Annotated in this window: 33 protein-coding genes, 2 rRNA genes and 1 pseudogene (2 of these 36 only partly in view); 9 read left to right on the plus strand and 27 right to left on the minus strand. The window is 74.4% G+C overall.

Annotated elements, in window-relative coordinates:
- Window positions 1–710, minus strand: the 5' portion of a protein-coding gene (locus ACF9IK_RS09585; RefSeq protein WP_395293814.1) for a transglycosylase family protein. It extends 79 nt beyond the left edge of the window; 710 of the gene's 789 nt are visible here — the first part of the coding sequence; its start codon is at window positions 708–710; the stop codon falls past the left edge of the window.
- A gap of 740 nt (window positions 711–1,450) precedes the next feature.
- Between ACF9IK_RS09585 and ACF9IK_RS09590 the strand changes: the two genes are divergently transcribed.
- Both ACF9IK_RS09590 and ACF9IK_RS09595 read left to right on the plus strand, forming a co-directional pair.
- Window positions 1,451–2,317 (plus strand): hypothetical protein, encoded by an 867-nt coding sequence (locus ACF9IK_RS09590; protein ID WP_395293815.1) that lies wholly within the window; start codon window positions 1,451–1,453, stop codon window positions 2,315–2,317.
- A gap of 418 nt (window positions 2,318–2,735) precedes the next feature.
- Window positions 2,736–3,554, plus strand: coding sequence for a hypothetical protein (locus tag ACF9IK_RS09595; RefSeq protein ID WP_395293816.1), 819 nt, complete (start codon window positions 2,736–2,738; stop codon window positions 3,552–3,554).
- A 176-nt stretch (window positions 3,555–3,730) separates the two neighbouring features.
- Here ACF9IK_RS09595 and der read toward each other — a convergent pair whose 3' ends face one another.
- From der to ACF9IK_RS09610, 3 genes are all read right to left on the minus strand, one after another.
- Window positions 3,731–5,185 carry a ribosome biogenesis GTPase Der gene (der, locus tag ACF9IK_RS09600; protein WP_395293817.1) on the minus strand — a complete coding sequence of 485 codons (1,455 nt, stop codon included), beginning with the start codon at window positions 5,183–5,185 and terminating at the stop codon, window positions 3,731–3,733.
- A gap of 234 nt (window positions 5,186–5,419) precedes the next feature.
- On the minus strand, window positions 5,420–6,133 hold the full coding sequence (gene cmk / locus ACF9IK_RS09605) for a (d)CMP kinase (protein ID WP_395293818.1): 714 nt from the start codon (window positions 6,131–6,133) through the stop codon (window positions 5,420–5,422).
- Window positions 6,134–6,309: 176 nt separating this feature from the next.
- On the minus strand, window positions 6,310–7,395 hold the full coding sequence (locus ACF9IK_RS09610) for a prephenate dehydrogenase (protein WP_395293819.1): 1,086 nt from the start codon (window positions 7,393–7,395) through the stop codon (window positions 6,310–6,312).
- Between the two features lie 412 nt (window positions 7,396–7,807).
- Here ACF9IK_RS09610 and ACF9IK_RS09615 point away from each other — a divergent pair, with 412 nt between their 5' ends.
- The 3 genes from ACF9IK_RS09615 to ACF9IK_RS09625 all read left to right on the plus strand — a co-directional run bounded on the left by ACF9IK_RS09615 (window position 7,808) and on the right by ACF9IK_RS09625 (window position 12,166).
- Window positions 7,808–10,132, plus strand: coding sequence for a DUF4139 domain-containing protein (locus ACF9IK_RS09615; RefSeq protein ID WP_395293820.1), 2,325 nt, complete (start codon window positions 7,808–7,810; stop codon window positions 10,130–10,132).
- Window positions 10,133–10,135: 3 nt separating this feature from the next.
- Window positions 10,136–11,683, plus strand: a complete 1,548-nt coding sequence (locus ACF9IK_RS09620) for a mucoidy inhibitor MuiA family protein (protein ID WP_395293821.1) — start codon at window positions 10,136–10,138, stop codon at window positions 11,681–11,683.
- Window positions 11,684–11,803: 120 nt separating this feature from the next.
- Complete coding sequence (locus ACF9IK_RS09625; RefSeq protein WP_395293822.1) at window positions 11,804–12,166, plus strand: DUF952 domain-containing protein; 363 nt, start codon at window positions 11,804–11,806, stop codon at window positions 12,164–12,166.
- A gap of 119 nt (window positions 12,167–12,285) precedes the next feature.
- Here the strand turns inward: ACF9IK_RS09625 and ACF9IK_RS09630 are convergent, their stop codons facing one another.
- From ACF9IK_RS09630 to ACF9IK_RS09675, 10 genes are all read right to left on the minus strand, one after another.
- Window positions 12,286–13,269 (minus strand): helix-turn-helix domain-containing protein, encoded by a 984-nt coding sequence (locus ACF9IK_RS09630; RefSeq protein WP_395293823.1) that lies wholly within the window; start codon window positions 13,267–13,269, stop codon window positions 12,286–12,288.
- Between the two features lie 268 nt (window positions 13,270–13,537).
- Window positions 13,538–14,800, minus strand: coding sequence for a pseudouridine synthase (locus ACF9IK_RS09635; protein WP_395293824.1), 1,263 nt, complete (start codon window positions 14,798–14,800; stop codon window positions 13,538–13,540).
- A 64-nt stretch (window positions 14,801–14,864) separates the two neighbouring features.
- Window positions 14,865–15,458, minus strand: coding sequence for an SMC-Scp complex subunit ScpB (scpB, locus tag ACF9IK_RS09640; protein ID WP_395298525.1), 594 nt, complete (start codon window positions 15,456–15,458; stop codon window positions 14,865–14,867).
- 449 nt (window positions 15,459–15,907) lie between these two features.
- Complete coding sequence (locus tag ACF9IK_RS09645) at window positions 15,908–16,843, minus strand: segregation and condensation protein A (RefSeq protein WP_395293825.1); 936 nt, start codon at window positions 16,841–16,843, stop codon at window positions 15,908–15,910.
- Window positions 16,844–17,037: 194 nt separating this feature from the next.
- On the minus strand, window positions 17,038–17,769 hold the full coding sequence (locus ACF9IK_RS09650) for a hypothetical protein (RefSeq protein WP_395293826.1): 732 nt from the start codon (window positions 17,767–17,769) through the stop codon (window positions 17,038–17,040).
- Window positions 17,766–18,833 (minus strand): ParA family protein, encoded by a 1,068-nt coding sequence (locus ACF9IK_RS09655; RefSeq protein WP_374209186.1) that lies wholly within the window; start codon window positions 18,831–18,833, stop codon window positions 17,766–17,768. The genes ACF9IK_RS09650 and ACF9IK_RS09655 overlap by 4 nt, the downstream gene beginning before the upstream one ends.
- Window positions 18,834–19,348: 515 nt before the next feature.
- A complete protein-coding gene (gene ald, locus ACF9IK_RS09660) occupies window positions 19,349–20,464 on the minus strand; it encodes an alanine dehydrogenase (protein ID WP_395293827.1) in 1,116 nt (371 codons plus the stop codon).
- Between the two features lie 261 nt (window positions 20,465–20,725).
- The gene (locus ACF9IK_RS09665; RefSeq protein WP_395293828.1) at window positions 20,726–22,984 is read right to left on the minus strand and encodes a tetratricopeptide repeat protein; all 2,259 of its coding nucleotides are present in this window, start codon (window positions 22,982–22,984) and stop codon (window positions 20,726–20,728) included.
- A 296-nt stretch (window positions 22,985–23,280) separates the two neighbouring features.
- Entirely contained in the window at window positions 23,281–23,916 is a 636-nt protein-coding gene (locus ACF9IK_RS09670) for an NUDIX domain-containing protein (RefSeq protein WP_395293829.1), read from the minus strand.
- A 92-nt stretch (window positions 23,917–24,008) separates the two neighbouring features.
- Entirely contained in the window at window positions 24,009–25,694 is a 1,686-nt protein-coding gene (locus ACF9IK_RS09675) for a CTP synthase (RefSeq protein ID WP_395293830.1), read from the minus strand.
- 725 nt (window positions 25,695–26,419) lie between these two features.
- On the opposite strand from ACF9IK_RS09675, the gene ACF9IK_RS09680 reads away from it, so the two are divergent.
- Window positions 26,420–28,417, plus strand: a complete 1,998-nt coding sequence (locus ACF9IK_RS09680) for a glycoside hydrolase family 15 protein (RefSeq protein WP_395293831.1) — start codon at window positions 26,420–26,422, stop codon at window positions 28,415–28,417.
- A 47-nt stretch (window positions 28,418–28,464) separates the two neighbouring features.
- Here ACF9IK_RS09680 and ACF9IK_RS09685 read toward each other — a convergent pair whose 3' ends face one another.
- The 3 genes from ACF9IK_RS09685 to ACF9IK_RS09695 all read right to left on the minus strand — a co-directional run bounded on the left by ACF9IK_RS09685 (window position 28,465) and on the right by ACF9IK_RS09695 (window position 32,443).
- Window positions 28,465–29,649, minus strand: a complete 1,185-nt coding sequence (locus ACF9IK_RS09685; protein WP_395293832.1) for a glycosyltransferase family 4 protein — start codon at window positions 29,647–29,649, stop codon at window positions 28,465–28,467.
- Window positions 29,650–29,898: 249 nt separating this feature from the next.
- Window positions 29,899–31,632, minus strand: coding sequence for a DNA repair protein RecN (recN, locus tag ACF9IK_RS09690; protein ID WP_395298526.1), 1,734 nt, complete (start codon window positions 31,630–31,632; stop codon window positions 29,899–29,901).
- A gap of 88 nt (window positions 31,633–31,720) precedes the next feature.
- Window positions 31,721–32,443: a YczE/YyaS/YitT family protein gene (locus tag ACF9IK_RS09695; RefSeq protein WP_395293833.1), complete on the minus strand. Its 723-nt coding sequence runs from the start codon at window positions 32,441–32,443 to the stop codon at window positions 31,721–31,723.
- 137 nt (window positions 32,444–32,580) lie between these two features.
- Here ACF9IK_RS09695 and ACF9IK_RS09700 point away from each other — a divergent pair, with 137 nt between their 5' ends.
- The gene (locus ACF9IK_RS09700) at window positions 32,581–34,092 is read left to right on the plus strand and encodes a PLP-dependent aminotransferase family protein (RefSeq protein ID WP_395293834.1); all 1,512 of its coding nucleotides are present in this window, start codon (window positions 32,581–32,583) and stop codon (window positions 34,090–34,092) included.
- A 101-nt stretch (window positions 34,093–34,193) separates the two neighbouring features.
- Here the strand turns inward: ACF9IK_RS09700 and ACF9IK_RS09705 are convergent, their stop codons facing one another.
- The 4 genes from ACF9IK_RS09705 to ACF9IK_RS09720 all read right to left on the minus strand — a co-directional run bounded on the left by ACF9IK_RS09705 (window position 34,194) and on the right by ACF9IK_RS09720 (window position 37,385).
- Window positions 34,194–35,096 (minus strand): NAD kinase, encoded by a 903-nt coding sequence (locus ACF9IK_RS09705; RefSeq protein WP_238863250.1) that lies wholly within the window; start codon window positions 35,094–35,096, stop codon window positions 34,194–34,196.
- Between the two features lie 277 nt (window positions 35,097–35,373).
- Window positions 35,374–36,180 (minus strand): TlyA family RNA methyltransferase, encoded by an 807-nt coding sequence (locus tag ACF9IK_RS09710; protein WP_395298527.1) that lies wholly within the window; start codon window positions 36,178–36,180, stop codon window positions 35,374–35,376.
- A 40-nt stretch (window positions 36,181–36,220) separates the two neighbouring features.
- Complete coding sequence (locus ACF9IK_RS09715; protein ID WP_395293835.1) at window positions 36,221–36,499, minus strand: hypothetical protein; 279 nt, start codon at window positions 36,497–36,499, stop codon at window positions 36,221–36,223.
- Window positions 36,492–37,385, minus strand: coding sequence for a histone H1-like repetitive region-containing protein (locus ACF9IK_RS09720; RefSeq protein WP_395293836.1), 894 nt, complete (start codon window positions 37,383–37,385; stop codon window positions 36,492–36,494). The genes ACF9IK_RS09715 and ACF9IK_RS09720 overlap by 8 nt, the downstream gene beginning before the upstream one ends.
- Window positions 37,386–37,540: 155 nt before the next feature.
- Here ACF9IK_RS09720 and ACF9IK_RS09725 point away from each other — a divergent pair, with 155 nt between their 5' ends.
- Window positions 37,541–37,888 (plus strand): SCP2 sterol-binding domain-containing protein, encoded by a 348-nt coding sequence (locus tag ACF9IK_RS09725; protein WP_395293837.1) that lies wholly within the window; start codon window positions 37,541–37,543, stop codon window positions 37,886–37,888.
- 47 nt (window positions 37,889–37,935) lie between these two features.
- On the opposite strand, the gene ACF9IK_RS09730 is transcribed toward ACF9IK_RS09725, so the two are convergent.
- Window positions 37,936–38,979 (minus strand): HAD-IIA family hydrolase, encoded by a 1,044-nt coding sequence (locus ACF9IK_RS09730; RefSeq protein ID WP_395293838.1) that lies wholly within the window; start codon window positions 38,977–38,979, stop codon window positions 37,936–37,938.
- Between the two features lie 28 nt (window positions 38,980–39,007).
- Complete coding sequence (locus ACF9IK_RS09735) at window positions 39,008–39,697, minus strand: tetratricopeptide repeat protein (RefSeq protein WP_395293839.1); 690 nt, start codon at window positions 39,695–39,697, stop codon at window positions 39,008–39,010.
- A gap of 93 nt (window positions 39,698–39,790) precedes the next feature.
- Between ACF9IK_RS09735 and ACF9IK_RS09740 the strand changes: the two genes are divergently transcribed.
- On the plus strand, window positions 39,791–41,161 hold the full coding sequence (locus tag ACF9IK_RS09740) for a DUF1015 family protein (RefSeq protein ID WP_395293840.1): 1,371 nt from the start codon (window positions 39,791–39,793) through the stop codon (window positions 41,159–41,161).
- Between the two features lie 177 nt (window positions 41,162–41,338).
- Here the strand turns inward: ACF9IK_RS09740 and ACF9IK_RS09745 are convergent, their stop codons facing one another.
- The 4 genes and pseudogenes from ACF9IK_RS09745 to ACF9IK_RS09760 form a co-directional block, all read right to left on the minus strand.
- Window positions 41,339–42,163: a tetratricopeptide repeat protein gene (locus ACF9IK_RS09745; protein WP_395298528.1), complete on the minus strand. Its 825-nt coding sequence runs from the start codon at window positions 42,161–42,163 to the stop codon at window positions 41,339–41,341.
- A gap of 135 nt (window positions 42,164–42,298) precedes the next feature.
- Window positions 42,299–43,183: pseudogene (locus ACF9IK_RS09750) on the minus strand (hypothetical protein); the annotation flags it as partial.
- Between the two features lie 579 nt (window positions 43,184–43,762).
- Window positions 43,763–43,879, minus strand: a 5S ribosomal RNA gene (gene rrf, locus ACF9IK_RS09755).
- A 108-nt stretch (window positions 43,880–43,987) separates the two neighbouring features.
- Window positions 43,988–44,920: ribosomal RNA gene (locus ACF9IK_RS09760) — 23S ribosomal RNA — on the minus strand; it runs 2,187 nt beyond the window's last position.

Raw genomic sequence — 44,920 nt, forward strand, 5'->3', positions numbered from 1 at the left:
TGCCAGTCCAGGCCCTTGGCGGCAGCGATCTTGCTCAGGGTGTCGCCGGACTTGACGGTGTAGTTGCCACCGTTGACCCGCTTGGCGTCGTTGGAGGTCCCGGCCTTCCACGACTTGGCGGAGTCGTTGGACTTCGGCGCGACGGCAGCCTTGGGCGCGACGGCGGCCTTCGGGGCCTCGGCCGGCTTCGGCGCGGCCGGCTTCGGCGCGGCCGGCTTCGGCGCGGCCGGCTTCGGGGCCTCGGCCGGCTTCGGCGCGGCCGGCTTCGCGGCGGTGGTCGCACCGGCGGAGGTGTCGACCGCGGCCGGGGCGCCGCCCTTGGTCAGACCGGCCTTGACGGAGCAGACGGGCCAGGCGCCCGGGCCCTGCGAGGCGAGGACCTTCTCGGCGATGGAGATCTGCTGCGCCTTGGTGGCCAGGTTGGCCTGCGGGGCGAAGGCGGTGCCGCCGAAGGCGGCCCAGGTGCTGGAGGTGAACTGCAGACCGCCGTAGAAACCGTTGCCGGTGTTGATGGCCCAGTTGCCACCGCTCTCGCACTGGGCGACAGCGTCCCAGGTGGCGACGGAGGCGGCGGAGGCCGAGGTGGCCGTGACGAGGCCGGCCACCGGCAGGGCCGCGACAGCGGCGCCCGCCACGACAGCCATCCGAACGCGGTTGCGCTTGGTGACGGTGGAGGTGGTGGCAGCGGCAGACTCGTTACGGAAAGACATGGGGTTCCTCTCGACAGCCCCGGGCGGGCATGCGGAACCAAGCCCTCGGAGGGGATCGATTCGCTCGCCGCGTCCGTCGGGCGGCCGGGCACGTGTCGGACGTGCCGCGCCGCCCCGGCCACCCGCCACGCACCGGCGACCTGTTCGAGCGGTCGCATCGGCGGGCACGGCCTGCGCCGGGGTGAGCCGGCGGGCTGTGCGTCGGGGGTGAACCCGGGTGGTGCTCGTTGCACCGCCAATGAAGCTACGAGTCGGCCGCCGGGGATCCAAACATCCGACGGTCTGCCCAGCTCAGCCAAGGGTTACCGATGGTAATGACCTTTCAATGACGCCCTATTTGTCCGTTTTGGCCGTCATTTCCTAGATCAAACATCATCGACCCGTGACCCACCTCACGGCTTCATTCCGGCAGTCCCGTCGCCGACATCGACACATTGCGACCACGGGGACACGCCGGGCGATCGATTCCGGGGCAATAACCGTCAGCCTCGACGACCACCCGTGACCCCTGCCACAGGGGTCCGTTGGTAGAGGCGGCCACAAACAGTCCCCTGCCAGCCCACGCGACCCGCCCACGACACCCCTCTCCACCCGAACACGCTCGCCCACTCGCCTAGTCGTCCACTCGCCCGTTCCCCGTCCCACTTCGCCATTCCGTCCATCCGCCCGTTCCCCCGTCCCACATCCCCATATCCCGACATCCCGACATCCCGACATCCCGAGGAGTTCCAGTGCCGCGCATGCTCGACGTCAGCGACGAAGTCCGGTCCGAGATCGGCGACGACGAGGCCGACCGCCTGCTCGGTGGCGCCCACGCGCCCGACAGTTACGAGTGCACGTCCTGCCGCACGCCCGGCGACTCGCTCCAGGAGCCCACCAGCACCGTGCTGTTCGTCGGCGAGGAGACCGCGGTGCTCGCGTTCGCGCACGCCCGCTGCATCCCCTCCCAGGTGGTGCCGGTCGCCGAGGAGCAGTTGGTCGGCGCCGTCCGCAGCATCAGCCAGGCCCAGGTCGGCGCCCCGGCGACCGCGGGCGGCCCGGCGGTGCCCTCACCGGCCACCGCCCCGGAACCCACCGCGTCCGCCGCGTCCCCCGACCGGCCCGCCGGCGCGCTGGAGCAGCCCAGCACCCCCGGGCAGGCCGCCATCCTCGGCATCACCTGCGGGCTCGTCCTGCACGGGGAGACGGGCCACGCCTCGCTGGTCGTCGAGCCCACCGGACCGGTCGGGCGGCCGGGCAACACCTCGGGCACCGACGAGTTCCTGGACCTCCTGCAGGATGCGGGCTTCCAGCTCGTCACCGACCTCGACAAGACGCCGGACCAGCTGCCCGGCTGGTCGGTGCTGGTGGCGATGGGCAAGCTGCACGCGATCCTGCAGCCCGCCGCAGCCGGCGGCAGCACCGGGTGGTGGCAGGCGCACCAGCCGCTCCAGGTCACCGAGGCCTGGCGGATCGCGGCCAGCCAGATGGCGGAGGTGACCATGTACGCCGTGCCGGCCGGCATGGTCGGCCGTCAGCCGCGCGAGGACCTGCTCCGCCAGGCGCTGGAGCGCGCCGTGGCCCTCGGACAGGTGGTCGCCGCCTCGCTGCCGCTCGCCGGCACCTGAGCCTCCCGGGGCGGGCGGCCTGCGCCCGTGGAGAGCCCGACCGCAGCCCGACCGGCCCCGACGGGCTGCGGCCCCACCCTGCCCCCACCCTGCCCCCGTCCCCGTCCCCGTCCCCCTGCACCGATCCCACCGAACGCCGCCGTACGGAGTCCCCGCCCGCGGTCGAGCGGTGGCCGGCCGGTGCCGATCGTCGGCCCGATCGGCACCGGCCGTCTTCCGTCTCGGCGACGCCCCCCGGACTGCGCCACCGCGCTGCCACCCCGGGGCTGCCACCCCCGGCTGCCCCTCCCGGACTGCCGCCCCGGGGCTGCGGAGCCCGCATCCCCCGGGCCTCTCGATCGTTGGCCCCTGTGTGTACAGCTACGAGGCCTCCGCATCCCACCGCCGGTCCGCCACCGTCCCACGTGCGATCCCGGGCATGCGCCCGTCGTACGACGCGGAGAACCCCCACTCGACGACGCCGATCTACGACGAGCTGTACTCCGAGTACCGGCGGCTGTTCCGGGCGCTGCCGGGCGACCGCTCGGGCGAGGAGAACCTGAAGTTCACGGGCTTCGCCGTCCGGGACGGCTACCCGCTCTTCGGCGAGCCGCGGTCCTACCCCCCGCAGCAGCAGTCCTTCCAGACGTACGCGGGCCAGGCACTCGGCCTCCCCCAGTTCATGCCCAGCCAGCAGACCGGCCCCGGCGTGGCCGGCCACACGACGCACGGCGGCCACGCCGCACACAGCGGTCATGCCACACACAGCGGCCACACCTCCCACGGCGGCGCCCCTTCCCTCGGCACGCCCCACCCCGGCTTCTCCCACACCGGCGGCGCCACCCATACCGGCACCGCCCCGTACGCCGCACCGACCGCGCCCGGCGCCCACCCGGCCGACCCCGCCAACGACGGCACCGGCCACGCCGCACCGGCCGACCGCCATCTCGCCCATGCCCAGAGCCACCCCGCGCCCCCGCTTCACACCCAGGCCGCCGGCCACGGCGGTTCGACTGCCCCTGGCGGCCAACCCGCCCGGACCGCCGGCCAGTTCACCAACGGACAGGGCTGGGTCGCGGCGGGCTACCTCGGCCCGGTCCCACATCCGATGCCCGCACCCGCGTCCTTCCCGGCACCGGTCACGGGCACGGGCACGGGCACGGGCACGGGCGCCAGCGCCGCCGTCGGCCCGGCGACCGGCGGCCGCCACCGCAACCTGCTCTCGCTCCCCCCGGGCCGCAGCGGCGACCAGCACTGACCCGACGCGGCCACCGGTCGCCGGGCCCGCGGCGAAGCATCCGCCTCCCCCGCCCCCTACGCGCCCTCCCCCACCACCCCACGGGACGGGCCGCCCCCACCCCCCGCACGCAGGAGGGCCCCGCCACCGAGTGGCGAGGCCCTCCTCGTCGTCGCGCGGCGCGCGCCGCGTCGGTCCTACTTCTTCTTGCGCTTCTCGCGCACCCGGACGGAGATCGAGATCGGCGTGCCCACGAAGCCGAACTCCTCGCGCAGACGGCGCTCGATGAAGCGGCGGTAGCCGGCCTCCAGGAAGCCCGAGGCGAACAGCACGAAACGCGGCGGACGGGTGCCCGCCTGGGTGCCGAAGAGGATGCGCGGCTGCTTGCCACCGCGGATCGGGTGCGGGTGGGCGGCGACCAGCTCGCCGAGGAAGGCGTTCAGCCGCGCGGTCGGGATACGGGTCTCCCAGCCCTCCAGCGCGGTCTCGATCGCCGGGACGAGCTTCTCCATGTGCCGGCCGGTCTTGGCCGAGACGTTGACCCGCGGTGCCCACTGGACCTGGACGAGGTCGCGCTCGATCTCGCGCTCCAGGTAGTAGCGGCGCTCCTCGTCCAGCTGGTCCCACTTGTTGTAGGCGATGACGACGGCGCGGCCGGCCTCGACGGCCATCGAGATGATCCGGGTGTCCTGCTCGGCCAGGGTCTCGCTGGCGTCGATCAGGACGACCGCGACCTCTGCCTTCTCCAGCGCGGAGGAGGTGCGCAGCGAGGCGTAGAAGTCGGCGCCGGCGGTCAGGTGGACCCGGCGGCGGATACCGGCGGTGTCGACGAACTTCCAGGTCTTGCCGCCGAGTTCGATCATCTCGTCGACCGGGTCGCGAGTGGTGCCGGCCAGCTCGTTGACGACGACGCGCTCCTCCCCGGCGACCTTGTTGAGCAGGCTGGACTTGCCGACGTTCGGGCGGCCGATCAGCGCAACGCGGCGCGGACCGCCGGGGGCGGCGTCGCCGAAGGTCTGCGGCGGGGCCTCGGGCAGGGCGGCCATCACGGCGTCGAGCAGGTCACCGGAGCCGCGGCCGTGCAGGGCGGAGACCGGGTAGGGCTCGCCGAGGCCGAGCGACCACAGGTAGGCGGCCTCGGCCTCGGTGGACGGGCCGTCGACCTTGTTCGCGCAGAGCACGGTCGGCTTGCCGGCCCGACGGATGATCTTGATCAGGGCCTCGTCGGTGTCGGTCGCGCCGACGGTGGCGTCGACCACGAAGAGCACCGCGTCGGCGGTCTCGATGCCGAGTTCGGCCTGGGCGGCGACCATGGCGTCGATGCCGAGGACGTCGATCTCCCAGCCGCCGGTGTCGACGACCTTGAAGCGACGGCCGTTCCAGGAGGCCTCGTAGCTGACCCGGTCCCGGGTGACGCCCGGCTTGTCCTCGACGACGGCCTCACGGCGGCCGATGATGCGGTTCACCAGGGTCGACTTGCCGACGTTCGGGCGGCCGACGACGGCCAGCACCGGCAGCGGCGCGTGGCTGCCGTCGCCCAGGCCGTCGACGTCCTCCAGGTCGAAGCCCTCTTCGGCGGCGATCGCCATGAACTCGGCGTACTCGACGGCGTCCAGCTCGCCGTGGCCGGCGGTGGGGTGCTCTGCGGTCATGTTCGTGTTTTCCGTTTCCCGGCCCGGCCCTTCCCAGGGGCGCGCCGTGCGTACCTGCCCCGCTCGGGGCAGCGCGAGTACTACGACGGGGTGCCTCGGTGGCACCCCGCCTTCCTGCTCGGGACCGGCCCCGGCACGGAAGCCGGACGAGCCGGACGAGCCGACCCGGCAGACCGACCCGACCGGACGTCCGTCCGTCCGGCGAAGACCCAGCGGATCAGCCGGCCGACGGCATCAGACGGCCGACAGTCCGGCGCGCTCCTCGACCAGCGCGGAGATCGTGCCGATCACCTGCTCCAGGGTGAGCTCGCTGGTGTCGACCAGGACCGCGTCCGCGGCCTGGGTCAGCGGCGCCGTCTCCCGGGAGGAATCGGCGGCGTCGCGGCGGGCGAGGTCGGCGGCCATCGCGGTGATGGTCGCCTCGTCCACCCCCTTGGCCCGCAGCTCGGCGGCACGGCGCTGGGCGCGGGCGGCCTCCGAGGCGGTGAGGAAGACCTTGACGGTGGCGTCCGGGAACACCACGCTGCCCATGTCCCGGCCCTCGGCGACGATGCCGCGCTCGGCGACCTCGGCGCAGCCGCGCTGCAGCTCCACCAGTCGAGTCCGCACAGCCGGCACCGCGGACACGGCGCTGACGTGCGCCGTCACCTCGGGGCCGCGGATCGGGCCGGACACGTCCTGGCCGTCCACGGTGATGGTCGGGCCCTCCGCGTCCGTGCCGGAGACGATCACCGGCTTGCCGCAGGCGACGGCCACGGCGTCGGCGTCGGCGACGTCCACGTCGTTGGTCAGCATCCACCAGGTCATCGCCCGGTACATCGCACCGGTGTCCAGGAAGCTGAGCCCCAGCCGGGCGGCGACCGCCCGCGAGACGGTCGACTTGCCGGAGCCGGAGGGTCCGTCGATGGCGACGACGACCGGGGCGTGCGCCTGGTCGGCAGTGTCCACGGGGCGAACCTCTCTCTGAAACCTGGGGCCCGGACCCCGCGCGACCTGATTCCGCGCAGCGTGAAACCCGGGGATGTCTCCCTCAAGGTTAATGGACCGGCGCGAAAGGCCGCTCCCGCCCGGTCGGCTCCGGGCCGCGGCCCGCCGCCGGCCCGGGAAGGCCCTGCCGGCCGGGCTCAGTCCCGGACGCTCCAGCCGCTCGCCCGCAGCGCCGCCGTCAGCGGCTTCACCGCCGCCGGGGCGACCGACAGCTGGACGAAGCCCACCTGCTGGCCGGTGGAGTGTTCGATGGCGACGTCCTCGATGTTGACGCCCGCCGCGCCGACCTCGCCGAAGAGGCGGCCGAGCTCACCGGGCTGGTCTCCGAGCACCACGGCCACCGTCTCGTACCGGGTGGGCGGTGCGCCGTGCTTGCCGGGGATCCGGGCCTGGCCGGTGTTGCCGCGTCGCATGACGGCCGCGATCCCGGCCGCCCCGGCCCGGCGCTCGCCCTCCTCGGCGGTCTGGAGTGCGCGCAGCGCGGTGACGGTGTCGCCGAGGTCAGCGGCGACCTCCTCCAGGATGTCGGCGACGGCGCCCGCGTTGGCGGAGAGGATGTCCACCCACATGCCGGGGTTGGAGGCGGCGATCCGGGTCACGTCCCGGACGCCCTGACCGGAGAGCCTTATGGCCGTCTCGTCGGCGTGCTCCAGCCGGGCCGCGACCAGCGAGGAGAGCAGCTGCGGGGCGTGCGAGACCAGGGCGACGGCGCGGTCGTGGGCGGCCGCGTCCATCACGATCGGCATCGCGCCGCAGAGGGCGACCAGCTCCAGGACGGCGTTGAGCGTCTCGGTGTCGGTGTCGGGGGTGGGGGTGAGCACCCAGGGCCGCCCCTCGAACAGGTCGGCGCGGGCGGCCAGCGGGCCGGAGCGCTCACGCCCGGCCATCGGGTGGCTGCCGATGTAGTGGACGGTGTCGCAGCCCAGCGCGGCGATCTCCGCGCGCGGACCGTCCTTCACGCTGGCGACGTCGGTGTACCAGCGGGCCAGACCGCGCCGCTGGCAGTCGGCGAGCACCTTGCCGACCAACGCGGGCGGCACGGCGATGATCGCCAGGTCCACCGGGCCGTCCGCGGGCTCGGTGGTGCCGGCGCCTAGCGACGCCGCGGTACGGGCCGCGTCCGGGTCGGCGTCCTCCAGGTGGACGGTCAGCCCGCGTCCGGTCAGGGCGAGCGCGGCGGACGTCCCGATGAGTCCGGTACCGACGACGACGGCAGTGCGCATGGCGGGTTGGCTCTCCTCACGGCTGACCTGAGCGTGCTCGCCCCATCCTCTCGCATCACCGGGCCCCGTCCCCACCACCGCCACCGCCACCGCCACGCCCCTGCGCGAACCCGTGCTGCCCCGCACCCGCGCAACCGCCGGGCCCACTGCCCCGTCCCCTCTCACGACGACGACCACGGTCTCTTCCCGACCGCAACCACGGCGACCACGGCCACCGCACGACGAGCACGACCACCGCACGACGAGCACGGAAGCACCACCACCGGGCCCGCAGCAGGCTGCGGGCCGGACCGCACACGCCACGCAGGGACGAAATCCAGCGACGCCCGCACCGAAGCGAGGCAGACTGACCGCTCAGGGGGCGGCAGCGCGCGATTCGGCGCGGGACAGCGCGAACGAAGGGGCAGGCCGGGTGAACGATCAGCACAGTGCAGAGAACGGGAAGCGAACGGACGGGCCCGAGGTACCGGCCCACCCGTCGGTGCTCGACTCCGTCGTGGTCTACGCCGCCGGAGCGGTCTGCCGCCGCCGGGCCCGGGTGGCGCTGCCGCCGAACGGCCGGCTCCGGCTGACCGGCCTGCCCCGCGTGCTCGACGGACGGTCGCTGCGCGCCCGGGTGCTCGACGGACCGCCCGGCACCGCCGTCACCGAGGCCCGCCTCGAACCGGTCGCCGAACTCCGCAGTCGCGCCGAACTCCCGGAGCTGCGGCGCCGGTTGGACGAGGCACGGGAGCACGAGCACTCCGTCCGCGAGCGTCACCGGTTGGCCCTGGCGACCATCGCCGAGACGGCCGCCCTGCGTGCGGTGCCACCGCCGCGCCGCAGGGACGAGCCACTGCGCCGGACGCCCGCCGACGCCTGGCTGGAGCTGGCCGAGTTCGTCGACGAGCGCCTCGACCGGCTCCAGCAGCGTGCCGAGGAGCTGACCCGGGATCTGGAGGCCGCCGAGCACGAGTCCGCGGTGCTCGCCGACCGGTTGGAGCGCTCCTCCACGGCCGAGCCTGCCCACCCCGTCGAGACCTCGGCCACCGTGCTGGTGACGCTCGCCACCCCGCGTGCGACCGCAGCGCCCGACGGCAGCCCGCCCGACGACAGCGCTCCGCTCCCCGACACCGCGGCCCTCCCCGGTCTCCCCGGTCTCCCCGGCCCCACCGGCCCCACCGGCACCGCAGCTCTCCCGGATGCCGCGGCCCCCGCCGGCGCCGCCGAGATCGAGCTCGAACTCGAGTACGGCGTCCCCGGCGCCCGCTGGGTACCCGCCTACCGCCTCTCCTACCGCCAGGGAGCGGACACCGGACAGCTGCTCCTGCGCGCCTCCGTCGCCCAGCGGACCGGCGAGGACTGGACCGGCGTCCGGCTCGCCCTCTCCACCGCCGACCTGGACCGGCGCACCGACCTCCCCAGGCTCCGCTCGCTGCGGATCGGCCGCAGCCAGCCCGTCCCGCCGCCGTCCGGCTGGCGCGAGACCCCGGGCGGCCTGGCCGACCTCTTCACCGGCTACGACGCGGCGGGCCCGCGGCCCACTCCCGAGCGCCCGGCCGCGGTCACCGCCGCGCCGTTGCCCGCCCCGGTGACGGCCGGCGCTCCGCGCACGGGCGGCGCGCCCGACACCGAGGGGCCGGATTTCCTGCTGGCCGGCTTCGCCGGGTACGGAGGGCCGCCGCCCCCGCAGCCCGGCGGCCCGCTACCGCCGCCCGCCGTCGCACCGGCCCCTCCCGCGCCGGCCGCCCCGGGCGGCGCCCCGGCCCGCGCCAGACGTGCCTCCCGCCCGGCGGCGCGCCCCGCCCTCGCCGCACCGGCCGCCGACACGACCGCACGCTTCGCCGCGTACGGCGGCCCCGGCGGCCCCGGCGGCCCCGAGCCCGGCGGAGCCGGAGCCGAACCCGCCGAGCCGTTCGCGCCGCTCACCCCCGACGCCGCGCTGCTCGACTACCCGGCCCTCGTCCTGTCCGGCCCCGAGCAGCCCGCCGCCCGCCGCGGCACGCTGCGGACGCCCACCGCCGGACGGCCCACGCCGGCCCGGCAGCACTCGGCGAACGTCGCCCGGTCGGTGGCCGCCCTGCCGCTGCCCCGCCACGCCGTGCCGCCGCGCGACGCCGCGGGTTCCTTCGACCACCGCTTCGACGCCGCCGCACCGGCCGACATCCCGTCGGACGGCACCTGGCACACCGTCACCATCGGCGAGATCCCGCTCTCCGTCCGCCCCGAGTACGTCACCGTGCCCTCCGTCGAGGAGAAGGTGTACAGCACGGTCGTACTCGCCAACCCGACCTCGCAGGCCGTGCTGGCCGGGCCGGTGGAGGTCACCGTCGACGGCGAGTTCCTGCTCACCGCCGCGCTGCCCACCCTCGCCCCCGGCGGCACCCGCCGGCTGGGCGTCGGCGTGGCGGAGAGCATCGAGGTGGTACGCCGCACCGAGCTGCGCGAGTCCACCGCGGGCATGCTCAACAACACCACCCTGCTCGACCACCGGGTGCACCTGGAGCTGGCGAACCGGCTCGGGCGGCCGGTGACCGTCGAGGTCCGCGAGCGGGTGCCGGTCGCCTCGGACGCGGACATCCGGATCGACGAGCGCGCCGACTGGCACACTCCCGCGAACCCCGCCCCGGAGTACCCGGCGGGCACCCGGCTCTGGCGCGTCGAGCTGCCGCCGGGCGGGCGGGCCGAGCTCGACGGCGGCTTCCAGATCAGAATCCCGGCCGGCAAGGCCATCGTCGGCGGAAACCGGAGGAACTGAACGATGACCAGCACCACCGCCCCCCTCCCGGTCACCGCCGTCACCTGCCTGGAGGACCGCAGCCAGATCGAGCGCACCGCCGCCGTCGAGCTCTCCGCCGGCGTCCAGCGGCTGCGCCTCGGCCCGATCACCGCGCTCGCCGTCGACCGCACCCTGCGCGCCGAGGTGGACGCCGCGGGCACCCGCGTCCTGGACGCCCGCATCGTGCGCGCCTGGACCCCGCGCGCTCCGCAACCGCCCGGCCCGGACGACTCCGAGCTGCGCCACCGGGTGCACGAACTCGAACAGCGGACCCGCCGCGAGGAACAGCTGCGCGACCGTCTCCAGGCCAGGCTGGCCCTGCTCGCCCAGCTCTCCGCCGACCTGCTGCGCGAGATCGGCGAGGGCGCCGGCGCCGGCGAGGTCGAACGGGCCCGCTGGACGCGCGAACTGGACCGGGTGGACGGCGAACGGGAGCGGTACGGCGAGGAGCTGCGCGCCGTCCGCTCCCGGCTGCGCCGGCTGGAGGAGGACGCCACCCGGGCCCGGATCGCGCTCGACCAGGCCGAGGAGGAGCCGGCCGAGCTCGTCGCCCACCTCGACCTCACGGTCGAGGCCGCCACCGCCGGACCGGCCCGGCTGACCGTCAGCCACCTCGTCCCCTGCGCGCTCTGGCGGCCCTCCTACCGGGCCACCCTGGTCGACGGCACCCTGCGGCTGGAGTCCGAGGCCGTGGTCTGGCAGCGCACCGGGGAGGACTGGACGGCCGCCCGGCTCACCCTGTCCACAGCCCGCTCCGCGCTGGCCACCGAACCGCCCGCCCTGGCCGAGGACCGGCTGACGCTGCGCGAGCGCAGCGCGGAGGAGCGCCGCACGGTCGAGGTCGAGCTGCGTGAGGAGGCGATCGGCACGCTCGGCCCGTCCGGCGAGGTCCCGGGGGTGGACGACGGCGGGGAGGTCCGGGTGCTGCGCGCGCCCGCGCCGGCGTCGGTGCCCTCGGACGGCCGGGCGCACCGGGTGCCGCTGGGCGCCTTCACCGTACCGGCCACCACCGAGTACGCCTGTGCGCCGGAGCTGTCCCCGCTGGTCACCCAGGTGGTGCGGTTCCGCAACGCGGCCGGGCACGCGCTGCTGGCCGGCCCGGTGGAACTGGTCCGCGGCAGCGGCTTCACCGGCCGCGGCGAGCTGCCGTTCACGGCGGCGGGCGCCGACGCCGAGCTGGCCTTCGGCAGTTCCGACGGCTACCGGGTGGTCCGCGAGGCGGAGGAGAGCCAGGCCACCACCGGGCTCGGCCAGCGCCAGGTGACCACCCGGACGGTCCGACTGCACATCTCCCGCTTCTCCGGCCCGGAGGAGCAGGACGAGCGGCTGGTCGCGGTGCGCGAGCGGGTGCCGGTCTCCGAGGTGTCCGCGGTGGAGGTGCGGCTGCGCAAGGAGGACTGCCGGCCGGCCCCGGACGCCTTCGACGCCGAGGGCATCGCCCGCTGGGACGTCCCGCTGGGCCCTGGCGCGCACCGCACCGTCACGCTGGTGTACGAGGTCTCCGCCTCGTCGAAGGTGGCCGGCCTGTGACGACGGCCCTGGCCACGTCCGCGGCCGCGCGCCGGGCGGAACCGCCCGGCGACCCGCCGTCGTGACACCCGCTCAGTCTCGGACGTCCGCTCGGCTACCGGCTCGGGGTACAACAGAACCATGATCCTGCACCTCGCCCCCCTGGACGACTGGCTGGCCGACCCCGGCCGGCCGTACGCCACCGCCTCGTTGCTCACCGACGGGTTCATCCACTGCTCTGCGGACGAACAGACGGCACTCGCGGTGGCCAACGCCTTCTTCGCCGACGCCCGCGAGCCGCTGATGGCGCTGCTGATCGAGGAGTCGCTGGTGGAGCCGATGGTCAAGTGGGAGGCCCCGCACGGCGCGCCGCCGCCCGGGGCCACGCCCGGCGTGCTGTTCCCCCACATCTACGGGCGGCTGAACCGGTCCGCCGTGGTCGGCCTGGAGAAGGTCGAGCGTGGCCCGGACGGCCGCTGGGCGAGCCTCACCCCCTGGAGCTGAACCCGCACGCCCACCGCCACGGCCGCGTGCCGGCACGCCCACCGCCACGGCCGCGTGCCGGCACGCTCACCGCCACGGCCGGGTGCCGGCACCAACCGGCGTTCCGGCGACGGCCGGGGTCAGAGCCAGCCGCGCTCCCGGGCCGCCATGCCGGCCTGGAACCGGGTGGTGGCGCCGAGCTCGCGCATCAGGCTCTGCAGCCGGCGTTGGGTGGTCCGGGCGCTCCAGCCGAGCGAGCGGGCGATCGACTCGTCGGTGAGGCCCGCCGCGAGCAGGCCCAGCAGCTTGCGGTGGTCGGCCTCCGGCTCCAGCGCCTCCTCCGCCGCCCCGATCTCGGCCTGGAGCTGGACGGCGCGCTCCCACTCCGCCTCGAACAACGTGTCCAGCGCCTGCAGCAGCGCGGACGGGTGGATGACGTAGGCGGCGTCGAGGACGCTGTCCCCCACGCTGATCGGGATGATCGCCATCCGGTCGTCCGACATGATCATCTTCATCGGCAGCACCGGCCGGACCCGCGCCTCCTCGCCGTCCGCGACGCCGACCAGGATGTTCTTCTCCAGCCGGCCCGGCCAGGCCACCGCCTCCCGGTCGTAGATGGTCCGGAACCGCAGCCCCTCCTTCATCCGCCGGCCCTGCAGCGGGATGTTGGCCACCGGGTCCTGGATGTACGGGGGGCAGTCGAAGCCGCGGACCTGGTACCGGCTGGTCTCGGTGATGTGCTCCAGTCGCTGGGCGATCGCCTCCCCGCCGGTCAGCACCTCGACCGAGTGCGCCGGGTCGGTGTAGCGCGAGGCCTCCCGGAAGGCGTCCATCAGGCGGTGCATCTCGGCGCGGGCGTGCCGCAGTTCGGACTCGCGGTGGCCGATCAGCGTGCCTATCGCGACATCGGGGGCCACCGCCAGGAACCGGTGCCGGTCCACCGGGGCGCGGGTCGCCATACCGTGCTGCGCCAGCCGGTCCAGCGCGCGCATGCTCTGCTGGAGGGTCAGCCCGCACGCGACCGCCAGGTCCTCCGCCGTGGACTGCGGATTGGCCACCAGCGCCGCGTAGACCCGCCCGTCCGGTGCGGCCAGTCCCAGTGCGCTGAGTGGTGCATCGGACACGACGCCGCTCCCCGTCTCGCCTCCCGCCCGCGCCACGGTGGCGCACTCCCGCCACTCGGCGGGCCGCGGTCAGGTGGCAATCCTCGGCCACGGATCATCGCGCTGGCAAGGCGGTGACCAGGCGATGCGTCCCGGCTCACAGCAGGACCCGCCGAACGGTGTGAGGGCCTCCCCGCCACTCGGCGGGGAGGCCCTCAGCAGGCGTGGGCCCGAAGGTACGGACCGGTCCGCCGGCTGCGCGGCCGGCCCGCCCGGGACACCGACGGGTCTACAGACCGACCTCGCGCATCAGCTGGCCGACCTCGGGGTTGGTCAGACGGCGCAGCCAGCCGGACTTCTGGTCGCCCAGGGCGATCGGGCCGAAGTGCGTGCGCACCAGCTTCTCGACCGGGAAGCCGGCCTCGGCCAGCATCCGGCGGACGATGTGCTTGCGGCCCTCGTGCAGGGTGACCTCGACGAGGTAGTTCTTGCCGACGTTGGAGACCACCTTGAAGCTGTCGGCGCGGGCGAACCCGTCCTCCAGCTCGATGCCCTGCGCGAGCTGCTTGCCCAGGTCGCGCGGGATCGGGCCCTGGATCGCGGCCAGGTAGGTCTTGGTCACGCCGTACCGCGGGTGGGTGAGGCGGTGGGCCAGCTCGCCGTGGTTGGTGAGCAGGATGATGCCCTCGGTCTCGGTGTCCAGGCGGCCGACGTGGAACAGCCGCGTCTCGCGGTTGGTCACGTAGTCGCCGAGGCACTGGCGGCCGTCCGGGTCCTCCATGGTGGAGACCACGCCGGCCGGCTTGTTCAGCGCGAAGAACAGGTACGACTGGGTGGCGACGGTCAGGCCGTCCACCTTGATCTCGTCCTTCTGCGGGTCGACGCGCTTGCCCTGCTCGGTGACGAGCTTGCCGTTGACCTGGACACGCCCCTGCTCGATCAGCTCCTCGCAGGCGCGGCGGCTGCCGACGCCGGCGCGCGCCAGCACCTTCTGCAGGCGCTCGCCCTCGGGCTCGCCGAAGGTCTTGGGCAGCTTCACGGCCGGCTTGTCGTGCCGGGCGAGCACCGCGTCCTCGATCCGCGCCTGCAGCTCGCGCGAGCGCTGCGGCTGGCGGCGCGGGTCGCCCGGGGCGCCCTGGCCCTCGCGGCGCGGACGCGGGGCCGGGCCCGGCCGGCGCCCGGCGTAGCCGCCGCGCGCGGGGGTGGCGTTGGGGCCGCCGCCGTACTCGGGGCGGTCGTAGCGCCGCTCCTCGGGACGCAGCGGGCGGTCCGGGTACCGCCGGTCGTCGCGCCGGTCGTCACGCCGGTCGTACGAGCCGCCGCGCGAGGAGCCCGAGCCGCCACCGTACGAACCGCCCCGCGGGGAGCCGGACCCGCCCCGGCCCGAACCACCGCGGTCGGCGCCGCCGCCGCGCGAGGAACCGGAGCCGCCGCCGTACGAGCCACCGCGGCCCGAGCCGCCCCCGTAGGAGCCGCCGCCCCGGCCCCCGCCCTGTCCGCCGCGACCGCTGCCGCCGCCGCTGCTGTTCCTGCCGTTGCCACTGCTACGCATCAAAGTGTCCGTACGTCGTTTTCCGTCTGGGCTGTGCGGTCGTTTCGGCCGACCTCACCGCCCCCTACCGATCAGGCGCAGCCCGATCGGCCTCGCCACTGCCGTCCGCGGCCTGCACGGCAGCGGCGGCGACCGCCTCCGCGATCATCGTGCCCTCCAGGGACTCCGCTTCCACGTCGTCGACCTCGGGCAGGAAGGGAGCGAGCTCCGGCAGCTCATCCAGGCCGCGGAGCCCCATCCGTTCCAGGAAGTAGTTCGTCGTCCGATACAGGATCGCACCTGTTTCGGGCTCGGATCCGGCCTCTTCCACCAGTCCTCGCTGTACCAGGGTACGCATCACGCCGTCACAGTTCACACCACGGACGGCCGAGACCCGCGATCTGGACACCGGCTGACGGTAGGCGACGACGGCCAGGGTCTCCAGCGCGGCCTGGGTCAGTCGGGCCTGCTGGCCGTCCAGGACGAAGCGTTCGACGGCCGGCGCGCACTCCGCCCGGCTGTAGAACCGCCACCCGCCGGCCACCAGCCGCAGGTCGAAGCCCCGGCCCTGGGCGGTGTACTCGGCGGACAGCTCGCGCAGTGCCGCCGCCACCTCCGCCCTGGGGCGTTCCAGCACGGACGCCAGATGGGCCTCCGCGGCCGGCTCGTCGACGACCATCAGGATCGCCTCCAGCTCGGCCCTGAGCCCCGGCCCGGCCGGGGCGAAGTCCCCGCCCTCTCCCGTACCCGCGCTCTCGCCGGTCTCCGGCCCGATGCCCGGCCCGTGGCCCCGCTCGGCACCCTGCCCAGGGCCCGGCCGCCCGGCCGGCCGGCCCGCGGGCCCCGCGTCGAAGGCCGTCGGGGCCGACTTCCGGTGCACGACGAGCGGCTCCGCCACGGCCACCGGCGCCCCCGCGGGGGCCGCCGGCGGGACGGCCTCCGTCGCGCCACTCGCCGGCTCGCCCCCTACCGGCTCCGGCTCCGGCTCCAGCCCCGGCCCCGACTCCCCCCGGTCCGCACCGGCCGGCCCCGCGCCGGGTGCCGGCTCCAGCCACTCCCCGGCGCGCGGCTGTCCGGGGACACCCAGCGGCCGCCGCGCCGGCCGCCCGCCGCCCTCGGCAGCACCCGTCATCGCCGCTCCTCCTTCCTCTTCTCCCGCTCCGCCTGCTCCGGGAGCTCGCCCGCGGGCCGGTCGAACTCGTCCGTCACCTCGACCGCTCCCCGGTCCGCCTCGGCCACCCAGCGGACCAGCAGCTCCCCCAGCGCCTCCGGCTGGTCGAAGTCGAGCACCCGCTCGCGGTAGAGCTCCAGCAGGGCCAGGAACCGGGCGACCACGACCAGCGTGTCCGGCGCGTCCGCGACCAGCCGCTGGAAGGACGCCTCGCCCAGCTCGGTGAGCAGGCCGACGACCAGCCCGGCCTGCTCCCGCACGCTGACCGGCGGGGTGTGGATGTGGTCGACGTAGACGACCGGCTCCGGCCTGGGTGCCATGGCCCTGGCCGCCAGCTCCGCGAACCGCGCCGTGCCGATGCTGATCACGACCTCGGGCAGCAGCTGCGCGTGGTGCGGTTCCGGGCCGGCGGTCCGCGGGCGCCGGAGCAGCTCGGCGGCCCAGCGCTCGCCGAACAGGGCGGCCGCCCGCTTGTACGCCCGGTACTGGAGCAGGCGGGCGAAGAGCAGGTCCCGCGCCTCCAGCAGGGCGAGGTCCTCCTCGTCCTCGACCTCGGCGGCGGGCAGCAGACGGGCGGCCTTGAGGTCGAGCAGGGTCGCGGCGACCACCAGGAACTCGGTCGCGGCGTCCAGGTCCCAGTCCGGGCCCATGGCCCGGATGTGCGCCATGAACTCGTCGGTGACGGTCGCCAGCGCCACCTCGGTGACGTCGAGCTTGTGCTTGGAGATCAGGCTGAGCAGCAGGTCGAAAGGGCCCTCGAAGTTCTGCAGCCGCACCCGGAAGCCGCCCCGCGACTCGTCGGCGCTCTCGACGGTCTCGGCGGCGGTGCCTCCGGGGATCGCCCCTTCGGGGACGGCCCCGACGGGGGCGGGCGGTTCCAGGCTGCTCGGCATGACGGTCCATCTTCACCCGGCCCCGCCGCCCGCCCCACGCCGGGGCCACCGACACGCCGCGCCCGGCGCACCCGCGCCCACGCGCCCTCAGGGCTCCGTGCCCCGCGCACCGGTCCCGCGCCTTGGCTCCACGCCCCCGGACCTCGTACCCAGCCCCCGCAGCTCGGCAACCGGTCCCGAAGCGCCCCGGCGCCTCAGCGCCCGCGCAGCCGCCGCACCAGGATGCTCGCCTCGCCGCGCTGCTCCAGGTCTGCCAGCACCACCGCGATGGCCTCCCGGACGACCCGGCCGCGGTCCACTGCGAGGCCGTGCTCACCGCGCAGCACCAGTCGCGCGTGCTCCAGGTCCATCAGCTCTTCGGCCGAGACGTACACGGTGATCTTCTCGTCGTGCCGTTCCCGCCCGCTGGGGCGGCGCGGTGCCCGGCCGCGCGGCCGGGGGCGTCCTGCGGCGCCCGTCTGCTCCTCGGCCGCAGCCCCGTGCTGGCGCGCCCCGGATGCTGCGGTCCGGCTGCCCACGGCCTGCGCGGCGCCCGCCACGCCACCGGCCGCACCGCCCGGGGCCCCGGCGGCCCCGCCGCCCTGGGAAGCGCCCTGCGCGCCCCCGGCGCCCGTACCGGCCCCGTGCGCGCCGCCCGGCTGCGCCGGAGCGGGCACCGTCGCGGCACCCGCACCGCGGCGCTCCCGGGCCCTCCCGGCGCCGCCTGCGGCATCCGCGCCCCCGGTCGTCCCGGCGGGCCCGTCGACGGCCCCCGGGGCGTCCTCGCCGTCCGTGCCGTCCGCGCCGGCTGGACTGCCGCCGGCACCGTTGACGGTCCGTGCGGTCTCCGGTCTGGGCGCCTCCGCGGCCGGACGCGGCGCGAGGGACGGCGACAGCGCCATCCCCCCGGTGGTCCGGAACAGCTCGTCGGCACCCGGGAGACTCACTCGGCGGGGCGGCACCGGTCGAGCACCTCCCTGGCGAGCTGGCGGTATGCGGCGGCACCGACCGAGTTGGTCGCGTACGTGGTGATCGGCTCGCCGGCGACGGTGGTCTCCGGGAAGCGCACGGTCCGCCCGATGACGGTGTGGAAGACGTGGTCGCCGAACGCCTCGACGACGCGCGCCAGCACCTCACGGCTGTGCACGGTGCGCGAGTCGTACATGGTGGCGAGGATGCCGTCCAGGCGCAGTTCGGGGTTGAGGCGCTCGCAGACCTTCTCGATGGTCTCGGTGAGCAGCGCGACACCGCGCAGCGCGAAGAACTCGCACTCCAGCGGGACGATGACGCTGTGAGCGGCCGTCAGGGCATTGACCGTCAGCAGGCCCAGCGAGGGCTGACAGTCGATGATGACGTAGTCGTAGTCCGGCAGCAGCGGCTTCAGGGCGCGCGCCAGTGCGGACTCCCGGGCCACCTCGCTGACCAGCTGCACCTCGGCGGCGGAGAGGTCGATGTTGGACGGCAGCAGGTCCATACCCGGCACGGCCGTCTTCAGCAGCACCTCATCGGCCGTCAGGCCCCGCTCCATGAGCAGGTTGTAGACGGTGACGTCGAGCTCCATCGGGTTGACGCCGAGGCCGACCGAGAGGGCGCCCTGCGGGTCGAAGTCGACGAGCAGCACGCGGCGGCCGTACTCGGCCAGCGCCGCGCCCAGGTTGATGGTCGACGTGGTCTTGCCGACGCCGCCCTTCTGGTTGCACATCGCGATGATCTGCGCGGGGCCGTGCTCGGCCACCGGCGCGGGGATCGGGAAGTACGGCAGCGGACGGCCGGTCGGGCCGACCCGCTCGCGGCGCTGGCGCGCGGCGTCGGGGGCCAGCGTGGCGGCGTACTCCGGGTCCGGCTCGTACTCGGCGTCCGGGTCGTCGTAGGCGCCGTAGGCGATCTCGCCGTAGGCCAGGCCGTAGGCCGGCAGGTCGGCGTCGTAGTCGGTCACCGTGGTCACCTGTGCTGTGTTCTGGCGTGCTTCGAAAGTACGGAGTGCGACCGAGCCGACCTCGGCCGAGCCCACGGTGGCCTGCCGGGCCCCGGACTCCTCACTCGGCTGGCCGGCGGTGTGCTCCGCCAGTCCTGGCTGACCACCCCCGGGAGCAAATGTCGACTCATTCACAAGTCGTCTTACCTCCTTGGGCATCCAGGACTCTATGTCGATTCGTCAGCGTGGCAGCATGCCGACGGTTTGCGACTCTAGGCCGTTCAAGGCGTTCGCAGCAACACAATCCACGGTAGTGGGCCGGATGTGTCGACCATCGCGCGACCCTCTGTCAAGGGATGCGCGGGCCCTTGACCCTAACGTTTCTGCGGTCGGGTGACGCGACCCACAGAAATTGACGACAGAGCGACCCGCCGACGCAACCCCCTGTTCACGGGCACGGCGAAGCCCCCGACCCGGAAAGGGCCCCTCCGGCCCGCAGGCGGGCAGGAGGGAGGGTCGGGGGCCTGCGAACCGCTCCCGGGGAAGCGGCACGGCCGGGCCGGGTCCGGCGCCTGCGCGGCGCGGACCCGGCCCGGACCGGGGGTCGGACGTCAGGCGAGGACGCTCTCCAGGGAGACGGACTCCAGGCCGAAGGCCTCGGCGACGGCGCCGTAGGTGATCTGGCCCTCGTGCACGTTCAGGCCCTTGGCCAGCGCGGCGTCGCGGCGCAGCGCCTCCTTCCAACCACGGTTCGCCAGCTCGACGACGTACGGCAGCGTCGCGTTGGTGAGAGCGTAGGTGGAGGTGTTCGGAACGGCGCCCGGCATGTTGGCCACGCAGTAGAAGACCGAGTTATGGACCTGGAAGGTCGGCTCGGCGTGCGTGGTCGCGCGCGAGTCCTCGAAGCAGCCGCCCTGGTCGATGGCGATGTCGACGAGCACGGAGCCCGGCTTCATGCGGGAGACCAGCTCGTTGGTGACGAGCTTGGGGGCCTTGGCACCGGGGATCAGCACGGCGCCGATCACCAGGTCGGCGTCCAGGACGGCCTTCTCCAGCTCCAGCGAGTTGGAGGCGATGGCCTTGATCTTGGTGCCGAAGATCTTGTCGGCCTCGCGCAGCTTGTTGATGTCGCGGTCGAGCAGGGTCACGTCGTAGCCCATGCCGATGGCGATGGTGGCCGCGTGCCAGCCGGAGACGCCGCCGCCGATGACGACGGCCTTGGCCGGGTGGGTGCCGGGCACGCCGCCGGGCAGCACGCCGCGGCCGCCGGCCGGGCGCATCAGGTGGTAGGAGCCGACCTGCGGGGCGAGACGGCCCGCGACCTCGGACATCGGGGCCAGCAGCGGCAGGGCGCCGTTGGCGAGCTGCACGGTCTCGTAGGCGATCGCGGTGGTGCCGGACGCGACCAGCGCGTCGGTGCCGGCGCGGTCGGCCGCCAGGTGCAGGTACGTGAAGAGGGTCTGGCCCTTGCGCAGACGGTGGTACTCCTCGGCGATGGGCTCCTTGACCTTCAGCAGCAGGTCGGCGGTGGCCCACACCTCGTCGGCGGTGGGGAGGATGGTGGCACCGGCGGCCACGTACTCCTCGTTGGGGATCGAGGAGCCGAGACCGGCGTTGTCCTCGATGTAGACCTCGTGTCCGTTACGGACCAGCTCATGCACGCCGGCGGGCGTGATGGCCACGCGGTACTCGTGGTTCTTGACCTCGCGGGGGATGCCGACCTTCACGGCTAAACACGTCCTCTTGCCATGGGGGTCCCTACCGGAGAAGACCGGCGGGCGACGCGCACGGGGGGAAGCCTCCGGGCAGAGCGGAGGCATGGATCGCTGCGCGACTGAGTTCGAGTGTAATGAAGCCCAGTCGGCGTGTCAGCCTTCCAAAGTGAATAAATCTGCGAGATGCATTGGCAGGTTCGTAGGCTTCCACGACGATCTTCCCACCAAAGCCGTCCCAACCGGGCATCTTCGACAATACTCCCGAACCGCCCTCTACCACCCGGCGTCGAGGCGTTCCCGCAGCTCCGCGAGGGCGGCCCCGACCACCTGCTGCCCGCGCACGTCGCCGAGCCGCCGCAGCACCCCGAGGGACGCCCGGTACTCCCGTTCGGCCTCGTCGAAACGGCGCTGCGCGGTGTGCGCCTCGGCCACCCGGGCGAGCAGCCGGGCCTCCGCGGCCTGGTCACCCATCGACTGCCGCAGGCCGAGCGCCCGGCCGTACCAGTCGGCGGCTCGCACGGCGTCCCCGAGCGCCCGGTGGCAGCCGGCCGCTCCCTCCAGCGCCCGGGCGCGGAGCGCCTCGTCGTCGGCGGAGCGGGCGTGGTCCAGGGCGGCCCGGTAGTGCGCGGCCGCCTGCTCCCACCGTCCGGCCCCTGCCTGCAGGTCGCCCAGGTTGAGCAGGGCGGCGGAGGCCCTGCGGGGCTTGCCGTGCCGCTCGGCGACGGTCAGCACCAGCTCGTGCAGCTGGTAGAGGTCGGCGGGAGCGGCGGCGCCGGTCAGCGGCAGCGCCCGGAGCAGAGCGGTGACCAGCCGGCCGGCCGAACCGTCCAGGTCGCCCTGACCGATCGCGTCGGCGACCGCGGCGAGCAGGGCGTCGCGTTCGCCCAGCAGCCAGGCGCGGGCCTCTGCGGCCGAACGAAGCCGCAGCGGGCCGGGCAACGGCTCCGCGCCGGGCCCGTCGGCGGGGTCGAGCAGCGCGCGGGCGGAGTCGGTGAGCCGGACCAGCCGCTCCAGCAGCCGGGCCCGGGCCAGCTCGACCTCGGCGGGCCGGTCCTCCGCCTCGCGCAGGCGCACCAGTCGGGCGTGGAGGCGGCCGGGCACCCGGTAGCGGGGGGTGCCGTCGGCTGCGGGCGGTTCCTCGCCGAGGAGCTCCCGCTCGGCGAGGGCGGCCAGCGTGGCGGCGGCCTCCGGCGCCGGGCACCCGACCAGCGCGGAGGCGGTGCGCAGGTCGGCGGACTGGGCGGGGGCGAGGGTGAGGGCGCGCAGCATCCGGGCCTGGTTGGCGGGCAGCGTGCGGTAGAGGAGGGTGAAGGCGCCGATCAGCGGGTCGCTGTCGGGCACGGGCACGGGCTCGGCGGGCTCCGGACCGGGCTTCACCCAGGCGGCCGGATCGGTCGCCGGCTCGGCCGGGGCGGGCGCCTCGTTCCGCACCGGCCCGGCGGATGCCTGCTCGCCGGCGGCGGGCCCGCCCTCCTTGGCCGCCCTGGCCCCTCGCCCGGCCAGGGCCTCGGCCGCCGGGGCCTTGCCGGGCCGGCCCTTCCCGGCCGCCGCCTTCCCGGCCGTCCCCTCTCCCGTCGCCCCCTTTCCGGCCGCCCCCTTTCCGGCCGTCCCCTTTCCGGCCGCAACGGCAGCGCCGACCCCGTCGGCGACGATCGCCGCAACCCCCGCAGCCCCCGCCGTCGCGGGCGGCCCGGCGGCCGCTCCCGCCGCCGGCCCCTTCCGGCCCGGGCCGCCCGTGGGCCTCCCGTCCGCCTCCCGCACCGCCTCGGCCAGCTCCCGCGCCGCGTCCGTGACGGCCAGCTTCGGATTGCCCCTGAGCCACCCCGCCATCAACCGCAGTGCGGCCGGCCGGGAGGCGCAGGCCTCCGCGAGGTCGGCCCCGCCGACCGGGTCGCAACTGATCCTGGTCCCGCCGACCAGGTCGCCGAGCAGTTCACCGGCGGCCTGCCGGTCCAGGCCGCCGAGGATGACCGGGTCGATGTCATCGATCCCGGTGAGCGGCCCGGCGGTGGTGGCCAGCACCAGGCAGCCGGGCTCGTCCGCGACCAGTGGCCAGACCTGCCCGGCGTCCCGGACGTCGTCCAGCAGCATCAGCACCTTCCGGCCGGCCAGCGCCTCGCGCAGCGCCACGCAGGCCGGCTCGTCCCGCCCGTCCTCGGCCGGGCCGGGCAGCGGGACGCCGGCGCCGTCCGCACCGAGCTGCTCCAGCAGCCGGCGCGCGGCACGGGCGGGCGGCACCCGGCCGCCGTCGGGCGCGGAGAGGCGGGCGAACAGGATGCCGTCGGGGTAATCGGCGGCGACCGTCACGGCGAACCGGACGGCCAGCGTGGTCCGCCCGGAGCCCGGGCGGCCGGCCAGCACCAGCACTGGGCTACGCCCCTCGGACGGCCGCACGGCGGCGGCCCGCAGTGCGGCCAGCTCCGCACGCCGGCCGACCAGCAGCGAGGGCCCGACCGGCAGCCGGTCCAGTCCGGGAACGCCCGCGACGGGTGCGCCGGGGCCCGGGTCCATCGTCGCCGTCTTCCTCGCCACCCGTGCCACTCCCGACGTCACCCAGCGCTCAGCGGAGGCCGCCCGGGACGGGCGCCCTGTCTGCGAAGCGTAGTTCGACCGTCCGGCGCAGCCGACGTGACATCCGGTCGTACGAACCGGCAAATCACCCCCGCGGGCCAACCCGCCGCACCCGACGCACCTGCCGAGGCGCCCCACCCGCGGTCGCCGACCCGCGAACGGGCCGGACGGTCACGCCGCTGCCGGAGGGGGCGACGCCCGTCGGCACCGGGATTCGAGCGCCCCGGCGGCGAGCCGAGCCCCGGAGCGGGCAGGGCCTAGGAGAACGGTCGGGCCGGCCAGGGGGCCTCGGACGAGCGCAGGGCGCCGAGCCCGCCGGGGCTGGTGAGCGCGGCGTGCAGGGCGAGGGTGCCGGTGATCAGGGTGGGGTTGTGCAGCTCGCCGGCGTGGATCAGCCGGACCAGCTCGGCGAGCGGCACCCGGGCGGTCTCGATCTCCAGCTCCTCGCCGTGGGCCGCGTAGCGGTCTCCCTCCGCGTCCGCGAGGTCGGTGGCGAGGAAGAGCCGCAGCGCCTCGTCGGTGCCACCGGGTGAGGTGTAGAAGTCGACCAGCACCCGCCACGTCCCGGCCCTGCAGTGTGCCTCCTCGTACAGCTCGCGCTGGGCGGCGTGCAGCGGGTTCTCCCCGGGCACGTCGAGCAGGCCGGCGGGCAGCTCCCAGAGCCGCTGGCGGACGGGGTGGCGGTACTGGCGCACGATCAGCACCCGCTGCTGGTCGTCGAGCGCGAGGACGGAGACCGAACCGGGGTGGGTCTGGTAGTCGCGGCGGGCCCAGCCGCCGTCGGGCATCCGGACCTCCTCGGTGCGCACGCCGGTGACCCTGCCCTGGAACGGTGTGGTGGTCCCCCGGATCTCCCACTCCTCGGCCACGTCGTGGATGCGCTGGTCGTCCATCGGTCTCCCCTTTTCGTCAGTACGACACAATCTAACGCCGGACGGCGGCCCCGCGGGAATCGCGGGACCGCCGTCCGGTGACGTGTCGTCGGCTACTCGCCGGCGGGCTGCGCCGTCTTGATGTCGATGGCCGCCTTGACCAGGCCCGCGAACAGCGGGTGCGGGCGGGTCGGGCGGGACTTCAGCTCCGGGTGGGCCTGGGTGGCCACCAGGTAGGGGTGCACCTCGCGCGGGTACTCGACGTACTCGACCAGGTCGCCCTTGGGCGAGAGGCCCGAGAAGACCAGGCCGGTCTTCTCCAGGTCCGCACGGTAGGCGTTGTTGACCTCGTAGCGGTGGCGGTGGCGCTCCTCGACGTACTGCTCGCCGCCGTAGACCTCGCGGACGATCGAGCCCTCGGCGAGCTTGGCCGGGTACAGGCCCAGGCGCATGGTGCCGCCCAGGTCGCCCTTGCCGTCGACGATCGCCAGCTGCTCGGCCATGGTGGAGATGACCGGGTACTTGGCGGCGGCGTCGAACTCGGTGGAGTTGGCCTCGGGCAGGCCGGCCAGGTTGCGGGCGGCCTCGATGACCACGCACTGCAGGCCAAGGCAGAGACCGAGCAGCGGGATCCGGTTCTCGCGGGCGTAGGTGATCGCGGCGACCTTGCCGTCCACACCGCGGTCGCCGAAGCCGCCGGGGATGCAGATCGCGTCGACGTCGCCGAGGTGCTCCTGCGCGCCCTCCGGGGTCTCGCAGTCGTCCGAGGTGACCCACTTGATCTCGACCCGGGCGTTGTTCGCGAAGCCGCCGGCGCGCAGCGCCTCGGTCACCGACAGGTAGGCGTCCGGCAGGTCGATGTACTTGCCGACCAGCGCGACCTTGACGATGTGCTGCGGCTCGTGGACGCGGCGCAGCAGGTCGTCCCAGGTGGTCCAGTCGACGTCGCGGAAGGGCAGGTCGAGGCGGCGGACGACGTACGCGTCCAGGCCCTCGCCGTGCAGCACCTTCGGGATGTCGTAGATCGACTTGGCGTCGATGGCCGCGACCACGGCCTCCTCGTCCACGTCGCACATCAGCGAGATCTTGCGCTTGATGGCCTGCGGGACCTCGCGGTCGGCGCGCAGCACGACGGCGTCCGGCTGGATGCCGATGCTGCGCAGCGCGGCCACCGAGTGCTGGGTGGGCTTCGTCTTCAGCTCGCCGGAGGGGCCGATGTAGGGCAGCAGGGAGACGTGCACGAAGAAGACGTTGTCCCGGCCGACCTCGTGGCGGACCTGGCGGACCGCCTCCAGGAAGGGCAGCGACTCGATGTCGCCGACGGTGCCGCCGACCTCGGTGATCACCACGTCGACGTCCTCGGTCGCCATCCGGCGGATCCGGGACTTGATCTCGTTGGTGATGTGCGGGATGACCTGGACGGTGTCGCCCAGGTACTCGCCGCGGCGCTCCTTGGCGATGACGGTCGAGTACACCTGGCCGGTGGTGACGTTGGCCGAGCCGTGCAGGTTGGTGTCCAGGAACCGCTCGTAGTGGCCGATGTCGAGGTCGGTCTCGGCGCCGTCGTCGGTGACGAAGACCTCACCGTGCTGGAACGGGTTCATGGTGCCCGGGTCCACGTTGAGGTACGGGTCGAGCTTCTGCATCGTGACGCGCAGGCCGCGGGCCTTGAGCAGGGCGCCGAGGCTGGAGGCGGTGAGGCCCTTGCCGAGCGACGAGGCGACACCCCCGGTGACGAAGAGGTGCTTGGTCGTCACGGCGCGGCCGTTCGCTGCCTTGCCGGAATGGGGCTGTGCCAAGAGGGGGCTCCCGTGGGTCGCGTGTCGAAGGTGACGTGGGCGGGAGGCTCGCGGCTCGCCTGGCGACGGGAGCACGGTGCCGGGCACGGAGCTCGCAGGGTCGTCGGTTCGGCTGGTCCGGGGCGTTTGATCCCACCGGTCCACGGGATACCAGGGTATCAGTGACCCGGCCGGGGCGCTTTCCGGCCCGCGCCCGGTGGCACGGAACCACACGCCCGGCGCACCACCCGCGCACCCTACGGCGCACGTGTCACATCCGTCGCACCACCCGGCCCGGGCGGGCCACTCGGCGGCGCTCGACCGGGCCATGCGCCGCCCTCCCGGCGGACCATCCGGAGCTGATCCTTCCGGGCCATCCTGCACGTCGGCCCCGCGATGCACGGCATTTCCGCCGAATTGCGGCGCCACGCAGAGCTGCGCCCGCGTGCTTCGCCCCTTTCGTCCGTCGTAAGCTGCACGGACGCATCGCCGACGCACGAGCACGCGGAGGGCGTGGGAGGGTCAGGACACCTCTCGGTCCCCGATGCGCGACCGGACCTCCCCGTACAAGAGCTCCTCCCCACCCACTCCAGGGGCTCCACGAGCCTCGCGCGGACACTCCAGCAAGGCCCGCCACCACCCATCGGCGGGCCGGACGTCCCGGGGTGGCCCCCCGGCCCCGCAGACCCGCTGGCTCTCCCCGGATCGCCGATGCGTCCTGACCACATTGCGAACTGGAGATCCACGTGGCCGGCCGTATCGAGGACTACGCACTCATCGGGGACATGCAGACCGCCGCCCTGGTCAGCAGGGACGGCGCGGTCGACTGGCTGTGCCTGCCCCGGTTCGACTCGCCGGCGGTCTTCGCCGGCCTGCTCGGCACCGATGAACACGGCTTCTGGCGGATCGGCCCGGCCGAGGCGATGGCCGCCGAGTTGCCCGCCCCCGCGGCCGAGCCGTCCCCGGCCGCCGACCGCGTGCGCCTCACCGACACCGGCGACCTGCGCGTCCCACCCGCCACCGCCGCCGCCCCGGCCGTCCCCGCCGACCGGCGCCGCTACCGGGGCGACTCGCTGATCCTGGAGCAGGAGTGGGACTGCCCGGGCGGCAGCGTCCGGGTGATCGACTTCATGCCGCCGCGCCCGCTGGCCGGCCGCGACGCCGTCCCCCAGATGATCCGGATCGTCGAGGGCCTGTCCGGGACCGTCCGGATGCGCTCCGCGCTGCGGATGCGCTTCAGCTACGGCCGGGTCGTGCCCTGGGTGCACCGGGTCGAGCAGGCCGACGGCGGCCACCGCACCGTCGCCGTGGCCGGCCCCGACTCGGTCTGGCTGGACGGCGAGGCCGAGACCTACGGGCGCAACCTCACCACCTACGCCGACTTCACCGTCGCGGCCGGCGAGCGGATCGCCTTCGCCCTGACCTGGCAGGCCTCCCACCTCGACCCGCCGACCGCCCCGGACGCCGAGGAGATGCTCGACGCCACCGCCGACTTCTGGCACGAATGGGCCGGCCAGTGCACCTACCAGGGCCCCTACCGGGAGGCCGTGATCCGTTCGCTGATCACGCTCAAGGGCCTCACCTACGCCCCCACCGGCGGCATCGTCGCCGCGCCCACCACCTCCCTGCCCGAGGACCTCGGCGGTGAGCGCAACTGGGACTACCGCTACACCTGGCTTCGCGACGCCGCGATCACCCTCTCCTCGCTGCTGCGCACCGGCTACCGGGACGAGGCCCGCGCCTGGCGCGAGTGGCTGCTGCGCGCCGTCGCCGGCGACCCGGAGAACCTGCAGATCATGTACGGCATCGCCGGCGAGCGCGAGCTGACCGAGTCCTCGCTGGACTGGCTGCCCGGCTACGAGGGCTCCCAGCCGGTCCGGGTCGGCAACGGCGCGGCCGGCCAGCTCCAGCTCGACGTCTACGGCGAGGTGGTCGAGGCCCTGCACCTGGCCCACATGACCGGCCTGGTCCGCAACGACCACGCCCACCACCTCCAGCTGCGCCTGATCGAGTACCTGGAGGACCACTGGCAGGAGCGGGACGAGGGCATCTGGGAGGTGCGCGGCCCGCGCCGGCACTTCGTCCACTCCAAGGTGATGGCCTGGGTCGCCGTCGACCGCACCATCAAGCTGCTGGAGCAGACCCCCGAGGACGCCCCCTCCGACAGCCACCTGGAGCGCTGGCGCGAACTGCGCGAGACCATCCACCGGGACGTCTGCGAGAAGGGCTACGACCCGGAGCGCAACACCTTCACCCAGTACTACGGCGGCAAGGAGCTCGACGCCTCGCTGCTGCTCATCCCCCAGGTGGGCTTCCTGCCGCCGGACGACAAGCGCGTCATCGGCACCATCGAGGCGATCCAGCGCGAGCTCTCCACCGAGGACGGCTTCGTGCTGCGCTACCCGACCCACGACGAGAGCGGCAATAACGTCGACGGGCTCTCCGGCCACGAGGGCGCCTTCCTCGCCTGCTCGTTCTGGCTGGCCGACGACCTCGCCATGATCGGGCGGGTGCAGGAGGCCCGGGAGCTGTTCGACAAGCTGCTGTCGCTGCGCAACGACCTCGGCCTGCTCGCCGAGGAGTGGGACCCGCGGGAGAAGCGCCAGGTCGGCAACTTCCCGCAGGCGTTCAGCCACGTCCCGCTGATCGACACCGCGCTGCGGCTGACCGCCTGCGGCGGCGCGTACCTCTCGGCCCAGCCGAACGGCCCGGCCGCCGACCGGGCCGAGCAGGCCACGGTCTGACCGGTGGGCGCCCGGCCGGCGGCCGGGCGCCCACCCCGCCGTGCCCGCTACAGGCTGCGCTGCACCAGCTCGTCGTAGGTGCTGAGCACCTGGGCCACGGTGGCGGCCTCGTCCGGCCAGGTCCCGGCCTGCTGCCGGCCGGCCTCCGCCAGGCGGTCCCGGCGGGCCGGATCGGCCAGCAGCCCGCGCACCGCCCGGCCGATCGCCGCCGCGTCGCCGGCCGGGACCAGCACCGCCGCGTCCCCGACCAGCTCGGGGATGCCGCCGACGGACGTCGCCACCACCGGCACGCCGGCCCGCATCGCCTCCTGGACCACCAGCGAACGGGCCTCCCAGCGGCTGGAGACCACCACGACGTCCGCGGCCGCCAGCAGGTCGGGCACATCGGTGCGGTAGCCGAGCAGCCGCACCGGCAGCTTCTCCGCCGTCACCCGCTCGCGCAGGACGGGGGCCTCGGGACCGTCCCCGGCGAGCAGCACCAGGGGCTGCGGGTCCAGGGCGGCCAGTTCCCCGGAGGCGGCGTCCAGCAGCAGTCCGAACGCCTTCTGCGGGACCAGTCGGCCGACCGCCAGGACCAGCGGCCGGTCCGGTCCGGCGCCGAGCAGCGCGGCCCGGGCCTCGGCCCGCTCCAGCCGGCCCTCGGGCATCGGAGGCGCGGCGACCGGCCCGAGCCGGGCGTCGGTGGCACCCAGCTCACGGGCCCGGGCCACCAGGTCGGAGGAGGCTCCGAGCACCAGGTCGGCGGCGCGCGCCACCCGGCGCTCCATCAGCCGCTGCAGCCGGCGCTCCATGCCGGTGGCGAGCAGCGCGTGGTGCGAGGTGACCACCAGCGGGGTCTCCGGGCGCAGGCCCGGGAAGCGGCCGGCGGTGCGCAGCGCCAGGTCGGACAGGAGCCCGGCACGCAGGCCGTGGGCGTGCACCACGTCGGCGCCGGTGAAGGCGCGGCGCAGCTCGCCGATCGCGGTGGCGTCGCTGCGGGCGCCCGCGGTGGGGGTGATGTCGACCAGGTGGAACCTGGCGCCGGAGCGGGAGAACCCGAACAGCTCGTCCGTGCCGGCCGGCCCGCACACCGTCACGGTCACTCCGTGCGCGACCAGGCCCTGTGCCAGGGAGCGCACGTGCGCGCCGATGCCACCGGTGCTGGCGGCCAGGACGAGCACCACGTGCAGCTGGCCCGGTTCAGGGGCGGCCGCGGTGGCCCGGGCGGCGGAATGGTCCACGTCGTCTCGCATCCGACTCGATCAGGTTCGCGCGCCGTGGTGCGAGGATCGCCCGCAGCGGCGCTCGGGACTGGAAAGCCAGTGTCCAGCCGCCACCATGCCAGGTCGGCGGCCCTCTTGGACAGTCGGCGCCACGGGGGCGCGTCGCCGTCGGCCGAGGGCCGCCGCCACCAGGCGGCGGAGCCGGGGCCCGCCTCGTGGGTCGGTCCCCGGCGGTGGACCCGTGGGTTGGGTCAGACTCGGGTTCGCCCCGGCGCCGGCCTAGCGGTGGCGCGGGGTCCGTGCGGCGGCCAGCAGCTCCTCGGCGTGGGCGCGGCCCAGCTCGGAGTCCTCCAGACCGGCCAGCATCCGGGACAGCTCGCGCACCCGCTCCTCGTCGCTGAGCACCTTGACGCCGCTGCGGGTCACCGTGCCGTCGTTGGTCTTCTCCACCACCAGGTGCCGGTCGGCGAAGGCGGCGACCTGCGGCAGGTGGGTGACCACCACGACCTGGGCGGACTCGGCCAGCTTGGCCAGACGGCGGCCGATCTCGACCGCGGCCTTGCCGCCGACGCCGGCGTCCACCTCGTCGAAGAGGTAGGTCGGGACGGGGTCCGCACCGGCGAAGACCACCTCGACTGCCAGCATCACCCGGGAGAGCTCACCGCCCGAGGCGCCCTTGGCGATCGGACGCGGCTGCGCACCCGGGTGCGGGGCCAGCAGCACCTCGACCTCGTCCACGCCGTGCGGGCCGTAGGCGACGGTGCGGCCCTCGATCTCGATCCCCGACAGGTCGTCGACCTGGCTGATCGAGAAGGTGACCCGGGCGTGCGGCATGGCGAGCTCGGCCAGCTCGGCCGAGACCGCCTCGGCGAAGCGGCCGGCGGCAGCCTGCCGGGCGGCCGACACCTCGGCCGCGAGCTCGGCCAGCTCGGCGCGCAGCGCGGTCTCCTGGGCGCCCAGCTCGTCGATCCGCTCGTCGTCGCCGTCGAGTTCGGCCAGCCGGGCGGCGCCCTCCTCGGCCCAGGCCAGCACCTCGGCGAGGGAGTTCTCGGGGCCGCCGTACTTGCGCAGCAGCTGGGCCAGGACGGCTCGGCGGTCCTCGACCGCGGCCAGCCGGACCGGGTCGGCATCCAGGTCGTCGGCGTAGCCGGCGAGGTCGCCGGCCACGTCGGCGAGCAGGTAGCCCACCTCGTTCAGCCGGTCGGCGAGGGCGGCGAGCCGCTCGTCGTGGTGGCGGACGGCGTCCAGGGCACGGCGGGCCTGCGCGAGCAGGGTGCCGGCGTCCAGCACCTCCGGGTCGGCCGGGTCCCCGGCCAGGGCGGCGTGGGCGAGGGTGGCGGCGGAGGAGAGCGCGTCGGCGTGGCCGAGCCGCTCGGCCTCGGCGCCGAGGTCGACGTCCTCACCGGCGACCGGCTCGGCGGCCGCGACCTCGTCCAGGCCGAAGCGGAGCAGGTCCGCCTCCTGGGCTCGCTCGCGGGCCCGGGTGGTCAGCTCCTCCAGGGTCGTGGACACCTCGCGCAGCCTGCGGTGGACCTCGCGGTAGCGGGCCAGCGGCTCGGCCACCGCCTCACCCGCGTACCGGTCCAGGGCTCCGCGCTGGCGGGCCGGCCGGAGCAACCGCTGCTGATCGGTCTGACCGTGGACGGCGATCAGGTCCTCGCCGAGCTCGGCGAGCAGCCCGACCGGTACGGCCCGGCCGCCGACGTACGCCCGGGAGCGGCCCTCGACGGAGACCGTGCGGCTGATCAGCAGCGCGCCGTCGTCCAGTTCCGCCCCCGCCTCGACGGCGCGGGCGGCCACCGGGGAGTCCGCGGGCAGTTCGAGGCGGCCCTCGACCACCGCGCGTCCGCTGCCGTTGCGCACCAGGGCCGGGTCGGCCCGGCCGCCGAGCAGCAGCCCGAGGCTGGTCACCACCATGGTCTTGCCGGCGCCGGTCTCACCCGTCACGGCGGTGAAGCCGGGGGCCAGCTCGACCACCGCGTCGTCGATGACCCCAAGATCCCGTATCCGCATCTCGTCCAACACGGAGACGACCTTACGAGGTTCCACCCCCGCTGCGCGACGAGCGACAACGCCGCACGGCAACTCCGTGCACGCAAGTTCATCCCTTCCGGGAGGTTTGCCCCACGGCGGGGACGGTGCACCACGGCAGGAAGAACTGCACCAGCGGGCCGATGGCCAGCGCATACGCGACGGTGCCGACCCCGGCGGTGCCGCCGAGCAGGACACCCGCCGCCAACACCGTCAGTTCGATGCCGGTACGGATGAGCCGCAGCGAGCGGCCGGTGCGCCGGTGCAGGCCGGTCATCAGCCCGTCGCGCGGCCCCGGCCCGAACCTGGCACCGATGTAGAGGCCGGTGGCCAGACCGTTCAGCACGATCGCGGCGGCCATCAGGGCGATCCGGGCCGGCAGCGGGCCGGGCTCGCCGGCCACCCGCAGGGTGAGGTCCATCGCCGCACCGATCACCAGCACGTTGGCCACCGTGCCGAGGCCGGGGAGCTGGCGCAGCGGGATCCAGAACAACAGGACGAGGGCACCGCAGATGGTCACCCACGCGCCCACCGAGAGGCCGGCGGCCCGCTGCAGCCCCTGGTGGAGGACGTCCCAGGGGTCGAGGCCGAGCCCGGAGCGCAGCATCAGCGCCATGCTCGCCCCGTAGAGGGCGAGCCCGACGGAGAGCTGCGGGAGCCTACGGCCCAGCGCGTGGGTGTCGCCGAGCAGGCGGTCGGCGAGGCTCCGGTCCCCGGCCGCCGCCGTGGGCTCGGCGGCAGGGCCGGCGACGGGGTCGGCGGTGGTGGGCGGGGGCGGGCTGGTGGTGGCCATCGGTACTCCGGCAGGTGGTACTGCACCGTCGGGGGCAGGTCCCCGACGGTGGCGGACTCGATGGCCGCCCTGCGATGATGGCAAGGCCAATGAGGCCCACTCCAGGGCCAATCCCGAGCAAGTGGACTGATTCCGCCATGGCCGACTGGCACACCACCGTCACCGCCGCCGCGCTCGCCCGGCTGCTCTCCACCGCCCGCCTGCCCGAACCCACCGCCGCCCGGCGGCCCGCCTACCGCACCCTGGCCGGGCAGATCCGCCTCCTGGTCACCGAGGGCCGGCTGCCGGTCGGCGCCCGCCTCCCCGCCGAGCGCGAACTCGCCCTGGCCCTGCGGCTCAGCCGCACCACCGTGGCCACCGCGTACGAGGCCCTGCGCACCGACGGCTACCTGCACAGCCGCCGTGGCTCCGGCAGCTGGACCGCCCTGCCCGAGGGCGCCCCGCCGCCCGACGACGCGCTGCACCCGGTGCCACCGGACGAGCAGGGCCGCACCCTCGACCTCGGCGTCGCCGCGCTCCCCGCCCCGCAGCCGTTCCTCGGCGCGGCCGCCGCCCGGGCCGTCGAGCAGCTGCCGGCCTACGCCACCGGGCACGGCCACTTCCCCACCGGCGTCCCCGTCCTGCGCGAGGCGGTCGCCCGCCGCTACACCGAGCGCGGACTGCCCACCTCCCCCGACCAGATCCTGATCACCATCGGCGCGATGGGCGGTCTCCACCTGGTGCAGCGGGCGCTGATCGGAAGCGGCGACCGGGTGGCGGTCGAGGCGCCCAGCTACGCCCACACCCTGCAGGCGCTGCGCCGCGGCGGCGCCCGACTGGTCCCCGTCCCGTACGCCTCGCCGGACGGACCGACCCGGCCGCCGCGCTGGGACCTCGCCGAGTGGCACCGGGTGCTGCACGGCGCCGCGCCCAGGGCCGCCTACGTGATCCCCGACTTCCACAACCCGACCGGCGCCCTCGTCGACGAGGAACAGCGGCGCGAACTGCTCGCCGCCGCCCGCGTCGCGGGTGCGGTGGTCCTGGTCGACGAGACCACCGCCGAACTCGGCTGGGGCGTCGCCGACGGCGACGCCCTCCCCCGCCCGACCGCCGCGCTGGACCGCTCCGCCCAGGTGGTCACGGTCGGCTCGGCGGGCAAACTGCTCTGGGGCGGCCTGCGGATCGGCTGGGTCCGGGCTGCGCCCGCCCTGGTCCGCCGCCTCGCCACCGAGCGCGTCTACAGCGACGTCGGTGCCCCCGTCCTGGACCAGCTGATCGCCGCCGAACTGCTCGGCGAGCCGCTGGAAGCCGTCCGCGCCCACCAGTTGGCCCGGCTGCGGGCGGCCGCAGAGGCCCTCTCCGACGCCCTGCGCACCCGCCTGCCCGACTGGCGCTACGCACCGCCGCCCGGCGGACTCGTCTTCTGGGTCTCCACCGGCGGCATCTCCGGCGCGGCGCTCGCCCGAGCCGGGGAGCAGGTCGGCGTACGGATCGCCGCGGGCAGCCGCTTCGGCGCGGACGGCGCGTTCGAGCACCACATCCGGATTCCGCTCACCGTGCCCGCCGCGGCCGTCCCCGGAGCCGTCGACCGGCTCGCCGAGGTCGCCGCACGGGCCGCCGACGGCCGTTGGCCCGGCGCAGCCGACGAGGGCCAGCCACTGGCGGTGTGACGCCTCACCACCTCTCACCACCTCACCGTCGAAGCAGGGCCGCCTGACCGGCCCTGCGCGACCGGTCGGGGCGGGACCGCGACCGGGCCCCGCCCCACGGCTCAGTGCGTGTCGTGCCGGCCGCGCCAACCCGTCACCGGCAGCGCGAACTTGGCCACCAGCCGGTCGGTGAACGGCGCCCGGTGCAGCCGTGCCAGCCGAACCGGCGTCTGCCCCCGGCGCACCTCGACCCGCGCGCCGGCCGGCAGCTCCACCGAACGGCGGCCGTCGCACCAGAGCACCCCGTGCGGGGTCTTCGGCTGCACCTCCACCGCCAGCACCGAGTCCGGCGAGGTCACCAGCGGCCGGGCGAACAGCGCGTGCGCGCTGATCGGCACCATCAGCAGCGCCTCCACCTCCGGCCAGACCACCGGCCCGCCACCGGAGAACGCGTACGCCGTCGAACCGGTCGGTGTCGCGCAGACCACCCCGTCGCAGCCGAAGTTGGAGACCGGGCGGCCGTCCACCTCGGTCACCACCTCCAGCATCCGCTCCCGGGACGCCTTCTCGATCGACGCCTCGTTCAGCGCCCAGTCGTGGTGCAGCACGTCGCCGTTGGTCCGCACGATCACGTCGAGGGTCATCCGCTCCTCGACCTCGTAGTCGGCGTCGACCACCCGCTCGACCACCACGGCCAGGTCGTCCCGCTCGGCCTCGGCGAGGAAGCCGACCCGGCCCAGGTTGATGCCGAGCATCGGGAGGCCGTGCTCACGCGCCAGCTCGGCCCCGCGCAGCAGCGTCCCGTCGCCGCCCGCGACCAGGATCAGCTCGCAGCCGTCGGCGGCCCCCGGCCCACCGGGCACCCGCTCCACGCCGTCCGGCAGATCCAGGTCCACCGCCTCGGCGGCGAGGAGCCGGATCCGGATCCCCGCCTTGAGCAGGCCGTGCACCAGGCCCTCGACGCTGCGCAGCGCGGCCTCACGGCCGGTGTGCGCGATCAGGAAGACCGTCCGCTCGTCACTCATGCGCCCACCTCGCTGCCCCTGTCGCCGCTTCCGTCGCCTCCGCCGCTGACACCGCTGCCGATTCTGACGCGGTTGCCGGTCCCGGGGCCGTCGCCCCGCCCGACCGCCGCCCCGCGAGACGTGCTCCCCGCGACGATCCGCTCCCGGCTTCCGGCCAGGAGTACCCCCATGATTCGCCCGCTCATGTCAGCTGCCCTCTCCCTACGTCGGCCGGGTCGCCGTTGGCCGGTGCGGCCGCGTTGACCCAGCATGACGGACCGGACGTCCGCAGAGCAGCCTATCGGGGGCCCTCCGCAACGGCCCGGTCCGCGTCCGCCGGATCCAACTGCGGTGCATCCCGGCGCAACCAGAGGAAGTACTCGACGTTCCCGGACGGACCGGGCAGCGGGCTCGCGGTCACCGCGCGCACGCCCAACCCGAGCTCCCACGCCTGCCCCGCGACCTGGCGCACCATCTCCGCGCGCAGCTGCGGGCTGCGCACCACTCCACCGCTGCCGAGGCGTTCCTTGCCGATCTCGAACTGCGGCTTGACCATCAGCACCAGGTCCGCGTCCTCGGCGGCGCAGCCGGCCAGCGCCGGCAGCACCAGACCCAGCGAGATGAAGGAGAGGTCGCCGACCACCAGGTCGACCGGCGTCCCGCCGATCAGCTCCGGGGTCAGCTCGCGCACATTGGTGCGGTCCATCACCGTCACCCGCTCATCGCTCTGCAGCGACCAGGCGAGCTGCCCGTAGCCGACGTCCACCGCCAGCACCTGCGCCGCCCCGGCGCGCAGCAGCACGTCGGTGAACCCGCCGGTGGACGCGCCGGCGTCCAGCGCCCGGCGGCCCTCGACCACCAGGCCCTGCGGTACGAAGGCGGCGAACGCCCCGGCCAGCTTGTGGCCGCCGCGCGAGACGTAGTCGGGGTCGTTCTCGTCCTTCGCCACCACGACCGCCGCCGAGGTCTCCACCTGGGTGGCCGGCTTGGTCGCGGTGGTGCCGCCGACGGTCACCCGGCCGGCCGCGATCAGCTCGGACGCGTGCTCCCGCGACCGGGCCAGCTTGCGGCGGACCAGCTCCGCGTCGAGACGGCGTCGTGCCACTGCCACTGGTGTTTCAGCTCCTACGGATGGGTCTTGCGGGTCAATCCCGGTCGAGCGCGGCCAGCGTCTCGGTGAGCCGCTGGTGAACATCTTCGTACACCGCGACGTGTGCCCCGGTCGGCACCCCGTCCAGTGCCGCGAGCCGGGCCAGCCCGGCGTCGACGGCCGGGTGGCCGGTCGGGGTCAGCTCGACGGCGAGCGGGAGCGGCTCGCCGCCGAGCGGGTCGGCCGCGTCGGCCGCGTCGGCGATGTCGGGGGCGTCGAGGGCGCCCGGACGGTCCGGGGTGTCGAGGTCGAGGTCGGGGTCGCGATCAGGCATCGGGCTTCTTCGCGGTGCTGGTCCTCCGGACGGTGGTCTTCCTGCTCGCGGTCCGCTTGGCGGGAGCCTCCTGCCCGGCCGCGGTCTTCTTGGCGACCGTCCGCTTGGCGACCGTCTTCTTGGCCGCGGCCTTCTTGGTGGCGGCCTTCTTCGCCGGGGCCTTCTTCGCCGGGGCCTCCTCGGCGGGCGCCGCATCGGCCGCCACCCTCTTCACCGCCGCCTTCTCCTCGGCCGCCTTCCCGGCCGGCGACCTCCTCGCCCGCGCCGACTTCGCAGCGGCGGTCTTCCCCGCCGCCGGTGCCCCCGCCGAGTCCGGCTCCGTCGGCGTCTTCGGTTCCGGGGCCGTGCGCGCCGGCGGCACCGGCGGGTCGACCTCCACCGGCGCGTCGACCTCCACCCGCTCGGTCACTATCCACTCCGCGGCCGCCCGGTTGGCCGGCGCGGCCGGCTCATCGCCCGTCTCCCAGCCCCGGCCGAACAGCCCGTCCGCACGCGGGGCCGGCCCCGGTTCCTCGGCCGCCGGTGCCTTCGCCGCGGGCGCGGCCTCCCCCTCGACCTCGCGCAGCTTGCTCTCCAGGTAGGCGAGCACCACCCCGACCTTGGTCACCTGGTCGCCGACCTTCTCGAAGGCCCGCTCGACCTCGCCCCGCGCCACGCCGACCGCCAGGTCCACCCCGGCCCGGCCCGCGGTCACCGCCTCCTCGGCCAGTGTCTGCAGCGCCTTGGGGGACGGCGGGAACTGCCCGCCGAGCCTCCGCTCCACCCCGGCGACATCCACCCCGGTCTTCTCCAGCAGCCCGGCCGCCGTCCCGACGACCCGCTTGCCGGCCTCCTCCACCAGCCCGGCGGCGACCTCCACCACTCCCCGCACCGTCTTCGGCAGCATCCGGGTGCCTCCTAAGCGCCTCTGCGCATCGCTCTGTCGCCGTGGCACCCGGACCCGTTCCGGGAACCCACTGACGACGCTACAGCCAAAACCGTGCTGGGGTACCGTGGCCCCGCAGTCACCGCCGCCGTCGTACAGGGAGTGGACCAGCCGCCATGGCCAACGCCGAGGAGTGCCGCTCGGCACTGGAACAGCTCAGCAGGAACCTGGCCCGCTCCACCGGCGACGTCCGCAAGGCCGCCGCCCTCGACCGCTCGCTGACCTGCCGGATCACCGACCTCGACCTGACCTTCTCCGGCCGGCTGCGCGACGGCCGGATCGAGGGGGTCGCCGAGGCGCCCGGCCCGCCCGCCGCGAAGGCCGAGATCCGGCTCACCATGAGCAGCGACGACCTGGTCGCCCTCGTCGACGGGAGGCTCAACTTCGCCTCGGCCTGGGCCACCGGCCGGGTCAGGCTGGAGGCCGGCTTCCGCGACCTGCTGCGGCTGCGCACCCTGCTCTGACCCGACCCGCAGCCGGTCGCGTCCCCACTCCTTACGGACGCCGGGGCTCAGCAGCCCAGCTCGGCCAGTGCCTTCCGCCCGTCCACCGCGACGCCGCCCGCGTCCAGCGCCGTCCACGCCGCCGCGCAGAGCGCCCGCAGGCCGTCCCAGCGGTCCTCGCCGGTGGCCGTCAGCCGCAGCTCGCCGTCCTGCGACACGGCCACCCAGCCGCCGCAGCCGAATCCGCCGTCCGGCTGCCCGACCACCGGGGAGTGCGGCACCAGCAGCCCGCGCAGGTCCGCGGAGAGGTAGGTCGGCCGGTGCTCCGCCCGCGCCGTGAGCAGTTGCACCGGCGTGGTGACGCCGGTGAAGACCAGCAGACTGTCCACGCCGCCGTTGAACGCGCCCTCGATGTCCGTGTCCAGCCGGTCCCCCACCACCAGTGGCCGCCGCGCACCCGTACGCAGCACCGTCTCGCGGTGCATCGGCGGCAGCGGCTTGCCCGCCACCTCCGGCTCCACGCCGGTCGCCGCCCGGACCGCGGCGACCAGCGTGCCGTTGCCCGGCGCGATGCCGCGCGCCTGCGGGACGGTCAGGTCCAGGTTGGACGCCACCCACGGCAGCCCGCGCTGGATCGCGAACGAGGCCTCCGCCAGGTGCTGCCAGCCCACCGAGGGGTCGAAGCCCTGCACCACCGCGAGCGGCTCCTCGGCCAGCGTGCGCACGGGCACCAACCCCCGCTCGGCCAGCGCCTCCTCCAGGCCCGCACCGCCGACGACCAGCACCTTCGCCCCGGCCGGGACCTTCTCGGCCACCACCCGAGCGGCCGCCTGGGCCGAGTTGATGACGTCGCCGGGCTCCGCGGGCACGCCCAGCCCGGTCAGGTGCTCGGCGACCACCCGGGGCGGGCGGGAGGCGTTGTTGGTCACGTAGGCCAGCCGCATCCCGGCCACCCGGGCCGCGTCCAGCGACTCCACCGCGTGCTCGATCGCGTCCGGCCCGGCGTAGACGACGCCGTCGAGGTCCAGCAGGGCCGTGTCGTACGCCTCGGTGAGCGGGCGGTCGCTCCCGCCGGGGGCGGTCCGTCGCGCGGTGGTGGCCGTCTCGGTCATGCCTGCTCTACCTCATTCACTGGGTCGCTCACTCGTTCGTTCCCGGGGCGGGGCCCCGCCCGTCCGCGCCGCCCGGACCGGTGCCCGTGCCCCCGCGGCCCTCCCCGCCGCTCGGCGGCAGGTCGGACGGTCCCTCGGACGACTCCGGGGGTTCCAGGTAGCCCGGCGCCCCCGGCAGCAGCGGTCCGAACGCCCCGGCGCGGGCCGCCAGGGTCGCCCGGGTCTGCCGCAGGGCGGCCCGGTAGTGGTCGGTCTCCGGCCGCATGGCCACGGCCAGCGCCAGGTGCTCTGCGGACGTCTCGAAGTCGCCCAGCCGGGCCGCCGAGACGCCCCATCCGAACTGAGCGTAGTCGTCCGACGGATCGGCCAGGGCGACGGCCCGGAAGTTCTCCAGCGCCGCCGCGTAGGAACCGGCGTCGAACTGCGCTCTCGCCAGCGTCTCCCGGATGCTGCGCGAGTGCGGCTCCGCTGCGGCCGCCCGCGCCAGCAGCTGCTCGGCCGCCGCCGGGTGCCCCTGTGCCAGCAGCCGGCCGCCGCGGCGGAACCAGTCGTACACGTCCCCCGCGGGCTCCCCCGCCCGGTCCGGCTCCGGCACTCCGCCGCCCCCGGTGCCTCCGCCGGGTATGCCGGCACCCGCGCCCGCGCCGGGACCGGTTCCCTCGGCGCCCGAGACGGCCGCCTCGTGGGACGCCTCGCCCCCGCCTTTCCGATCGTTCACGCCGTACCTCGCCCTCGGTCACGACACCCGCCCCACCGACCAGCACGGGTGTTCCGATCTCTGAACAACGCGTACCCGGTTACGATGCCCAGAATGAGCGCACCCAGTGCAGAAAGCGGAGCGGAGTCTCCGCAGGGCGGCCCCGGCGATCCCGGGCACGTCGCCACTGCAGGCCTGTCCCTGTTCCCCTTCCGAGGCCTGCGTTACGTCCCCGACCGGGTCGGAGCGCTGGCTGCCGTGACCTCGCCACCGTACGACGTGGTCGACCCCGGCCGACGGCTCGACCTGGAGACCGCCGACCCGCACAACGTGGTCCGGCTGATCCTCCCCCGCCCCGAGCCGGACGAGCCCGGCGACCGCCCGGACCGCGACACCCGCTACCGCCACGCCGCCCGCCTGCTGCGCGACTGGCAACGCGAGGGCGTCCTGGCCGCCGACCCGGTGCCCGCGCTGTACGTCTACGAGCAGCGGGTGCCCGCCGCCGGCGACTCACCCGAGGTGCTCCAGCGCGGCCTGATCGGCGCGCTCGCCGTGAGCGGCAGCGAGGCCGCCGTCGTCCTCCCCCACGAGGACGTGATGCCCAGACCGGTCGCCGACCGGGTCGGCCTGATGCGCACCACCCGCGCCAACCTCGAACCGCTGCTGCTCACCTACCGGGGCAGCGGCGGCGCGGCCGGCGTGGTCGACCGCGCCGTCCGGGACGAGCCGCTGCTCACCACCACCACCTCGGACGGTACCCACCACCGGCTCTGGGCCGTCACCGACGTCGCCGAGATCGCCGAGGTCAGCCGCGACCTCTCCACCTGCCGCGCGCTGATCGCCGACGGGCACCACCGCTGGGAGATGTACCTGCGGCTCCAGCGCGAACACCGCCACCTGCCGCGCAGCCCCTGGGACCGCGGCCTGGTGCTGCTGGTCGACACCGCCCGCTACCCGCTCCAGGTCCGGGCGATCCACCGGGTGCTGTACCGGCTGCCGGTCGCCGAGGCGCTGGAGGAGCTCGGCGACAGCTGGCAGGTCAAGGAGGTTCCCGGCCCGCTGGAGACCGCCCTGCAGGCGCTCGCCGAACAGAAGCGGCACGGCGGCAGCAGCTTCGTGCTCACCGGCGGCGACGACACCTACTGGCTGGTGGGCGAGCCCGACGAGGCCCTGCTCGACGCCACCGTCCCGCACGACCGGCCGGAGGAGTGGCGCCACCTGGACGCGACCGTCCTGCACGCCACCCTGCTCGACCACACCTGGCGCATCCCCGACGGGCCGGACGACATCGGCTACCTGCACACCGCCGTGGCCGCCGAACGCGAGGCAGCCCGCACCGGCGGGACGGCGGTGCTGCTGCACCCGGTGCGCGAGAGCGTGGTCCGCCGGCTCGCCGAGCAGGGCGTCACCATGCCCCGCAAGTCGACCTCCTTCGGCCCCAAGCCGGCCACCGGGCTGGTCCTGCGCAACCTCGAACTGGGCTGAGGGCGGCGCCCGGTCACCGGTCCGGCCGGTAGCGGTCTGCCTGGTCCCGGCGCGGACGGCCCGGGACCGGCCCGGGACCGGCCGCGGACAGCCGCGGACAGCGAAGAGGCCCTGTCTCCACCACGGGGATCCCGTGGTGGAGACAGGGCCTCAGTCAGTACCGGGTGCCGTCAGGCCTCAGGCCTTGGCGTCGGTGGACCGCTCCGGCACGACGCCGTCGAAGTCCTCGTCGATCTCCAGGTCGTCCTCGTCGTAGAACTCCTCGACGTCTTCCTCGTCCTCGAAGATCTCCCGCTCGTCCGGCACGCCACCGCGCGACTTCGCCTCAGCCGGAGCCTCGGCCTGCTCGGCCTCCTCTTCCAGCTCCGGGTCGAGCGCGTCCACGAACTCCAGGCCGTCAATCTCGGCGAGCCGCTCGGAGGCGTTGGTCGCGCCGTCGGTGTCGGCCTCGGCGGCCTTGGCGAACCACTCGCGGGCCTCGTCGCCACGACCGGCCGCGATCAGCGCCTCGGCGTAGGCGTACCGCAGGCGCGCGGTCCACGGGTGCACGGCGCTGGAGGCCAGCTCCGGGCTCTGCAGGGTGACCACGGCCGCGTCGAACTGCTCCATGTCGGAGCGAGCGCCGGCCGCGACCAGGCGCATCTCGACCTGGCCGGCCTTGTCCAGCTGCTTCACCTCGGGCTCGCCGGCCATCGCCAGCGCGCGCTCCGGACGGCCGAGGCCGCGCTCGCAGTCCGCCATCACGGGCCACAGGTCGGCACGACCGGTCATCCGACGGGCGGCGCGGAACTCGGTGAGCGCCTCGGAGTAACGCTGCGTCATGTACGAGGCGAACCCGGCCGCCTCACGGACGGCGGCGACCCGGGAGGCCAGCCGCAGCGCGACGCGGGAGTACTGGTAGGCCTCCTCCGGCTCACCGTCCAGGAGCCGGGCGACCATCACCAGGTTGCGGGCGACGTCGTCGGCCAGCGTCTTGGGCAGGCTCTTGAGCTCCTGGCGCACGTCCGCGTCCAGCTCGAAGCCGGTGACGTCCTCCGGGATCGGCAGGCGCTTGACCGGCTCGTAGTTGCCACGGCGGTCGTCGTAGTCCCGGCCACCGCGGTCGTCACGGTCGCGGTACGACGGGCGGTCGTCACGACGCGGCCGGTCGTCGCGACGGAAGCCGCCACCCTGCAAACGGTCGTCACGGCGCCCCTCGAAACGGCGGGCACCGCGGTCGTCACGGTCACGGTTGAAGCCGCCGCCCTGCGGACGGTCATCGCGACGGTAGCCACCGCGGTCGTCACGGTCACGGTTGAACCCACCGGACGGACGGTCGTCACGGCGGAAGCCACCACCCTGCGGACGGTCGTCACGACGGTAGCCACCACGATCGTCACGGTCACGGTTGAACCCACCGGACGGACGGTCGTCCCGGCGGAAGCCACCACCCTGCGGACGGTCGTCACGACGGTAGCCACCACGATCGTCACGGTCACGGTTGAAGCCGCCGCCCTGCGGACGGTCATCGCGGCGCGGACGGTCGTCCCGGTCATCCCGACGGAAGCCACCGGACGGACGGTCATCGCGACGGTAGCCACCGCGGTCGTCACGGTCACGGTTGAAGCCGCCGCCCTGCGGACGGTCATCGCGGCGGAAGCCACCACCCTGCGGACGGTCGTCACGACGGTAGCCACCGCGGTCGTCACGGTCACGGTTGAACCCACCGGACGGACGGTCGTCCCGGCGGAAGCCACCACCCTGCGGACGGTCGTCACGACGGTAGCCACCGCGGTCGTCACGGTCACGGTTGAAGCCGCCGCCCTGCGGACGGTCATCGCGGCGCGGACGGTCGTCCCGGTCATCCCGACGGTAGCCACCGGACGGACGGTCGTCCCGGCGGAAGCCACCACCCTGCGGACGGTCATCGCGACGGTAGCCACCGCGGTCGTCACGGTCACGGTTGAAGCCGCCGCCCTGCGGACGGTCATCGCGGCGCGGACGGTCGTCCCGGTCATCCCGACGGAAGCCACCGGACGGACGGTCATCGCGACGGTAGCCACCACGATCGTCACGGTCACGGTTGAACCCACCGGACGGACGGTCGTCCCGGCGGAAGCCACCACCCTGCGGACGGTCGTCACGACGGTAGCCACCGCGGTCGTCACGGTCACGGTTGAACCCACCGGACGGACGGTCATCGCGACGGTAGCCACCGCGGTCGTCACGGTCACGGTTGTAACCGCCGCCCTGCGGGCGGTCATCGCGGCGCGGACGGTCGTTCCGGTCGTCACGGCGCGGACCACGGTCGTTGGACCAGCCCCCGCGAGACCGGGGCTCGTAGCCGCGGCCGTCGTCCGATCGACGCTCGGGACGGTCCTGGGGCTGGTTCGACATTGTGGTGACTCCTTCTGCTGCTTCAGCTCCACCGCGGACCGGGCGACACCACTGCCCTCACGCGGTTCGATGCCGGCCTGCTGGCCAGGCACCCTCTCCATTGTCCGGCATCCGGGGGCAGCCCGCGTCAGGGCGGAAGTCCCGAGCACCGGCGGTGCACACGTTCGCAAAACACAAAAAGGCCGCGGCCCCAGCGAATCGCTGGGGCCGCGGCCTTGAATGATTGTTCGGCGGCGTCCTACTCTCCCACAGGGTCCCCCCTGCAGTACCATCGGCGCTGTGAGGCTTAGCTTCCGGGTTCGGAATGTAACCGGGCGTTTCCCTCACGCTATGACCACCGAAACCCTATCGGGTATTCAGCGAAACACACTTTTCAGTTGATAAGTGTTTCCTTGTTCGCCGGCGATAGCTGTTCGCTACCCGGGAACCACACAGTGAACGCGAGCGTCTGAGGACAAGCCCTCGGCCTATTAGTACCGGTCAACTCCACCCCTCACAGGGCTTCCATATCCGGCCTATCAACCCAGTCGTCTACTGGGAGCCTTACCCTCTCAAGGAGGTGGGAGTGCTCATCTCGAAGCAGGCTTCCCGCTTAGATGCTTTCAGCGGTTATCCCTCCCGAACGTAGCCAACCAGCCATGCCCTTGGCAGAACAACTGGCACACCAGAGGTTCGTCCGTCCCGGTCCTCTCGTACTAGGGACAGCCCTTCTCAACACTCCTACGCGCACAGCGGATAGGGACCGAACTGTCTCACGACGTTCTAAACCCAGCTCGCGTACCGCTTTAATGGGCGAACAGCCCAACCCTTGGGACCTACTCCAGCCCCAGGATGCGACGAGCCGACATCGAGGTGCCAAACCATCCCGTCGATATGGACTCTTGGGGAAGATCAGCCTGTTATCCCCGGGGTACCTTTTATCCGTTGAGCGACGGCGCTTCCACAAGCCACCGCCGGATCACTAGTCCCTACTTTCGTACCTGCTCGACCCGTCAGTCTCACAGTCAAGCTCCCTTGTGCACTTACACTCAACACCTGATTGCCAACCAGGCTGAGGGAACCTTTGGGCGCCTCCGTTACCCTTTAGGAGGCAACCGCCCCAGTTAAACTACCCACCAGACACTGTCCCTGATCCGGATCACGGACCCAGGTTAGACATCCAGCACGACCAGAGTGGTATTTCAACGACGACTCCACAACAACTGGCGTTGCCGCTTCAAAGTCTCCCACCTATCCTACACAAGCCGAACCGAACACCAATATCAAGCTATAGTAAAGGTCCCGGGGTCTTTCCGTCCTGCTGCGCGAAACGAGCATCTTTACTCGTAATGCAATTTCACCGGGCCTATGGTTGAGACAGTCGAGAAGTCGTTACGCCATTCG

Source organism: Kitasatospora hibisci (assembly GCF_043950205.1).
Classification (GTDB): Bacteria; Actinomycetota; Actinomycetes; order Streptomycetales; family Streptomycetaceae; genus Kitasatospora; species Kitasatospora hibisci.

Coding starts and splice junctions, on each gene's coding strand:
- ACF9IK_RS09590 (WP_395293815.1), top strand. CDS start 1,451: ATGCTCGACGTCAGCGACGAAGTCCGGTCCGAGATCGGCGACGACGAG.
- ACF9IK_RS09595 (WP_395293816.1), top strand. CDS start 2,736: ATGCGCCCGTCGTACGACGCGGAGAACCCCCACTCGACGACGCCGATC.
- der (WP_395293817.1), bottom strand. CDS start 5,185: ATGACCGCAGAGCACCCCACCGCCGGCCACGGCGAGCTGGACGCCGTC.
- ACF9IK_RS09610 (WP_395293819.1), bottom strand. CDS start 7,395: ATGCGCACTGCCGTCGTCGTCGGTACCGGACTCATCGGGACGTCCGCC.
- ACF9IK_RS09620 (WP_395293821.1), top strand. CDS start 10,136: ATGACCAGCACCACCGCCCCCCTCCCGGTCACCGCCGTCACCTGCCTG.
- ACF9IK_RS09625 (WP_395293822.1), top strand. CDS start 11,804: ATGATCCTGCACCTCGCCCCCCTGGACGACTGGCTGGCCGACCCCGGC.
- ACF9IK_RS09635 (WP_395293824.1), bottom strand. CDS start 14,800: ATGCGTAGCAGTGGCAACGGCAGGAACAGCAGCGGCGGCGGCAGCGGT.
- scpB (WP_395298525.1), bottom strand. CDS start 15,458: ATGGTCGTCGACGAGCCGGCCGCGGAGGCCCATCTGGCGTCCGTGCTG.
- ACF9IK_RS09645 (WP_395293825.1), bottom strand. CDS start 16,843: ATGCCGAGCAGCCTGGAACCGCCCGCCCCCGTCGGGGCCGTCCCCGAA.
- ACF9IK_RS09670 (WP_395293829.1), bottom strand. CDS start 23,916: ATGGACGACCAGCGCATCCACGACGTGGCCGAGGAGTGGGAGATCCGG.
- ACF9IK_RS09685 (WP_395293832.1), bottom strand. CDS start 29,649: ATGCGAGACGACGTGGACCATTCCGCCGCCCGGGCCACCGCGGCCGCC.
- recN (WP_395298526.1), bottom strand. CDS start 31,632: ATGCGGATACGGGATCTTGGGGTCATCGACGACGCGGTGGTCGAGCTG.
- ACF9IK_RS09695 (WP_395293833.1), bottom strand. CDS start 32,443: ATGGCCACCACCAGCCCGCCCCCGCCCACCACCGCCGACCCCGTCGCC.
- ACF9IK_RS09700 (WP_395293834.1), top strand. CDS start 32,581: ATGGCCGACTGGCACACCACCGTCACCGCCGCCGCGCTCGCCCGGCTG.
- ACF9IK_RS09705 (WP_238863250.1), bottom strand. CDS start 35,096: ATGAGTGACGAGCGGACGGTCTTCCTGATCGCGCACACCGGCCGTGAG.
- ACF9IK_RS09715 (WP_395293835.1), bottom strand. CDS start 36,499: ATGCCTGATCGCGACCCCGACCTCGACCTCGACACCCCGGACCGTCCG.
- ACF9IK_RS09720 (WP_395293836.1), bottom strand. CDS start 37,385: ATGCTGCCGAAGACGGTGCGGGGAGTGGTGGAGGTCGCCGCCGGGCTG.
- ACF9IK_RS09725 (WP_395293837.1), top strand. CDS start 37,541: ATGGCCAACGCCGAGGAGTGCCGCTCGGCACTGGAACAGCTCAGCAGG.
- ACF9IK_RS09730 (WP_395293838.1), bottom strand. CDS start 38,979: ATGACCGAGACGGCCACCACCGCGCGACGGACCGCCCCCGGCGGGAGC.
- ACF9IK_RS09740 (WP_395293840.1), top strand. CDS start 39,791: ATGAGCGCACCCAGTGCAGAAAGCGGAGCGGAGTCTCCGCAGGGCGGC.